The 55,836-nt window shown below is 59.7% G+C and carries 49 protein-coding genes and 1 pseudogene; 25 read left to right on the top strand and 25 right to left on the bottom strand.

The window, feature by feature from the left end:
• The first annotated feature begins 175 nt into the window (after positions 1–175).
• The 8 genes from HKN06_00285 to HKN06_00250 all read left to right on the top strand — a co-directional run bounded on the left by HKN06_00285 (position 176) and on the right by HKN06_00250 (position 5,789).
• Positions 176–1,186 (top strand): glycosyl hydrolase, encoded by a 1,011-nt coding sequence (locus tag HKN06_00285; GenBank protein ID NNF59742.1) that lies wholly within the window; start codon positions 176–178, stop codon positions 1,184–1,186.
• Positions 1,187–1,208: 22 nt separating this feature from the next.
• Positions 1,209–1,685: a cyclic nucleotide-binding domain-containing protein gene (locus HKN06_00280; GenBank protein NNF59741.1), complete on the top strand. Its 477-nt coding sequence runs from the start codon at positions 1,209–1,211 to the stop codon at positions 1,683–1,685.
• A 133-nt stretch (positions 1,686–1,818) separates the two neighbouring features.
• Positions 1,819–2,052 carry a hypothetical protein gene (locus HKN06_00275; GenBank protein NNF59740.1) on the top strand — a complete coding sequence of 78 codons (234 nt, stop codon included), beginning with the start codon at positions 1,819–1,821 and terminating at the stop codon, positions 2,050–2,052.
• A 29-nt stretch (positions 2,053–2,081) separates the two neighbouring features.
• Positions 2,082–3,800 carry a succinate dehydrogenase/fumarate reductase flavoprotein subunit gene (locus tag HKN06_00270; protein ID NNF59739.1) on the top strand — a complete coding sequence of 573 codons (1,719 nt, stop codon included), beginning with the start codon at positions 2,082–2,084 and terminating at the stop codon, positions 3,798–3,800.
• Positions 3,801–3,809: 9 nt separating this feature from the next.
• Positions 3,810–4,244 (top strand): hypothetical protein, encoded by a 435-nt coding sequence (locus tag HKN06_00265; protein NNF59738.1) that lies wholly within the window; start codon positions 3,810–3,812, stop codon positions 4,242–4,244.
• Between the two features lie 5 nt (positions 4,245–4,249).
• The gene (locus HKN06_00260; protein NNF59737.1) at positions 4,250–4,618 is read left to right on the top strand and encodes a hypothetical protein; all 369 of its coding nucleotides are present in this window, start codon (positions 4,250–4,252) and stop codon (positions 4,616–4,618) included.
• Positions 4,618–5,421, top strand: coding sequence for a succinate dehydrogenase/fumarate reductase iron-sulfur subunit (locus HKN06_00255; protein NNF59736.1), 804 nt, complete (start codon positions 4,618–4,620; stop codon positions 5,419–5,421). Before HKN06_00260 ends, HKN06_00255 begins: the two co-directional genes overlap by 1 nt.
• 65 nt (positions 5,422–5,486) lie before the next feature.
• Positions 5,487–5,789 (top strand): hypothetical protein, encoded by a 303-nt coding sequence (locus HKN06_00250; protein ID NNF59735.1) that lies wholly within the window; start codon positions 5,487–5,489, stop codon positions 5,787–5,789.
• Positions 5,790–5,814: 25 nt separating this feature from the next.
• Here the strand turns inward: HKN06_00250 and HKN06_00245 are convergent, their stop codons facing one another.
• Positions 5,815–6,765: a prenyltransferase gene (locus tag HKN06_00245; GenBank protein ID NNF59734.1), complete on the bottom strand. Its 951-nt coding sequence runs from the start codon at positions 6,763–6,765 to the stop codon at positions 5,815–5,817.
• Positions 6,766–6,783: 18 nt separating this feature from the next.
• Complete coding sequence (locus HKN06_00240) at positions 6,784–7,161, bottom strand: nuclear transport factor 2 family protein (protein NNF59733.1); 378 nt, start codon at positions 7,159–7,161, stop codon at positions 6,784–6,786.
• A gap of 139 nt (positions 7,162–7,300) precedes the next feature.
• On the opposite strand from HKN06_00240, the gene HKN06_00235 reads away from it, so the two are divergent.
• The 6 genes from HKN06_00235 to HKN06_00210 all read left to right on the top strand — a co-directional run bounded on the left by HKN06_00235 (position 7,301) and on the right by HKN06_00210 (position 17,008).
• Positions 7,301–7,912, top strand: a complete 612-nt coding sequence (locus HKN06_00235) for a cytochrome c-553 (protein NNF59732.1) — start codon at positions 7,301–7,303, stop codon at positions 7,910–7,912.
• Between the two features lie 40 nt (positions 7,913–7,952).
• Complete coding sequence (locus HKN06_00230; protein NNF59731.1) at positions 7,953–10,049, top strand: hypothetical protein; 2,097 nt, start codon at positions 7,953–7,955, stop codon at positions 10,047–10,049.
• A 130-nt stretch (positions 10,050–10,179) separates the two neighbouring features.
• Positions 10,180–11,478 carry a cytochrome C gene (locus HKN06_00225; GenBank protein NNF59730.1) on the top strand — a complete coding sequence of 433 codons (1,299 nt, stop codon included), beginning with the start codon at positions 10,180–10,182 and terminating at the stop codon, positions 11,476–11,478.
• A 188-nt stretch (positions 11,479–11,666) separates the two neighbouring features.
• Complete coding sequence (locus HKN06_00220; protein NNF59729.1) at positions 11,667–13,919, top strand: OmcA/MtrC family decaheme c-type cytochrome; 2,253 nt, start codon at positions 11,667–11,669, stop codon at positions 13,917–13,919.
• Between the two features lie 63 nt (positions 13,920–13,982).
• Positions 13,983–14,918, top strand: coding sequence for a DmsE family decaheme c-type cytochrome (locus HKN06_00215; GenBank protein NNF59728.1), 936 nt, complete (start codon positions 13,983–13,985; stop codon positions 14,916–14,918).
• On the top strand, positions 14,915–17,008 hold the full coding sequence (locus HKN06_00210; protein NNF59727.1) for an MtrB/PioB family decaheme-associated outer membrane protein: 2,094 nt from the start codon (positions 14,915–14,917) through the stop codon (positions 17,006–17,008). The genes HKN06_00215 and HKN06_00210 overlap by 4 nt, the downstream gene beginning before the upstream one ends.
• Positions 17,009–17,013: 5 nt before the next feature.
• Here HKN06_00210 and HKN06_00205 read toward each other — a convergent pair whose 3' ends face one another.
• The 11 genes and pseudogenes from HKN06_00205 to HKN06_00155 all read right to left on the bottom strand — a co-directional run bounded on the left by HKN06_00205 (position 17,014) and on the right by HKN06_00155 (position 30,625).
• Positions 17,014–17,415 carry a CBS domain-containing protein gene (locus HKN06_00205; protein NNF59726.1) on the bottom strand — a complete coding sequence of 134 codons (402 nt, stop codon included), beginning with the start codon at positions 17,413–17,415 and terminating at the stop codon, positions 17,014–17,016.
• 86 nt (positions 17,416–17,501) lie between these two features.
• A pseudogene (locus tag HKN06_00200) lies at positions 17,502–17,609 on the bottom strand (ApbE family protein).
• 1 nt (position 17,610) lies between these two features.
• Complete coding sequence (locus HKN06_00195; GenBank protein ID NNF59725.1) at positions 17,611–18,834, bottom strand: NADH:ubiquinone reductase (Na(+)-transporting) subunit F; 1,224 nt, start codon at positions 18,832–18,834, stop codon at positions 17,611–17,613.
• A gap of 10 nt (positions 18,835–18,844) precedes the next feature.
• Entirely contained in the window at positions 18,845–19,453 is a 609-nt protein-coding gene (nqrE, locus tag HKN06_00190; GenBank protein NNF59724.1) for an NADH:ubiquinone reductase (Na(+)-transporting) subunit E, read from the bottom strand.
• On the bottom strand, positions 19,453–20,103 hold the full coding sequence (locus HKN06_00185) for an NADH:ubiquinone reductase (Na(+)-transporting) subunit D (protein ID NNF59723.1): 651 nt from the start codon (positions 20,101–20,103) through the stop codon (positions 19,453–19,455). The genes nqrE and HKN06_00185 overlap by 1 nt, the downstream gene beginning before the upstream one ends.
• A complete protein-coding gene (locus HKN06_00180; protein ID NNF59722.1) occupies positions 20,100–20,876 on the bottom strand; it encodes a Na(+)-translocating NADH-quinone reductase subunit C in 777 nt (258 codons plus the stop codon). Before HKN06_00180 ends, HKN06_00185 begins: the two co-directional genes overlap by 4 nt.
• Positions 20,869–22,080 carry an NADH:ubiquinone reductase (Na(+)-transporting) subunit B gene (locus HKN06_00175; GenBank protein NNF59721.1) on the bottom strand — a complete coding sequence of 404 codons (1,212 nt, stop codon included), beginning with the start codon at positions 22,078–22,080 and terminating at the stop codon, positions 20,869–20,871. Before HKN06_00175 ends, HKN06_00180 begins: the two co-directional genes overlap by 8 nt.
• Positions 22,080–23,462 (bottom strand): Na(+)-translocating NADH-quinone reductase subunit A, encoded by a 1,383-nt coding sequence (locus tag HKN06_00170; GenBank protein NNF59720.1) that lies wholly within the window; start codon positions 23,460–23,462, stop codon positions 22,080–22,082. Before HKN06_00170 ends, HKN06_00175 begins: the two co-directional genes overlap by 1 nt.
• A gap of 123 nt (positions 23,463–23,585) precedes the next feature.
• The gene (locus HKN06_00165) at positions 23,586–26,873 is read right to left on the bottom strand and encodes a diguanylate cyclase (GenBank protein ID NNF59719.1); all 3,288 of its coding nucleotides are present in this window, start codon (positions 26,871–26,873) and stop codon (positions 23,586–23,588) included.
• 139 nt (positions 26,874–27,012) lie between these two features.
• Positions 27,013–28,785, bottom strand: a complete 1,773-nt coding sequence (locus tag HKN06_00160; GenBank protein ID NNF59718.1) for a S8 family peptidase — start codon at positions 28,783–28,785, stop codon at positions 27,013–27,015.
• Positions 28,786–28,939: 154 nt separating this feature from the next.
• Positions 28,940–30,625, bottom strand: coding sequence for a bifunctional diguanylate cyclase/phosphodiesterase (locus HKN06_00155; protein NNF59717.1), 1,686 nt, complete (start codon positions 30,623–30,625; stop codon positions 28,940–28,942).
• 131 nt (positions 30,626–30,756) lie between these two features.
• Between HKN06_00155 and HKN06_00150 the strand changes: the two genes are divergently transcribed.
• From HKN06_00150 to HKN06_00130, 5 genes are all read left to right on the top strand, one after another.
• On the top strand, positions 30,757–34,290 hold the full coding sequence (locus HKN06_00150) for a response regulator (protein NNF59716.1): 3,534 nt from the start codon (positions 30,757–30,759) through the stop codon (positions 34,288–34,290).
• Between the two features lie 11 nt (positions 34,291–34,301).
• Complete coding sequence (locus tag HKN06_00145) at positions 34,302–34,682, top strand: response regulator (GenBank protein NNF59715.1); 381 nt, start codon at positions 34,302–34,304, stop codon at positions 34,680–34,682.
• A gap of 35 nt (positions 34,683–34,717) precedes the next feature.
• Positions 34,718–35,707, top strand: coding sequence for a hypothetical protein (locus tag HKN06_00140; GenBank protein ID NNF59714.1), 990 nt, complete (start codon positions 34,718–34,720; stop codon positions 35,705–35,707).
• Positions 35,708–35,768: 61 nt separating this feature from the next.
• Positions 35,769–36,335 carry a response regulator transcription factor gene (locus HKN06_00135; protein ID NNF59713.1) on the top strand — a complete coding sequence of 189 codons (567 nt, stop codon included), beginning with the start codon at positions 35,769–35,771 and terminating at the stop codon, positions 36,333–36,335.
• A gap of 81 nt (positions 36,336–36,416) precedes the next feature.
• Positions 36,417–36,860: a hypothetical protein gene (locus HKN06_00130; protein NNF59712.1), complete on the top strand. Its 444-nt coding sequence runs from the start codon at positions 36,417–36,419 to the stop codon at positions 36,858–36,860.
• A 31-nt stretch (positions 36,861–36,891) separates the two neighbouring features.
• On the opposite strand, the gene HKN06_00125 is transcribed toward HKN06_00130, so the two are convergent.
• Positions 36,892–38,235, bottom strand: a complete 1,344-nt coding sequence (locus HKN06_00125) for a tetratricopeptide repeat protein (protein ID NNF59711.1) — start codon at positions 38,233–38,235, stop codon at positions 36,892–36,894.
• Between the two features lie 70 nt (positions 38,236–38,305).
• On the opposite strand from HKN06_00125, the gene HKN06_00120 reads away from it, so the two are divergent.
• Positions 38,306–39,013, top strand: a complete 708-nt coding sequence (locus HKN06_00120) for a pirin family protein (protein NNF59710.1) — start codon at positions 38,306–38,308, stop codon at positions 39,011–39,013.
• Positions 39,014–39,033: 20 nt separating this feature from the next.
• Here the strand turns inward: HKN06_00120 and HKN06_00115 are convergent, their stop codons facing one another.
• Positions 39,034–39,732 (bottom strand): SDR family oxidoreductase, encoded by a 699-nt coding sequence (locus HKN06_00115; protein NNF59709.1) that lies wholly within the window; start codon positions 39,730–39,732, stop codon positions 39,034–39,036.
• A gap of 191 nt (positions 39,733–39,923) precedes the next feature.
• On the opposite strand from HKN06_00115, the gene HKN06_00110 reads away from it, so the two are divergent.
• Positions 39,924–40,604 carry a VPLPA-CTERM sorting domain-containing protein gene (locus tag HKN06_00110; GenBank protein NNF59708.1) on the top strand — a complete coding sequence of 227 codons (681 nt, stop codon included), beginning with the start codon at positions 39,924–39,926 and terminating at the stop codon, positions 40,602–40,604.
• 96 nt (positions 40,605–40,700) lie between these two features.
• Here HKN06_00110 and HKN06_00105 read toward each other — a convergent pair whose 3' ends face one another.
• Both HKN06_00105 and HKN06_00100 read right to left on the bottom strand, forming a co-directional pair.
• Positions 40,701–42,482 carry an acyl-CoA dehydrogenase gene (locus HKN06_00105; GenBank protein NNF59707.1) on the bottom strand — a complete coding sequence of 594 codons (1,782 nt, stop codon included), beginning with the start codon at positions 42,480–42,482 and terminating at the stop codon, positions 40,701–40,703.
• A gap of 58 nt (positions 42,483–42,540) precedes the next feature.
• A complete protein-coding gene (locus HKN06_00100; protein ID NNF59706.1) occupies positions 42,541–43,092 on the bottom strand; it encodes a rhomboid family intramembrane serine protease in 552 nt (183 codons plus the stop codon).
• 106 nt (positions 43,093–43,198) lie between these two features.
• On the opposite strand from HKN06_00100, the gene HKN06_00095 reads away from it, so the two are divergent.
• Entirely contained in the window at positions 43,199–44,275 is a 1,077-nt protein-coding gene (locus HKN06_00095; protein ID NNF59705.1) for a tetratricopeptide repeat protein, read from the top strand.
• The gene (locus HKN06_00090; protein ID NNF59704.1) at positions 44,276–45,574 is read left to right on the top strand and encodes a L,D-transpeptidase family protein; all 1,299 of its coding nucleotides are present in this window, start codon (positions 44,276–44,278) and stop codon (positions 45,572–45,574) included.
• A 28-nt stretch (positions 45,575–45,602) separates the two neighbouring features.
• Here HKN06_00090 and HKN06_00085 read toward each other — a convergent pair whose 3' ends face one another.
• Positions 45,603–46,412 (bottom strand): thioredoxin domain-containing protein, encoded by an 810-nt coding sequence (locus tag HKN06_00085; protein NNF59703.1) that lies wholly within the window; start codon positions 46,410–46,412, stop codon positions 45,603–45,605.
• Positions 46,413–46,503: 91 nt separating this feature from the next.
• Positions 46,504–47,106, bottom strand: coding sequence for a cytochrome c4 (locus tag HKN06_00080; protein NNF59702.1), 603 nt, complete (start codon positions 47,104–47,106; stop codon positions 46,504–46,506).
• 106 nt (positions 47,107–47,212) lie between these two features.
• On the opposite strand from HKN06_00080, the gene HKN06_00075 reads away from it, so the two are divergent.
• Positions 47,213–47,824, top strand: coding sequence for a YihA family ribosome biogenesis GTP-binding protein (locus HKN06_00075; GenBank protein NNF59701.1), 612 nt, complete (start codon positions 47,213–47,215; stop codon positions 47,822–47,824).
• Between the two features lie 474 nt (positions 47,825–48,298).
• Here the strand turns inward: HKN06_00075 and polA are convergent, their stop codons facing one another.
• From polA to HKN06_00050, 5 genes are read right to left on the bottom strand one after another with little or no spacing between them, the layout of a single operon-like run.
• Positions 48,299–51,022, bottom strand: coding sequence for a DNA polymerase I (gene polA / locus HKN06_00070; protein NNF59700.1), 2,724 nt, complete (start codon positions 51,020–51,022; stop codon positions 48,299–48,301).
• Positions 51,015–52,298 (bottom strand): diaminopimelate decarboxylase, encoded by a 1,284-nt coding sequence (lysA, locus tag HKN06_00065; protein NNF59699.1) that lies wholly within the window; start codon positions 52,296–52,298, stop codon positions 51,015–51,017. Before lysA ends, polA begins: the two co-directional genes overlap by 8 nt.
• Positions 52,264–52,401 carry a hypothetical protein gene (locus HKN06_00060; GenBank protein ID NNF59698.1) on the bottom strand — a complete coding sequence of 46 codons (138 nt, stop codon included), beginning with the start codon at positions 52,399–52,401 and terminating at the stop codon, positions 52,264–52,266. The genes lysA and HKN06_00060 overlap by 35 nt, the downstream gene beginning before the upstream one ends.
• A 39-nt stretch (positions 52,402–52,440) precedes the next feature.
• Positions 52,441–52,809 (bottom strand): hotdog fold thioesterase, encoded by a 369-nt coding sequence (locus tag HKN06_00055; protein ID NNF59697.1) that lies wholly within the window; start codon positions 52,807–52,809, stop codon positions 52,441–52,443.
• Between the two features lie 56 nt (positions 52,810–52,865).
• The gene (locus tag HKN06_00050) at positions 52,866–53,861 is read right to left on the bottom strand and encodes a hypothetical protein (protein ID NNF59696.1); all 996 of its coding nucleotides are present in this window, start codon (positions 53,859–53,861) and stop codon (positions 52,866–52,868) included.
• 147 nt (positions 53,862–54,008) lie between these two features.
• Between HKN06_00050 and HKN06_00045 the strand changes: the two genes are divergently transcribed.
• Positions 54,009–54,662 (top strand): carboxylesterase, encoded by a 654-nt coding sequence (locus tag HKN06_00045; GenBank protein NNF59695.1) that lies wholly within the window; start codon positions 54,009–54,011, stop codon positions 54,660–54,662.
• A gap of 28 nt (positions 54,663–54,690) precedes the next feature.
• Here HKN06_00045 and HKN06_00040 read toward each other — a convergent pair.
• On the bottom strand, positions 54,691–55,836 hold a 1,146-nt coding region (locus HKN06_00040), incomplete at its 5' end, for a membrane dipeptidase (GenBank protein NNF59694.1).

Below are 55,836 nucleotides of genomic sequence, written 5' to 3'. Positions count from 1 at the left end.
AGTGAAGCCAGGATTGCCGCTCTGCCCATTTTTCCTCCCCTGGTACCAATGCTGCGTACCGCAACTTCAGAATCAGGCAATCCTGTGGTAGCTGCATTACGTATATTTACAGTCACCTGCCGGCTAGACTCGGCCATATAAGTCCAATGACGGCACTGTCCGGCTGAGAAAAACCATGTCACGCATTCTGATATCTCTGGGCCTGCTCCTGCTGGCCGCGTCTTGTGCATTGCAACCAAAAGAGCCGCGCAATTCCCTGCTGGCAGGCGAAGTCATGGCGGTGGCTTACTCGGGTTTTCGTGCCGGCCAGCACCCCGACCGCGGCAGCGGCGCGGTCAACCCGAGCGATGCGCAAATCCTGGAAGACCTGCAGATTCTGGTTGCTCATGGTTTTCGGCTGATTCGTCTTTACGATGCGGGCAACAACAGCCGCACCACCCTGCAGCTCATTCGCGACCACGCCCTGCCACTGAAAGTGCTGCAGGGTATCTGGCTGTCGGCTGAGTTCAGCAACCACGAAGGCTGCCCCTGGCTGGACCAGCCGATTCCCGATGAAGTGCTGGCAAAAAACGCAAAGAACAACCTGGCTGAGCTGCAGCGCGGTATCGGGTTGGCAAAAGAGTTCGATGACATCGTTGTTGCGGTAAACGTCGGCAACGAGATGCTGGTCAGCTGGAACGACCACATGGTTCCACTGGACAAAGTCATTGCCTACGTGCGTCAGGCCAAGGGGGCGATTGGACAGCCAGTGACAGTGGCCGAGAACTACGTGTGGTGGCGCGAAGACGGCGCGCTGCTGGCGCGCGAGGTCGACTTTGTCGGCGTGCACACCTACCCGGTGTGGGAAGAAAAGACGATCGACGAGGGCCTGGCATACACCCTGGAAAACCTGGCGGGTGTACGTGCAGCACTACCGGGCCGGCCGATTGCCGTGCTGGAAGCGGGCTGGGCTACGACGGCTCGCGAGTTTGGTGCACGCGCCAGCGAGGCGAACCAGGCGCGCTACTACAATGAGCTCAGTGACTGGGCGCGGGCCAGCAATACCACAGTGTTTTTCTTCGAGGCGTTTGATGAGCCCTGGAAAGGTAATCCCGCTAACCCGCTTGGCGCTGAAAAACACTGGGGCCTGTTCTTTGTCGACCGAACACCAAAGCAGGCCATGCGCCGCGGTGGTACGCTGAAATAATCCCGTAACAGCCGGAGGTTTCATGGAGCTGTACCACAAACTCAAGCAGACTGCGCTCGCAGCAGAACTGACCGATGAGCAGGCCCGGATACTGGCTGAGCTCGGTTCGACAAGCGAGCTGGCCGAGGGTGAGTTCCTGATCGAGGAGGGTGCCAGCGACGATTCGTTGTATGTTCTGCTCGATGGCCGGCTGGAGGTGGTCAAGCAGGCCGGAATGGGTGAGGCAGTCACGCTGCACATCCTTCGCCCGGGAGATATCAGCGGCGAACTGAGTTTCGTCGATCGACAACCACACACGCTGAGCTTGCGGGCGTTGTATCAGTGCAAGGTGTTTGGCCTTCGGCGCGACCGGTTTGAGACCCTGATCACCCGCGAGCCACGGCTGGTATTCGAGGTGATGTGCGCGATCATGCGATCAGCCCATGCGATCCTGCACCGTATGAACCTGCAGCATATGGAGCTGACAAATTACGTCTACAAGCAGCACGGCCGCTACTAGCTGTCGCCGGGTAATAATTACCGATTGTCAGTTTTCGCGTCAATCGTGGCATTCCGTATGTTGTAAGCGCCGGTGTATCGGCGGAAAATCAAGTCGTATGGCCTCGACCGGGGCCAGTATGGGGGATTATCCGATGAAACAGCTGGTAAATGTTCTGTTCTGGTTTGGCGTTATTTCGATTCCACTGTCATGGATTGCCTGGTGGGTCGCGCCCGAGGTGGGTACACAGGCCCTCCAGGGCATTACCGATCCGGCCATGCTTGCCGCGCTGGAAGAAGCGCACAAGCAGCGCTGGGGTATCTATGTCGGTCACTGGCCGGTCACGTTGCTGGTATTGAGTCTCATTCTCGAACGCCGGATAAGTTGACCCGGTAGAGCACGGTCGCAATAACAGCAGTGACTGAGCAGGTCACGCACGATGTCCTGATACTCGGCACCGGGCTGGCCGGCCTGCGTGCCGCGCTGGGTATTGCGCGTAGTCTCGGCGACCAGGCGGACATCGGCCTGGTGTCAAAAGTACAGCTGATGCGCTCGCACTCGGTTTGCGCCGAGGGCGGTACCGGGGCGGTGCTGGCACATGATGAAGGCGACAACTTCGATCTGCACGCCTGGGATACGGTCAAGGGGTCCGACTTCCTTGCCGATCAGGACGTGGTTTATCGCTTTGTCCATCAGGCGCCAGAGGAGATCTACGAGCTGGACCGTCTGGGCCTGCCCTGGTCGCGGCGTGATGATGGCCGCATCCTGCAGCGCGATTTCGGCGGCCACAGCTTTCCGCGCGCAACCATGGCGGCCGACAAAACCGGTTTCCACGAGATGCAGACGCTGTACGACGGGCTGCAGCAGTTCGGCAACTACACCCGCTACGATGAAGTGTTTGTCACCTCGATCATCGTCGAGGAAGGCCGGTTTTGTGCGCTGACGGCCATCGACATGCTGACCGGAAGATTCCTGGCACTGCGCGCCAGGACGCTGCTGATTGCCAGTGGCGGTGCCGGCACGCTGTACGGATTTACCACCTACTCGCAGACGGTCACCGGCGACGGGCTGGCCATGGCCTATCGCGCTGGCCTGGCGCTGGAAGATATGGAGTTCATCCAGTTTCATCCCACCGGCCTGGTGCCATCAGGAATTTTAATCACCGAGGGCTGCCGCGGTGAAGGTGGGCACCTGCTGGACCGCGACGGCAGGCGCTTCATGGCCGACTACGCCAAAGGCAAGATGGAGCTGGCGCCGCGCGACATCATATCGCGCGCAATGATGACCGAAATCGATGCGGGTCGCGGTTTTAGTCAGCCCGATGGCCTCGATTACCTGCATCTCGACCTGCGTCATCTCGGCGCCGAGAAAATCCACGCGCGGTTGCCTCTGATTCGCGAGCTCTGCATGAAATTTGTCGACATTGATCCGATCGATGCGCCGATACCGGTACGCCCCGTCGCACACTATTCCATGGGCGGCATTGCTACCGACATCGAGGGCGCTACCGGAATCGACGGGGTATGGGCTGCCGGCGAAGCAGCATGCGTGTCGCTGCACGGGGCCAACCGGCTCGGCACCAATTCCACCGCTGAGTGCCTGGTATGGGGCGGCATCTGTGGCGAAAACATTGCGCAATCTCTACAGACCGGCGCAGCTCTGGCGGCACTAACGGATAGCAGAGTTGCGGCGGAAGAGCAGCGTGTTTTTGGCGACTTGCTGCAACGCGACGGATTTGAGAACCCCTATCAACTCAACCACGAGCTGCGCCACCTGATGGACGAGTATATGGGCGTGTTCCGTACCGGTGACGGGATTGGTGCCGGGCTAGAGAAATTGAGCGAACTGCGTGCGCGCTTTGCCGACATCCACATCGAAGACAAGGGCCGCATCTACAACAGCAATCTCGTTAATGCCCTGGAGCTGGAAAACCTGCTTGACCTGGCCGAGGTGGCGATGAGCTCGGCTCTGGCACGCGAGGAATCGCGCGGCGCACACGCCCGGCGCGATTTCAGCGAGCGAAACGATGAGACCTGGCTCCGTCATACACTGGCCAGGCGCGGCCCGGACGGACCGTCAATTGGTTACAAGCCTGTAGCTATCACGCGCTGGCAACCGGTAGAGAGAAAGTACTAGCATCGGGCGATGGAGCGTAGCAGCGAAAATATCGGCATCGTGCGCTGGCTGGCTGGCGGCCGGCGAGGTTTCGAAGGCTACCTGTATATCCTGCATCGCATCAGCGGCCTGGCCCTGCTGTTGTTCCTGGCCATGCATGTCTTTTTTACCGGCGCCCGACTGCTTGGGCAAGAGGCGTGGGAGCGCCTGCTGGCCGCGACACAGGGGCCCGTGTTCGTGTTTCTCGAATACCTGGTGTACTGCGCGTTCGTGTTTCATGCATTTAACGGCGTGCGCCTGATACTAATCGAGCTTGGGCTCGCAGTGGGCCGGCCTGATCACCCGGTGTTTCCCTATCGTGGCTCCATACACAAGCAGCGCCCACTGATGATCGTACTGATGGTCATCACCGCTGTGCTCATCGTGCTGGGTGGCTTCGAAGTTTTGCGTTTTCCACACGGATGAAACCGATGCAGGAAACCGGATACTGGTTGCTCAACATTGTTTGCGCCGTGGTCATTCTCTTGCTGCTGGGCGCGCACATGGGCGTGATGCATCTCGATGCAATACTTGCCGCGGTCTTCGGCATTACGCCAGAGCCGCTGGCGTGGAAAAACATGGTCGCGCGCGGCCACAGTAACGCGTACACCTTTACTTATATCGTCTTGCTGGCAACGGCGCTGTATCACGGCTTCTATGGCCTGCGCACGATGCTGCTCGAGTTTTTTTCCGGTGAACGCTCAGAGCGTGCAATAACGGCCACCTGCGTAGTTGCCGGTGTCGTGCTGTTTGCCGTCGGTTCCTACGTCACCGTCATGTTTCCGCAGGGGGCCGGCTGATGACGCAGACGATTTTCAGGATTCGCCGCTACCGGCCCGGTCAGCAAGAAACCTGGTGGCAAGATTTCACTATTGAGACCCATCCCGGCATGACCATACTCGAAGGTTTGCAGCAGATACGTGAGAAGCAGGATGCAAGCCTGTCGTGGCGCCATTCGTGCCGCATGGGTGTCTGCGGGTCCTGCGGCATGGTGATGAACGGACAGCCGGGACTGGCCTGTAATACGCAAATACACGCTGTAAAGGACGATCTGGTCAGGCTGGAGGCGCTGTGGAATTTTCCTGTTGCCAAGGACCTGGTGTCTGATCTCACGTCAATGTTTGACCGGCACACCGCCATCGGCCCGTATCTGCGGCGCGACCACGATGCCGCGCGCCCCCGGAGCGAGCTCAAGCAATCACCCGCGGAGCTCGATGACTACCTGCAGTTCACCTCATGTATTAAATGTGGCGTGTGCATGGCAGCCTGCCCGACGCTGGCCAGCGACGCAGGTTTTCTCGGGCCGATGCCGCTGACAGCGGCCCATCGTTATAACAGCGATTCGCGCGATGCTGGATTTGCACAGCGCAAGGAAACAATGGCGCAACATCACGGCGTTACCCATTGTCATTATGCGGCCGAATGCAGCCGTTCCTGCCCGAAAGGGGTCGATCCGGCGCGCGCAATCCAGCTGATGAAGCGCGACCTGGTAGCAGACATGCTCGGTGTGCGGCGCAACCAGCTGGCGCAGCCAGTGGCAACACAGGAGCCGGTGATACGCGAGGAACTCACGGCGCCGGCATTTACCGTAGCGGACAAGTAACCGGGAACGCCCGGCTGATATTTTTGCGATACTTTTTGTATTGATGCCGCGAGGAGAGACTCGTCATGACTGATATCAAGCTGCCGGATGAACTGGAGGCGATCAAGCGACGCGGCTACGTGGTCTGGGCCGGCGATGCGCCGTCCGCCATGCTGGCGGAGCGCTTCGAAGGCGGCTCGATGAGGGTCGGTGGTATTCGCCACGTGCGCATCTGGGGTCTGCAGGTCGACGACGAACGCGAACTGCCGGGTCACGAGCGCACTTCTATCCCTGATGAAGAGCTCTGGCAGGTGGAACTTATCGCCGAAGACGGTTCCAGGTATGAAGTCAACGCAACGCTGGTAAAGCCTGCGCCCGAAATCAGGTAACGCCTGCGGCAGTCGCAGGTACTGGCTACAGCCTGGCGGCGAGAATAACCACCGTCAGCCACAGCGAACCGACCGCGTGTATCGCCAAAGTGGTCTTGATGCCGGTTTCAAGCACCGCGCCGTCGTCACTCACGATCGTGCTGCCCGCTTTCCAGCCGCCGGCAAACAATAACAGCGGCAGGACCAGCGTCCACCACGGGAAGGCCCCGAAGGCAACCAGGACGGCGACGGCCGCGACGGCAACGAGGTGTAGCAACACATAAATCCAGCGCGTCGTACCGAGGCCGAAACGCACCGGCCACGTGCGTTTTCCGGCCTGTTCGTCGGCGTCCCGGTCGGGCACCTCGTTGATCAACAGGATCGCGGCCACCCAGCAACTGATCGGAACGGACAGCAGCAGCACCGGGACCCCGATTGCTCCCGACTGGATCCAGGCGGCACCGCAAACCGGCAGAATTCCGCACCCCGCCGCTACCGCCATTTCGCCGATACCGCGGGCGCTCAATTGCACTGCCGGTAACGAATAGAGCATCCCCAGCGCCATGCCGGCGAGCCCGAGGTACAGCACGCCCATGCCCTTCATATAAATGAGTATCAAGCCGAGGGCGATGGCAGACAGAAACAGTATTTTGGCCCAGCGCTGCATTTGCTCCAGCGTGAGAATGCCATTCTGGATAAATCGCGAACCGCCGGTAAACGGATGAATGCGTCCGGCATTATTGCGATCAGTGCCGTTGAGGTCGTCACCGACATCATTAAAAACGTTGCTGGCGGCCTGTACCGCTACTGTCGCAAGCATGGCGACAATTGCGGCGGCCAGGTCAAGCTGCCCGGCGCTGGTGGCTCCCCAGGCGGTGCCGGCGAGGACCGGCAGGATCGAGGCGGTGAAAAACTTTGGCCGCGTAGCGAGGAAGTAGCGACGCACAACGGCGCCGGGGGATGAGCCACTGAGAGCAGCGACTGTTGGTTCATTCATGTTATTACTCTCTCCGGCTCAACCTGACTCGGCGTAAAGTGGCGTTACGTCCATGTAAATCCGGTAATCGCTGATCAGCTCGCCCTGCAAATAGAAAACGTCGGCAAACGGCAGCGTAATGCTGCTGCCATCCATTTTTTCGTAAGTCACCTCGCCGTGGCAAACGATCGAGTCCTCGTCCTCCCACACCCGGTCGATGCGGTGTCGCACCCCGGCGATCGAGGCAAAAAAACCTTTGACGGCATCGCGCACCGCAGCGCGGCCGATGGCGGGTGGCTGGTTGCCGAAGGTAAATCTGCCATCTTCGGTGAGGAATCCGGCAAAGGCATCGGCGTCCATGCGGTCGATGCTGGCGAACAGGCTGTGCAGCCAGTTATGCTTTGGGGTGATGGTCATGGTGGCCAATTATGGCAGAAGGCGCCATGCTGTATAAATCCGCATATCACCACCAGCGCCGGCCGGGTAAAATGGGATACAGCAACCAGGCGGATGCTCCGCCAAGGTCTGTTTTTAAAGTTCGGGCAGGAGATTACGAATGACCCCAGTGAGATTGACGCTCAGCCTGTTGATGCTTTGTGGCCTGGCTGCGGGCCCGGCCCAAGCCGACGTGCAGGCAATGGTTGCCGGGTGCGATGGTTGCCACGGGCCGGACGGGGTCAGCACGAGCACGGATATGCCGACCATCGCAGGGATTTCCGAGTTTGTTCATTCCGATGCGCTGTTTGTCTATGCTGACGGCGCGCGCCCGTGCCAGCAATCAAAATATCTGCATGGTGACACCAGCAGGCCGGCTACCGACATGTGCAAGATTGCCGCAGCAATGAACGAAGCCGATATGGAGGCCATTGCCCAGTACTATGCCGGCAAGCCGTTTGTGGCCGCGAAGCAGCAAACCAATGCGGCGCTGGTTGCCGCCGGGAAGGAAATCCATGACAACAGCTGCGAGAAATGCCACACGGAAGGCGGCACGGTAGCCGAAGACGATGCCAGCATACTTGGCGGCCAGCAGATGGGCTACCTGCGGCGGACGTTTACGGAATATGCTGCCGGCGATCGCGAGCAACCCAGATCGATGAAATCAGCGATGGACAAATTGAGTAAAGAAGACACCGAAGCGCTGGTGCACTTTTACGCCAGTCAACAATAACGTGGGCTGCCGTGCTGGTCGCGGCGGTTACTGAGCGGTTATGGGGGAATTGGCTGCTGGCGTGACGCCGGTGGTCGCCGAATTACAGATGCGCGCGTTCTGGACCTTGATGCTGTTGCTGCTGATCGCGGCGCCTGTGGCGGCCGCAGAGCTGGAGCCGTGTTCGGCCTGTCACGAGGACACGCAGCACGCCTCGCCTGCACATCCCGGGCTCGAATGCCGCGACTGCCATAGCAACCTGGAACGCGCTCCGCATCGCCGTTCAAATCTTGCGAGCCTTGCCGGCGACGATGTCTGTACGCAATGTCATGAATCCGGCTCGCACGTCGCGGCCAGTGCGCACCGCGAGTTTGCCTGCGCGGATTGCCACGGGGCGGCGCACGAGGTGCAGCAGACCGATGCGGAAATCTGCGCCGATTGTCATCGTCGTATAGACCGCACTGTCGGGCGCAGTGTTCATGGTGATGCCGGCTGCAGCGGCTGTCACGGCGATCCGCATGCAATCCCGGGTAACGGCAGCGCCGATTCACCGGTAGCGGCAGTCAACCAGATCAAGTCCTGTGGCAGCTGTCATGACGAGCCGCCGGAACTGCTGGACGGCTATCTCACCAGCGTGCACGGCCGCGCGCTGCTGGTATCTGCACTTGATAACGCGCCTGCATGTACCGATTGTCATGGCGATGCCCACGCCATGGTGGCGGCAGGTGCAGCCGAAGCGCCAACTTCGCATGCGAACGCGCCAGAGATGTGCGGCAGCTGCCATACACGCGTCGTCGAAGTCTGGAAGCAGGGCAGCGCGCACGGCGCGGCGTGGGCAACAGGCGACACGGAAGCCCCGGTCTGCACCACCTGCCACAACTCGCACGGTGTTGATGCCCCGGCAAGGAATGGTTCGAGACTGGCGTTCCCGGAAAATTGCGGTAGCTGTCACAGTGGCGTCTACGAGTCTTATCGCGACGGTTTTCACGGCAAGGCCAGCAACCTGGGCTTTGTCACGACCGCAGTCTGCTCGGACTGTCATACACCACATCGCAACCTGCCGGCAGACGACCCACGCTCCAGCGTGCATCCCGATAACCTTGCTGCCACCTGCGGTGACTGTCATGGCGATGCGCCGGCGGCATTTTTAAGTTATGACCCGCACAGTGATCCGACCGATCGTAAGCGCAGCCCGGAGGTGTTTTACGTCTGGCTGTTCATGACAGGGTTATTACTGGTGGTGTTTGGTTTCTTCGCGTTGCACGATCTGCTGTGGCTGCAACGTTCGCTGGTCGCGTTGATCGGTGGCGAGCGTCCGACGCGACCGGTGATGGATGGACCCTATGTGCGTCGTTTCTCGTCGACAACTATCCGCGTACACCTGGTCGTAGTCGTCACGTTTCTGCTGCTGGCAGCGACAGGGCTGCCGCTGAAATTCCACCATAGCGAATGGGCGCAGACCATGATCGGCTTTTTTGGTGGTGTGGGCGGTGCCCGCACGCTGCACCGGCTGGCCGCTATTGGTACGTTTGGATATGCGCTGTTTCACCTGTTTGATATGTTTGGCCGAATTGTCAGGCGACGCGAGAGCGGCTTGTTGTGGGGCTTCAATTCACTGGTGCCGCAGCCGTCAGACATCACAGATATGCTGAAAAACCTGCGCTACTTCCTGTATCTCGGGCCAAAGCCGGCAGGAGATCGCTGGGGTTACTGGGAAAAATTCGATTACATGGCGGTGTTTTGGGGTATACCCATTATCGGGGGCTCTGGTCTTGTCCTTTGGTTTCCACAGTTCTTCACGAGTTTCCTGCCCGGCTGGACACTGAATGCGGCGCAGATAGTGCACAGCGACGAGGCACTGCTCGCAACCGGATTTATTTTTGTATTCCATTTTTTCCACACGCATATGCGGCCGGAGAGCTTCCCGATGGACCCGGTGATATTTACCGGGCGCATGCCGCTGGCGCGACTCAAGGAAGAGCGGCCAAAGGAATACCAGCGGCTGGTCGACAGTGGCGAGCTGGAATCCGCAATGGCTGAGCCGCCGACGCCGGCAGAGCTGCGCAACGCACAGTGGTTTGGCTTTACCGCGCTGTTCATTGGACTGGCGCTGGCGGTAGCCATATTCTGGAGCGTATTGGCTCCCTGGCTGGGATGAAGCAGTGAAATCGCCACGCCTGATCAGTGACTTTCTCGCGGCCGTAACCGGCAACTGGCTGAGCCTGGTCGGTTCGACGATTGCTACCGCCGGCGCGGTACTGATCCTTACTTTCCTGCTGCTGGACCTGATGGGTTTCAGCGGCGGTCCGTACCTGGGCATCCTCACGTTCCTGATACTGCCCGGAATATTCGTGCTGGGTCTGTTGTTGATACCGGTCGGCGTGTTTCTGGCGCGGCGTCGGGCCCGCAGGGCGCGGGCGGCGGGTGTTGAGCAGGCAGCCAGACTGCCGGTAATTGACTTTAACCAGCCGCGTACTCGCAATATTGTCTTAATGGTAGTGGGGCTGACGCTGGTTAACATCGTCATCCTCGCCGGCGCCACCTATAAAGGTGTGCATGTCATGGACTCGACCGAGTTCTGCGGCATGGCCTGTCACAGCGTGATGCAGCCCGAGTTCACCGCATTCCAGCGGTCACCGCACGCGCGGGTCGATTGCGTGGACTGCCACATTGGTCCGGGTGCCGACTGGTTCGTGAAATCAAAGATTACCGGTGCCTGGCAGCTGGTTGCAGTGGCGCTGGATCTCTATCCCCGTCCGATTCCGACGCCGATTCATGATTTGCGTCCGGCGCGTGAGACCTGCGAGCAATGTCACTGGCCGGAGAAGTTTGTTGGCGACAAGCTGCGGGTGACAACGCACTTCGAGGAAGACGAAGTCAATACCGAAACAAAATCGGTGCTGCTGCTGAAAGTTGGCGGTATCCAGGGGCGAAACTCGCGCGGCATCCACTGGCATGTGGACCCCAACAACAGGATTCGGTACCTGTCCGATGCGACCCGCGAGACGATCTACGATGTGGAGTTGGGCCTGCCCGATGGCAGCACCCGGGTGTATCGCAACGGCGATGCACCTGACGATGCCGTATGGCGCGAAATGGACTGTGTCGACTGCCATAATCGCCCGACTCACATTTACCGCCAGCCTGATAAGGAGCTCGACCTGGCGATGCGCGAGGGCCGTATCGCCCGTGAATTGCCATTCATCCGTCGCGAAGGCATGGCTGCGCTGCAGGCCAACTATGAATCTCACGATGATGCACGCACGCAGATTGCTGCGGCGCTTGATGAGTTCTACCGCAACGAATACCCTGATGTTCACACGGCCTCGCCGGATGCTATCGACGGGGCAGCGCAGCAGCTTGGCGAGATCTATGCCAACAATGTCTTCCCGTCGATGAAGGTCTACTGGGATACCTACCCGGACCATATCGGCCATCAGACCAATTCCGCGGGTTGTTTCCGCTGTCACGACAGGCGTCATCGCACCGAGCAGCGCGAGCGCATTTCCAAAGACTGCGAAACCTGCCACACGATTCTTGCCGATCGTGAGAGCAATCCGGCGATCCTGGAGCAGCTTTTACCCTGATTTCCGCGGTTTTCTGGCCCGCGGTGGGCGCGATCCAGATAGTAACTGATCGCAATTCTGATTGTGATTACTGTTTGCGTGACTGTAGGTATAAATACGTAGCAGTCGCGCGGGGTTTTATGGCCCGGTGACAGAGGCTAGAATCAGGTTCAAAGCCCCGGAGCAAACCGGGCGCATGGGGGGTTGCAATGACACGATCGGCGGCATCGCGTTTTGGTTTGGTTTTTGTTTTTCTGCTGGCGATTGCCGGTTGCGAAGGTGATGATGGCTTGCAGGGTCCAGCCGGACCTGCGGGACCGCCAGGCGCAACCGGTCCCGCTGGCCCGGCTGCACCGGGCTCGCCGGGCGCAACCACAGACGCGGGCAATGCATCCTCGTTAACCGGGCAGGTTACAAGCGTGACGATTGGCAGCCCGCCGGTCGTCAATTTCACGCTGATCGATGAGAACGGTATTCCGGTTACCGGACTGACGGAAAGTAATATTGACTTTACTATTGCGCGTCTCGTGCCGGGCATCGACGGCAATTCGAGCGAGTGGCAAAGTTACGTTACGCGCGTCGAATCCGCCGATGGCGAAGAACCCGACGTGCTGAGCGAGGCAACGCAGGCCACGACCGAGGACGGCGACGATGGTGTTCTCGTCGACAACGGCGACGGCAGTTATTCCTATACTTTTGCCACCGATCTCGATGCGGCAGCGGTCCCTTTCGACCCAACCCTCACTCACAGGGTCGCCTTCCAGTTACGCAATGTGGCTACGGCAACTGACAACGCCGTTTATACCTGGCGACCCTCTGACGGCGCCACCAGCGAGATATTCAGCCGCGAGATCGTATCAACGGCAACCTGCAACAAGTGTCACAATCGCCTTGCCGAACACGGCGGGCGGCGTTTTGACACGGGTTATTGCGTCGTCTGCCACAATCCCGGCTCAGTCGACCAGGACAGCGGCAACACCGTCGACATGACGGTGATGATCCACAAGATCCACATGGGTGTAGACCTGCCAAGCGTCGTTGCCGGTACGCCATACGTTATCTATGGTTTCAGGGAAGGCGAGCATGATTATTCCGACGTCGTGTTCCCGCAGGACATCCGCAACTGCGAAACCTGCCACGATGGTGGTGACCCCGAGGCGCCCGACGCCGGGAACTGGCTGACCGTACCTACAGTCGAGTCCTGCGGTTCGTGTCACGACAACGTGAATTTCGAAACCGGCGAAGGCCATAGCGAGGCCAACCTGGTCGCCACCAATGCCGACTGCACGCTGTGTCACAGCGATGGTGGTTTTGTCGGCCCGGTGGATGAATCGCATGCGATCCTCGACCAGCTGGCGGCGGAAAAATACCAGTTCAATATTCTCGGTATTACCGACACCGCACCAGGCGAGTTTCCCACCGTGACCTTCTCGGTAACTGATCCGACCAACAACGATGTACCGTACGACATCCAGAATGATGCGCCATTTACGCAGGGCAGTGGTGCCAGCCGCATAGCTGTTGACATCGGGTGGTCGACGACCGATTACCAGAACACCGGCAGCGGCAGCGAAGTGCCCGGCTTCCGACCCGGTTCACCGGCACAGCTGGTCAGCCTCAATCCGTTGTTTGGCGGCGCCACGGACAACGAAGACGGAACCTTCAGTATCACCTCCGGCGTGGCGATACCGCTCGATGTGACCGGATCCGGCCTGGTGGCGATAGAGGGCCACCCCGCGGAAGATGTCGACGGCAATGGTTCGCAGGACAGGATTTCCGTCGGCGGCGCGGTTGATTTCTTCGCCATCACTGACAGCTCGCCCACGCCGCGACGGCAGGTGGTCGACCTGGAGAACTGCCTGGACTGCCACCAGCAGCTGAGTCTGCACGGCAACAACCGGACCGACAACGACCAGCTTTGTGTCGGCTGTCACAATGCTGAATCCACTGATATCCGTGCGCGTATGGAAGCCGGTGTCGATGCCGGTACGGCGCCAGACGGTCTCGACGAAAGAAGCGTCGACTTCAAGCGCATGATTCATCGTATTCACGCCGGCGCGGGTCTGGTGGATCCGTACATCGTCTATGGGTTTGGCGGGTCGATACATGACTACAGTGAGGTCATCTTCCCCGGCGCGCTTGGCAACTGCACGATGTGTCACCTCGAAGGCACGTACTACCCGGTGGGCTCGAACGTGCTGGCGACCACGATCGATTCGGGCGCTGACCTGGGCGATCCGAGCGACGACATCAACATTACGCCGAACGCGGCGGTATGTTCTTCCTGTCACGAGAGTGCGCTTGCAACGGCACATATCACGCAGAACGGCGGCGCCTTCGATGCGATGCAGACTGACGACGGGACCCTGATTTCTGCTTCGCAGGGCACCGTGCTCGAGACCTGCGTGCTGTGTCACGGCGAGGGTGGCAGCTCTGACGTACGCGAAGCGCATGGATTCTGATTTCGCCTGCGCCCGTGCCCATACCCGGGCACGGGTTAGCTGGCCGTTCCGGCTGATGCCTTGATGAGACACCGCTGGCGGCGGGCGGCTGCACTGTTGCTGGCCTTGCTGGTGACGACGCCGGTCGCGGCCCAGGACGATGACAAAGAGCCGGAATATACCCGCACTGGTGCTGACACCTGTCTGCGCTGCCATGGCGAAGGCTCGGAATATCAGGTGCTTGGCATATTCAAAACACCGCACGGCAACGCTTTCGACGAGCGTGCGCCGTTTGGCCAGCTGCAGTGTGAGGCCTGCCATGGTCCAGGCGGCGAGCATGCCGGGCGCGTAAGGCGCGGCCAGGAGCGCCCGGGGTTGCGACGCTTCGGGCAAGGCTCGCCCACCCCTGTGAACGAACAAAATGAAGTCTGTGAGGGCTGTCACAAGGCTGCCGTGGGCACCAGCTGGCACGGCGGAATGCATGACAGTGCCGAGGTCTCCTGTGCAGATTGTCACCAGGTGCACGTCAGTCGCGACCCGGTGCTGGAAACACGCAGCCAGCCGCAGGTGTGTTACGAATGCCACCGTTCGCAAAAGGCCGACAGCTTCAAATTTTCCGCGCATCCGCTGCGTTTTGGCAAGATGACCTGTACTGCCTGCCACAACCCGCACGGCACACTGGCCGATGCCGAGTTACGTCGCGGTAGTGTCAATGACACGTGTTACCAGTGCCATGCCGAAAAGCGTGGCCCGTTCCTGTGGGAGCATGCCCCGGTGGCCGAAGACTGCTCGCTGTGCCATGCCAGCCATGGATCCAATCACCCGGCGATGCTGACGCGTCGTGCGCCGCTGTTGTGCCAGCAATGCCATTCGCAAGCTGGCCACCCCAGCGTTGCACGCAGTTCCTCCGGCATTCCGGCACAGGGTGGCAGTACTTTTGTCGGCGGGCACGGCTGTGCCAACTGTCACTCGCAGGTGCATGGCTCCAATCATCCGTCCGGTGCGGGGTTAACCCGATGACGCGCTGGCTGGCGGTTTTTGCTGTCCTGCTGGCACTGCCGGCCAACAGCCAGGACGCGCCGGATACCTCGAAGTGGGAGTGCCGGTTCTGCCCGATTCCCGGCGGGCTGTATTTCGATTTTGATGTCGGTGCCGGTTACGTTTCGGAAGATGCCTATCGCTTCGGCAACTACCGCGGATTCGATGGCGACGGTGCAATATTCCTCGGCGATCTCGATCTGCGCTACTGGAGCAGGGGCGGCAGCTACTGGGAACTGGTCGGCCGCGATCTGGGGCTGGAGGCGCGGGAGCTGGCTTTCCAGTGGAATAGCCCGGATGTGAGGTTTTCACTGATGCTTGATCAGTTGCCGCACCAGCTGTACGGCCAGTCGGTCACGCCTTTCGCAGGTATCGACACGCTGTCGCTGCCCGCGGGTTGGGTGAGCGGTGGTTCGACTGCGGCGATGACCGGACTGGCTGACAGCAGCAACCCGGTGCGCATCGGTCACGAGCGGGAAAGTGTCCGGTTTGATCTGCTGGTGCTGGATCCATCCGATTGGCTGCGGTACGAAATTAATTACCGGCGCGCAAAACGTGACGGACGTGGCATCCACGGCGGCAGTTTTATTTCGCAGAGCACGTTGCTGCCGGAACCCATCGATTATGCGACCGATGAAATCGACGTTGCAGTGATCTACACGGGCGATCGCGCTAATGCGCGGATCGCGTATTACGCTTCGATGTTCGACAGCCAGCCGCTGGCCTTGACCTGGGATAACCCGTTCAATGCGTTGGCTGCCGGAGCAAGCCAGGGCCGTGCGGCCATGCCGCCGGACAGCGAGGCCCACCAGCTGAGCCTGTCCGGTGCGGTAAGACTGACACCGACCACCCGGCTTTCCGGGCTGCTCGCAGTAGGCCGACTCGAGCAGAATGAGACATTCCTGCCGTATACCATCAACGCCACGCTCGCCGGCGCACTGTTGCCAGCCAGCTCGCTGGGCGGCGAAGTCGATACGCGCCGTTTTAACCTGCGCCTTAACACGCGCCCCAACCGGCGCCTGCGTTTGCGTGCCGATATCAATGTCGATGATCGTGATAACAGTACGCCGCGCAACGACTACGCAGTCGTGGAGTCAGATCTTTTTGCCGCAGGCATTCGCCGCAACGTGCCCTACAGCTTCAAGCGCTCGCGTGCACGGCTGCGCGGCAACTACAAGCTCAATCGCGAGTTGACGCTGAGCAGCGGCTATCGCTATCGGGAGATCGAGCGGGATTTCCAGGAAGTACAGTCGACCGAGGAGCATGGCGGCTGGTTCGGCGCGACGCTGCGCCAGACCGAAAAGATTTCTGCCATGTCGGTGAAATTTGGCCAGGACGAGCGCAAGGGTTCCGACTATCTGCTGCCCGGCGACCCGGTCACCGCGCAGAATCCGTTGTTGCGCAAGTACAATCTTGCTGACCGCGACCGCCAGTTCGTCCAGGCCAGCATCAGCGCGGCACCCTCCGAGCGCGTCGATGTTGGCTTCAGCTTCGAAAGCGCTGAAGAGGACTACAACAGATCCGTGATCGGGCTGCTGACGTCGGATTCACAACGGGTCAATATCGATGGCGCATGGCAGCTGGGCGAAGCCGCTTCGCTGAGTCTTTACTATGGCCGTGAGCTGATCGAGTCACAGCAGGCCGGCAGCGCAGGCTTCGCCAGCCGCGACTGGGTCGCAACAGTTGAAGACGAAATCGACACCGTCAGCATCGCGCTGCGTTGGCCGCAGCTGCGTGAAAAAATAGATTTCGGCCTCGAATACCTTTACAGCAATGCCACTGGCCGCATTGCGCTGAGCCGCACCGCTGCACCACTCGATAATTTCCCGGATCTTGATGTCAGCCTGCGTAGCGCACGGCTGTTTGCCGATATACGTCCGAATGATCGTTACAGCATGCGTATCGCGTATTACCACGAGCGGCTGACAACTGATGACTGGATGCTGGACGGGCTGGCCCCGGACACCCTGCAGTCCCTGCTGGCGCTGGGCGCGGAGAGCCCGCAATACAGCGGTGGGATATTCAGCCTGTCGTTCCGTTACTCGCTCGCGCCTCGCGCAGCAAACGAGTAGCTGCTCTAGCCTGCCAGCGACATCACCGCGCGCAGTACGTCGCGACGGCTGATCAGTCCGACCAGCCGGCTGTTTTTCATTACCGGGAAGCGCCGGTATGGCGTCTGCGAAAAGCGTTCGGCGATATCCATCAGGCTGGCGTCGGCATCGACCGAAACAACGTCGCGGCTCATGTATTCGGCTACCCGTCCGGCCGCCTCGCCGTGGTAGCCGGCAGTCAGCACCGTGCCCAGGCAGTCGCGCTCGGTCAGCAGGCCGACAAGGTTACCGCGTTCATCAAGCACCGGCGCGCCGGAGATTTCCTTGCTCACCAGTTCGTGCAGTGCATCCATCATTTCGGTGTCGGGTGAAAAGGTCACGATCGACGTGATCATGAAATCCTGAGCAGTAAGTCGTGTTGCATTCATTGACTGTCTCCGCGCGGGCAACCGGGCCGGGGCCGGCCGGTGCGTTTGCAATATCCGCAATCGATGCGGGTGCCGTCGGCCAGGTTCAGGCCGCCGCAGGAGCCGCGGAGCGGGCCACGCCCGGCCAGCATGCCCACCGCAAGGCCGGCCATGGCGGCGGCAAAAAGCAGGAAGCTGAACAGGAAAATCCACATATCAACCACCAAAATCGTCAAACAGGATGCTGTCGCGTTCCACGCCGAGATCGTCGAGCATTTTCATTACCGCGGCGATCATGAGTGGCGGACCACACATGTAGTACTCGCACTCTTCGGGTGCTTCGTGATCTTCAAGGTAGGCCCGCCGAACCACGTCGTGGATAAATCCGGTATGGCCACTCCACTGGTCATCCGGCCGCGGGTCAGACAGCGCAATGTGCCACTGGAAATTCTCGTGGGCGGCGGCCAGACGGTCGAAATCCTCGACGTAAAACAGCTCCTGACTGCTGCGGGCGCCATACCAGTAGCTGATCTTGCGCTTTGAGTGCTGTCGTTCCAGCAGGTCAAGAATGTGCGACCGCATGGGCGCCATACCGGCACCGCCGCCGATGTAAACCATCTCGCGTTCGGTATCGCGGATGAAAAATTCGCCGTACGGCCCGGATACCTCAACGTCGTCTCCTGGTTTCAGGCCAAAAATATAAGACGACACGATGCCGGCAGGGACATCGTCCGCCAGACCGGGCGGCGGTGTGGCGATGCGAACGTTGAGCATGACGACGCCGGTCTCGCCCGGGTAGTTGGCCATCGAGTAGGCACGTGTCGTCGGTTCGGTCGCCGCCGAAAAATGACGCCACAGCTGGTAGCGCTCCCACTCCGCCCGGAACTGCTCATCAATGTCGAAATCCGTAAAGCGTAAGTCGAATGCCGGGCAGTGAATCTGGATGTAGCCGCCTGCGTGGAAATCCATCGGCTCACCCGGCGGCAATTCCAGCACGAGCTCCTTGATATAGGTCGCAACATTGTTGTTCGATCGTACTTTGCAGGCCCACTTTTTTACGCCGAAGACATCGTCAGGAACCCGCACGTGCATGTCCTCACGCACCGTGACCTGGCAGGCCAGGCGCGTGTCCGCGGCGATTTCACGGTGACTGAGCAACGCGGTTTCGGTGGGCAGCACGCCGCCGCCGCCGCTGGATACCTGGATGCGACATTGTCCGCAGGTACCCTTGCCGCCGCAGCCCGATGGCAGGTACAGCTCCGCCTTCGACAGCGTGTTGAGCAGCTTGTCGCCGACCGCGACATCCAGCTTGCGCTCATCGTTAACCAGTATTTCGGCGTTGCCGCCGGGCACCAGCCGGGCGCGTGCAAGCAGTATGAGTATCGATAGCGACAGCACGATGCCGGCGAAAAACAGCACGCTGATCAGGATTTGGGCCATGCCGCTCATATCAGAACTGCACTCCCGAAAAGCTCATAAATCCAAGCGACATCAACCCGACGATTATGAAAGTGATACCGAGACCCTGCAGGCCTGCCGGTACATCGCTGTAACGCATTTTTTCGCGGATGCCGGCCAGCGCAATCACCGCAAGCGCCCAGCCGGCGCCGCTGCCAATGCCGTAAACGACGCTCTCGCCGAGCGTGTAGTTGCGTTCAACCATAAACAGCGTGCCGCCAAGAATGGCGCAATTGACTGTAATGAGCGGCAGGAATATACCGAGCGCCTGGAACAGTGCGGGAAAATACCGGTCCAGTATCATTTCGAGGATCTGCACCATGGCGGCGATGACGCCGATATAGGTGACCAGGCCAAGAAAGCTCAGGTCCAGTTCGCCCAGCCCCGCCCAGTGCAGCGCTCCATCACGCAGCACATGCACATACAGCAGATGGTTAACCGGCACGGTGATGATCTGCACCACAATAACTGCGATACCCAGGCCGATTGCGGTGTCGACGCGTTTTGATACCGCCAGGAAGGTGCACATGCCGAGGAAAAACGAAAGCGCCAGGTTCTCGACGAACGCCGCCTGGACAAACAGTTCCAGGTAAGCGCCCACTAGACACGCTCCTCGTGGATGCGGAACTGCGGCTGTTCCACCTGTTTGCGCTTCCAGCTGCGCACCGCCCAGATCAACAGGCCAATGACGAAGAACGCACTCGGTGGTAACAGCATCATGCCGTTCGGGACATACCAGCCGCCGTCGCTGACAGCGGGCAGAACGGTAAAGCCGAGCAGCGTGCCGGCGCCGAACAGCTCACGCGTGCTGGCGACGATTATCAGCACCAGGCTGTAGCCAATGCCGTTGCCGATGCCGTCGAGCAGGCTCGGCACTACCGGGTTGTGCATGGCAAAACTCTCGGCGCGGCCGAGGATAATGCAGTTGGTGATGATCAGACCAACAAAGACCGACAGCTGCTTGCTGGTTTCGTAGGCATAAGCTTTTAGTATCTGGTCGACCACGATTACCAGCGACGCAATGATCGTCATTTGCACGATGATGCGGATATTTGTTGGCACATGCGTGCGTATCGCGCTGATCGCCGTGTTGGCAATGGCTGCTACGGCGATCACGGCAACACACATGATCAGCGCCGGCAGCAGGGAGGTCGTGACTGCCAGCGCCGAGCAAACGCCGAGTATCTGCAAAGTAATCGGGTTGTTATCGACGATCGGCTCGATGATCGTTTTGGCAGAACGATTGCTCATGTTTCATTCCCGCTTTTCAGCCGCTGCAGGTAGGGTCCGTAGCCGTGCTGGCCGAGCCAGTAACGTACGGTGTTGCTCACGCCGTTTCCGGTCAGCGTGGCGCCACTCAGCCCGTCAATCCGGTAATCCGCACGCGAATCGTTCGGCCGCACGGCGCCCTTGATCACTTCAACGGCAATTGCACCGCTGTCGTCATAGATCAGCGTATCGGTCCACGAGGCGAGCCACTTCGGGTTGTCGATCTGGTCACCCAGTCCGGGCGTTTCCGCGTGCTCATAGAACTTGATTGCAAGGATGCGTTGCGCGTCTGGCGTAACGGCAACAAAGCCGTACATCGTCGACCACAGGCCGTAGCCATGAATCGGCAGCACAATGCGCTCCAGCGTGGCGCCATCGCGCACCAGGTAGACCTTGCCAAACCGTGCACGGCGGTCGATCTGGGCAACATCGAGGTCCGGCGGCACCGCGATACCCAGTTCAGGATCGCGCGCCGCATCGCGCGCATCGAATTGTTGTGGATCCCCGTCAGCGTAGTCGCCGGTCTCGAGCTGTACCAGCCGGGTTTCGATTGCGGCGAATGCTTCATCGATGTCCGCAGCAGAATCGAGCTTGCCGGCAACATCGAGGATGTCGTAGCGAATTGCGCGCTGTTCGTTCTGGATACGGCGAGGTTCCAGCAGCACCGCCGCCGTTGCGACGATAATCGAGCAGACCAGGCTGACGCTCAGCGCAACCAGCAGCGTCTGGCGAATGCTGTTGCCGGAATCAGGCATTGCGGCGCTCCCGCCGGCGCACGTTGGCCCGGACAACGAAGTAGTCGATCAACGGTGCAAAAATATTGGCAAAGAGAATTGCCAGCATGATGCCCTCGGGAAATGCCACGTTGGCAACCCGGATGACTATCGTCATAAAGCCGATCAGGAAACCGAATATCCAGCGCCCCATATTGGTCTGGCAGGCCGAGACCGGGTCGGTGGCCATGAACATCATGCCGAAGGCAAAGCCGCCCAGCACGAAATGCCAGTGCCATGGCAGTGCATACATCGGGTTGGTGTCAGAGCCGATGACATTGAAAAGGAGCGTGGTGGTGATCATGCCCAGCATGACTGCGGCAATAATCCGCCATGAGGCCACACCGGTGTACACGACAATCAGCCCGCCGATTACGCAGGCCAGCGCCGAAGTTTCACCGAGTGAGCCCTGGATCGGCCCGATGAAAGCATCCATCCAGCTGATGCCGCTGCTGATTACGGCGTCGACGCCATTCTCGGCAGCAACTGCCAGTGCCGTGGCGCCGGTATAGCCGTCGACCGGCACCCACACGGCATCGCCGGACATCTGTATCGGATAGGCAAAGTACAGAAAGGCGCGCCCTGCCAGCGCCGGGTTCATGAAGTTCTTGCCGGTACCGCCGAACAGCTCTTTGGCAATGACCACACCGAAAGTGATGCCGAGAGCTACCTGCCACAGTGGTGTAGTCGCCGGCAGTATCAGCACATACAGGATCGATGTGACGAAAAAGCCTTCATTGACCTCGTGGCCACGTACCAGTGCGAAAAGCACCTCCCAGAAACCGCCGACTGCCATAGTGACGATGTATATCGGCAGGAAATACAGCAGCCCGTGCATGAAACAGGCGAAAGCATTGCCCGGGTCATAGCCGACACCCAACAGGTCCAGCAGCCAGCCGCGCCAGCCGGCAGCGCCGGACAGGCCCAGCTCCGCAATAGCGGCATTGGCGTGAAAACCGGTGTTCCACATACCGAAGACGGCGCAGGGCATTACCGCGATAAACACGATAATCATTACCCGCTTGAGATCGACTGCGTCACGGGCGTGTGGAGCGAGCCTGGTGGTGTCTGCCGGGGTGTAGAACAGCGTGTCTACCATTTCATACAGCGCGCTGTACGACGACAGCCGCCCGCCGGGCTGAAACCAGGGTTCGATGCGGTCAATTTGTCGGCGCAGAAAACGCATCAGCCGTCATGCTCCAGTTTGTCCAGCACGTGGCGCAGCGCCGGGCCGTAGTTGTGTTTGCTGCAGCAGACAAAAGAGCACAGCGCGAGGTCTTCTTCGTCGAGTTCCAGCGCGCCGAGCTCGCGGGCACTGTCAGCGTCGCGTACCAGCAGGGCCTTGAGCAACGGCACCGGCAGCACGTCCAGCGGCATGACTTTTTCGAAGTTGCCGATCGGCACGATAGCGCGGGCGCTGCCGTTGAGTGACGTAGTCAGGCGGAAGTTGCGTCGCGGTAACAGGCTGGAGGCAAATGCGCCGATAGAGGAGTATTTTTTCAGCCCCGGTGCCATCCAGCCAAGGAACTCACGCTCGCCGCCATCCGGCAGCACGATCAGTTGCTGGTGATAACGACCCAGGAAACGCTCGTCAGCTGCGGCCCGGTGTCCCGACAGCAATGGCCCGGAGACAACACGACACGGGCCAGGCTCGAGTTCGCCGGCGACGAGGTCGTCCGTACTTGCGCCGATGCGGGTGCGCAGCAGGCGCGGCTGCGCGACGGACGGACCACCGATTGCGATAACCCGTTCGAGCGACAACTCGCCGTGACGTACCAGTTTGCCCATCGCCACGACATCCTGGTAACCGACATGCCACACGGATCTGGCTGGCCCCGCAGGTTCGAGAAAGTGAATGTGGGTGCCGGGCAGGCCGGCTGGATGCGGACCACGAAACACGGCATCGACGAGCTGCGGCAGCGCGGGCAGCTCCAGTTTCAATTCGGGCCCGCGGCAGAAATAAACGCTGCCGTCGGTAAGTTGTGCCAGCGTCGTCAATCCATCGCGCAGCGCATCGTGCTGCCCGTCAAGAACGATGGCAGGGTCTGCGGCCAGCGGGTTTGTGTCGATAGCTGTTACAAAAATTGCTGCCGGTTCAGCACCAGGCTGCGGAATGCGAGAAAACGGCCTGGTGCGGAAAGCTGACCACAATCCTGATTCCAGCAGACGTTGCTGCAGCAATGCACGGTCACCTGCCGCTGGATCAATCGCTGGAAAAGTAACCGGGTCACCACTGGCCAATCGTATGACGATCGAGGTCAGGCGCCGGCGTGCACCGCGCTGGATGGCCTCGATGCTGCCGCTCCCGGGTGACGTCAGGACAAAATCGGGGTGACGCCGGTCACGCGCAACCGGCTGCCCGGCCGTGACGCTGTCGCCGGGTCTGACCAGCAACTCAGGGCGCAGTCCGGGGTAATCACGACCGAGCAGAGCCACGGTTGTGGTTGCCGGCGCATCCAGAATCTCTTGTTTTGGGGTGCCGGCAATTGGAACGTCCAGACCGCGGCGGATCCGGATATCTCTGCGCTGCTTCAGAACTGTCCCCCTGTGCCCCGGCGGCGTTGCCATTCTGGCCGTCCGCAACGTATTAAACTAGAGAATAGCGTCAGTAGGGAAGAGGGCCGATAGGTAAATGTACGGAGACCACCTGCCGGCACGGCGCGGGCGGCGGCACTGTCAGCTGATAGCCGGTCAGGCTATGCGCTCTGCGCCCTGGGTCGTGGCATCGACGATCCGGACCTGGCGGTTTTCAGCCAGGCCCTCCGCGTCGAGTTTGAGCTGCTCGAGTAGTTCCTTGGCGGTGCCCGTCCACTCCGAGCCGTAAATGCCGCACCAGGCGTTACGCCCAGCCTTGGCGCGGTACATGGCGACGTCGGCAACCCACAGGATCTGTTGCCAGTCGAGCAGGTCGGGTTGATCTGTCAGGAACGGATAGGCTGCAAAACCCAGTGAACAGGTGGTTCTGGCGACCTGGCCATTGTCGAGTTCTACAGCGCAGTTTTCCACGTTCGCGCGAATCCGCTCGACCAGCTGCGTGGCTTCGACCCGGCTGGTTTCGCGGGCAACAACCAGGAATTCATCACCACCCCAGCGGATAACAATGTCCGATGAGCGACATGCGTTAACGAGTGCTTCGCATACTGTGAGCAACAGCCTGTCGCCTGCCTGGTGGCCGAGAATATCGTTCACTGGCTTGAAGTTGTCCAGGTCGACAACAATAAACACAATATCGTCATTGAACGTGCTGCGCCGCCCCTTCGCCTCCTTGTCGAAGTGGCGATGAACCAGATCGATATCCCGGGTAATCTCGTCGAACAGGTAGCGCCGGTTGCGCAGTCCGGTCAGCGCGTCCGTGTGGCTTGCTTCATGCAGACGACTGTTGGCCACCTGTAGCTGCTCATTACGCTCTGCCAGTTCCTGCGTGCGGTCATTGACTTCAGATTCGAGGCGCCGGCTGTATTCTGCTTCGCGCGCCAGTTTGCGCTGTTGTACACGGACCAACATGACGATGGCACCGGCAACTACGAGCGCGTAGAGCAGATAGGCCCACCATGTCTGCCAAGGCGCAGGCGCCACCGACACCGGTATCTCGATACCTGGTTCCGACCAGACACCGTCGCTGTTGGCCGCTTTTACCCGCAGCACGTAGTTGCCGGGGTCGAGGTTGGTGTAAGTGATGCGTCGTTCCGTGCCGGCATTAACCCAGTCCCGATCGAAACCCTCCAGCATATGGCGATAATGATTTTGCGCCGGCGAGACAAAGTCCGTGGCGGCAAATTCGAAAGTCACCATATTTTCGTCATAGTCGAGACTTACACGGGGCAGTTTCTCGATCGGCATGGCAGCATCGAAGGGCTGGTTCAGCTTGGAAAAAGACGTCAGTATCACCCCGGGCGCTTTTGATCCAAGTTCGAGTTCGGCCGGGTTGAAGACGTTAAAACCATTGGTGCCGCCGAAGAACAACTCACCGTGTTCGTTCGCATGGTGGGCACCGAAGTTGAATTCCTCACCCTGCAGGCCGTGGATGCGGTGGAAATTTCGGATATCACCACTGCGAGGATCCAGTCGCGCCAGCCCGTAGTTCGTGCTGATCCAGATGTTGCCACCCCGGTCAGACCGTACGCCGTAGATTGTGTCGTTGGCCAACCCGTCATTCTGGGTGATGCTGCTGAAACCGGTTGGTGCGCCGGTCTCGGGGTCACGCTGCAGCCGGTCAAGTCCGGCGCGGGTGCCAACCCAAACACGGTTTTGTTTGTCGACATGCAGTGAGTAGACCGTATTGGCACTCAGGCTGGCCGGATTGTCGGGGTCATGCCGGAAATGCTGCCAACGTCCGGATGTACCGTCGAGTGCGTTGAGCCCGCCGCCGTCGGTACCGACCCAGACTATGCCGAACTGGTCTTCAGTAATGGCTGTTGCCCGAGCTGCCGACAGGCTGCTGTCGTTCCCCGGCTCTGGCGCGAAATTGGTAAAGGCTTTCGCCGCCTTGTCGAAGCGGCTGGCGCCGCCGCCAAAAGTGCCGGCCCAGATGTAACCGGCGCTGTCCTCAAACAGCGACATGATGCCGTCAGCGGGCAGGCTGTTCCCGTTGCCCGGTTCATGCAGCAGCGTGCGAATCTCGCCGGTCGCGGTATCTATGCGATTCAGCCCGCCACCCATGGTGCCGGCCCACACGGTGCCATCCGAGTCGATCAGCAGCGCCATGATGCGATCGTCGCCGAGATCAGAGTCCGCGGCACGAATGTGGCGCATCGCGCCGGTTGACCGGTCGAGCACATTCAGCCCACCGCCGAAGGTACCGATCCACAGCTCGCCCCTGCCGTTTTCGGCGAATGCAGATATAAGGGGGCTGCTCAGTCCGGCGTCGGCTGCGTGGTGGCCGAAAGACCAGGAGCGCGGATTCCATGCATTGATGCCATTGAGTTTTGTGCCAACCCACAGCACGCCGCTGGCATCCTGGAACAGCGACATGATGTTGTCACCGCTAAGACTTGTGTCATCGGCGGGGTCATGGCCGTAGCGCGTGAAGGTGCCAGCCTCCCTGTTCATCAGGTTGAGGCCGGCGGCGGTACCAACCCAGAAGCGCCTGCCTGTATCTTCGTAGAGCACCTGCACCCTGTCGTTACTAAGGCTTGCCGGGTCGGTCGCGTTGTGACGGTGGTGAACAAAAGTTCCGGTTTCGGCATCCAGCCGGCTCAGGCCGCCCTTGAAAGTACCGGCCCACACCGTGCCGGCGGCATCAACGTACAGCGATTCGACGATGCTGTCGGCCAGGCTGGCGGGGTCGCCGGGATCATGCAGGTAGCGTGTAACCGCGCCAGCTTGTTGCTCGAGCCGGTTCAGGCCATTTTGAGTTGCGATCCACAGTGCGCCGGATGCATCCAAAGCCAGCGCATAGATCTCGTCGCTGCTCAGCGAACCGGGATTACCGGGGTCGTGACTGTAGTGAGTAACGGCGCCGGTAGCGGTGTCAATGCGGTTCAGGCCGCTGCCACGTGTGCCGACCCAGACCACGCCGCCCGGGGCGGCCAGTACGGCGCGTATGTTGTCGTCGGCAATCGTCGTCGGGTCAAACGGTACGTGCTGCAAAACTTCGAAGCCATCGGTGACGGCATTCCACCGTGCAATGCCACCGCCATCAGTTGCCACCCAGACGTTTCCGCTTTCGTCGACAGCGAGATCGGCGATAAAGTCGTTCTCCAGCGCCGTGTCAGAAGAGCGATCCCGCCGGTAAACACTGAAGTCATAGCCATTGAAACGGTTGAGGCCGTTCTCGGTCGCAAACCACAGCAGGCCGCTGTGATCCTGGACGATCGCCTGAACATTGCTTTGCGACAGGCCGTCGTCGATCGAGTAACGCTGAAAGCGCATGGTTGTATCGGTCGCGGCCGCGGCCGGGGCAGCATCCAGCCACGACGCAAACAGCAGCCCTGCGGCTGCCGCCAGAGACAGACGACAGATATTTCGATTGGCACACATGCGCAGATGCCCGGGTTTCAGCATTTAACAGTAATGAATTCTAGGATCTGCGCCGGCTTGCTGGCGTGATTCAGCTCTCGAAAACGTGAAGCGGGGGCCGTATGGCCCCCGCGAATTTAACGTCTGTACGGGTTTTGCCCTATTCCTGTTCGACCCAGCTGTTGATCGACGCGATCTCGCTGTTGCGCCACAGGTAGCCGTTTGACCACAGGTAGCCGTTGCGCCACAGGTAGCCACTCGACTCGGCAAAGCTGTTGCGCCACAGGTAGCCATCGGCGTTGACGCTGTTGGTCCACAGGTAGCCCGCCGACCAGAGGTAGCCGTTGCGCCAAAGGTAGCCGTTCGACCACAGGTAGCCCTGGCCGGAGACGCCGCCGTTGCGCCACAGGTAGCCATCCATGTCCATCAGGTAAAAGTCATCTTCTTCATTCTGGTTGGCCGGGCCACCAAAGTGCATGCTGCCGTCGAGATCGGCTTTAACATCCAGGCCATTGTTGGCGCAGTCATAGTTGCTGGCGTACACGGCGTCGTGTGCATTTGCCAGACCGGCACCCTGCTGGAAAATACTGTAAGCCAGCGTGCCGTCGTCATCGAGCGCGGGCCGTGCGCTGCTCATGATCTTGCACTTGACCTGGTCCGGGGTCAGTCCCGGTTCGGCCTGCAGAACCAGTGCCGCGATGCCGCTGACAATGGCTGCTGCCTGCGAAGTACCGGACATCGAGAAGAACGATGCACCGTTGTAAAACTCGGGGTGGGTCAGCGCGATCTGCGAGTCACCCTCCATCGCCGCCATGATGTGGCCTCCGGGCGCCACCACTTCCGGCTTGACGAAGCCTTCGAATGTCGGGCCCGCTGAAGAGAATCGTGCGAGACGATCATCGGTCGGGTCAGCCGGCGTGTCGTTGTCGGTCATTGCGCCGACGGTAATAACGTAGGGCACATTGCCGGGTACACCGATGGTTTGCGCTTCAGGGCCGGTGTTTCCGGCCGACGCTACTACGACGATGCCGGCATCCCATGCGGCCATCACTGCCTGGTTGAGCGGGTCTTCCCAATAATGCGACTGTGGCGCAGCGCTCAGCGACATATTGATGACCCGAATATTCCAGGTGGCGGCATTGTCGATCGCCCACTGCACGCCGCGTATCACATCGGCGTAGGTACCCCGACCTTCGGCGTCGAACACTTTCACCGAAACCAGGTCGACGTCCGGTGCAATGCCGTTGTACTTGCCGGCATTGGACAGCTTGCTGTTGAAGCCGGCGCTGGCGACGTGCGAGCCATGCCCGCTGTCGTCGTTATCAAACTCCTCCATACCGGAGTAGCCCCTGCGCTTGTTGTAGGAGCCGGTCGTGAGGCGGTCGGTACGGGCATCGTAAGCCGCCTTGATCCGGAATTTGCCATTGGTGTTGCCGGACAGCCCCGGGCCGGTGTAGATGCCTGAATCGATGACTGCCACGCCGACCCCGTTGCCGGTGATGCCCTGGGCATGCAGCCGGTCGGCGCCGATCAGCGCGGGATAGTGCGAGAAGGCGTCGCCGGGGACTTCATCGGTAGTCGGTTCGGGTTCCGGGTCTGATGTAGCCTCCACGGGGGCGCGCTCTTTCTGCTTGCGCGCCGCTGCTTCGGCAACCGCATTGGCATGCAGCCGCAGTGCCGGGTAATACTCTTTCAGCACATTGACTTCTTCGGCAGTCAGCCTGACGCCGAGCGCGTCAATGACCGGCAGCTCATGGGTAACTTCACCACCGGCGGCTTCCACAGCAGCGAGTAGTTCGTGATAGTCCGTTCCCTGCACGATATAGCTGGTGATGGCGCTGCTGCGGTCTGCGTGATCCGGCGTCGATGACGCCAGGCCGAGCGCCAGCAGGGCGGCCAGTGGAAGCGAGCTGATAAAGCGTTTGCGGTACATCCTGTGTCCTGATTTCGATCTGTGGACGCAATTTAATCAAAAACAGCCACTTATCGCCGTTAACGGCTAGAACACAGCGGGCGGCATTAGTGTGAGCTGCGTCACATAACCGCGTGTTAAACGAGCGTGGGCTCGTCGATCTTACAGAATCCGGCTAACCGACAGCAGGTTCGGTCGAGTCAACAGCACAAGTCGCAAGGAAGTTGCCTACGGCATCTGGCGGCAACGGCTGACTGAACAGGAATCCCTGCCCGGCGTCGCAGTCGTGTTCACGCAGAAAAGCGTATTGCGCATCGGTTTCGATGCCCTCCGCGACCACTGCCAGCCCGAGTTCACGGCCAAGCGCAATGATTCCGGCGCACAGTCGGCGCGATGTGATATCAGTGTCAATTTTCTGCGTGATTTTCTGATCAATCTTGACGCCATCGATTGGCAGAGTGGACAGTTCAGATAGCGAGACATGCCCCGTGCCCAGGTTATCCAGGACAAGGTGCAGACCCATCGCTTTCAGCTGCCGCAGCGTTGCCGGGGCCTGTTGGTGGCGCATCAGGGCCGCCTCGGTGAATTCCAGCTGCAGCCGATCACCCGTCAGCCCTGCGGCGTCGAGCGTTGCCCCGATCCGGGCGGGCAAATCCGGTAGCGCGAGTTCCGCCTCGGTCAGGTTGGTAGATACCACCGGTCGGGTAGCAATCGTTGTGTCGAGCTGGCCGGCGAATTGGCAGCACTGTTGCAAGATCCAGTATGAGATCTTGTTCATCAGCCCGACGGTCTCGGCCAGGGGTACAACCTGATCGGCAGCAAGCAGGCCGCGTACCGGGTGGCGCCACCGGAGTAGTGCCTCCAGTCCGGTCACGGCGCGATCGGCGAGTCTGACGCGTGGCAGGTAGTGCAGTTCAAACTGGCCTCGTTCCATCGCCCAGCGCAGTTCCTGCGCTGAGTCGGCCTGCCCCTGCGCCAGGGCCAGCAGGGCGTCGGAGTAGAAGATCCCTGTTTTTGCAGCATAGTCCTGCGCCTGCCGCACGGCAGCGCGAGCGTTGTTAAAGAGAGCCTCCGCATCGTCGCCGTCGTGTGGAAACAGTGCGATGCCGATGCGGGGCTCGACGCCAAGACTGAAATGCTTGCTGTTTATCGGCGCGGCAAACGACTCGCGCACCCGCCTGGCAACCTGCCGCGCTTCATCACGCGAGGTAATGCCGGCAAGGAGCAGCACAAATTCATCCCGCGCCACGCGCGCCAGCCTGTTGGACTGGTCTGATGGGCTCAACTGAATCAGCTGACCGGAATCGCGAAAGCACTTTTGCATGCGAGCGGCTATCTCGCGCAGCACGTCGTCCCCGGCCTTGCGGCCTAGCGACTCGTTGATGCGGGAGAAACGGTCGATATCGACATAGACCAGAGCCAGGTGACGCTCGCGGAGTCGTTCCTGTTCCAGCACCCGTTCCAGCTCGATCAGGAAGCGGTCGCAGGTTGCCAGCCCGGTCAAAGTATCGACAAATGTCGGAGTATCACTACTTTCGAGTCTGCGCAGGACAGCCAGCACGCGGTTGCGGCCGCGCACGAACAGCCTGGCTTCATAGCGAATTGCAGGATCGTCAAGTGTCAGGTTAAATGTGTGTGGCTGCCGATTGGCGAGTGTCTTGCGAACCTGCCTGACGAAGTCAGTGGCTACGGCTTCGGGCCAGCAGTCCCGCAGCTGTTTTCCATCCAGCGTATCCGGGCGCAACACCGTATCGCCCCTGCCGCCACCGATGTGCGCCTGCACCAGGCCTTTTGCGTCTACTTCAATAAACGTATCCGGCAAGGTCTCGAGCATGCCAAAAGCTGGTCGATCGGGGCTCATGTGGCGATTCTAGCGGCGTCGCGCAGCGCCGGACGGGAGCGCCATCACAGTCTGCTGCAAACGAATGGTCCTGATCGACGCTCAGAGAGGGCTGTGGCATGCTATTGCCAGCAAGTAGGACGCGAGCGCGCATGGAAAACCTTCGCTGGCTGGCCATCTCTGTGGTTCTATGGGCTGCGCCCGCTCCGGCCGCTCCAGCTGCCCTCGTTCCGGCGGCATCAGACCATATCAATCACCAGCGTTGGGTCGTACGTGACGGCCTGGTGCAGCAAACCGTTACCGATGTAATCGAGGCCAGTGACGGCTATTTGTGGCTGACTACATATGGCGGGCTGGCGCGCTTCGACGGTGTGCGCTTTGAAAATTACGTGCTGGAGGATGTGCCCGAGCTTGGCACCAACAAGCTCGTTTCATTGCTGGAAGACTCGAACCGAAACCTGTGGATCGGCACCGTAGAGGGCGGTGTGGTGCGCAGGAATGCGACTGGCTTTAAAGCTTTTGACAAGTCCGGCACGCCGCAGCTGGATATCCAGGATTTCGCCGAGGATGCCGAGGGTCATATCTGGGCCGCCGGGCACGGCCTGTCCCGGCTGGTCGCCGAGGGCAACCGCGAAGTGTTTGAACCGGTCACCGAGCCGGCCTGGTTGCCCGGGACCGAGGTGGGCGACCTGCTGGTGACAGCAGACGGCACACTATGGGCTGCCACTGCGCGCGGCCTGCTTAAAAAAGACGGTGACCGTTTCGTGCTGGTCAATGACAGCGACGCTGCGCGGCATGCGCGCGGACTGGTGAGTGACCTGGCTGGCCGGCTGTGGTTAATTTCGCGCCACGGCATATCTTATCTTGAGGGCGACAAGCTGATCGCGGCGCACGCGCTCGATGAGGCGGTGTACTCGGCGGCCCTGGATGAAGACGGCACTGTGCTGGCCGGTATCGCGTCCGGTTTGCTGCGCTTGACCGTCGAATCGGGTCGCGTCAGTGCCAGCAAAGTTGAGCTGCCGCACGATGACGAGTCGCTGCAAAGCGGTGTTACAGCTCTTTATCGCGATCGCGCCGGTAATGTCTGGGCGGGCACTAATTCATTCGGCCTGGTACGTATCAACCGCGTGGCATTCGCGCAGTATGAAGACCCACGCGGCCTGCAGCATGGCAGCGTGCTGCACCTTGCCAGCGACCCGCGTGGCGGTGTCTGGGTGCAGGGGCAGGAAGGGTGGTTGCTGCATGGCGCTGATGGAGTTTTTTCTGACCCGAGTGAAGTCAGCGGGTGGGCTGTGCCAACCGGTGCCAGCTTGCTGGGCGTTACTCGTGCAGGCTACCTGTGGCTGCATCGTGACGGCGAACTATTCCGTGTGCGTGGTTCCTTAACTTCGGGCTTTGCTACCGACAGCTACAGCGTCGATGTCGCCGGCGGCCTGGTGGAAGCTGCAGACGGGACGATCTGGTTTGGTGGAATCGGCAATATCCACCAGTTTGTGGATGAAAATTTTCTTACCCGGTCGGCGCCCGGAATTTCCGGCAAGGTGTTGCCTCAACTGGAAGCGAGTGATGGCAGTATCTGGTTTTTTACCGATGGTGCGCTCGGTCGCCTGTCAGGGCAGGGCGCCGCGGTAGTCTGGGAACTGGTCGGCCAGGGCAACCCGGCGCTGCGTGCCGAGTTGCGTTCGTTGCATGAAGATTCCAGCGGCACGATGTGGCTGTCGACCTACGGCAACGGGCTTGTCCGTCTTCGCAACGGGCAATTGCAGCAAATCGGCAAGACTCACGGGCTGGCGGAATTGTCGCTGGGGGGAATAGTCGAGGACGCCAGCCGCCGTCTATGGGTCAATTCGAATAGTGGGGTAATAATTATCCCCTTGGCGGAGGTCGGGCCGGATGAACCAGAGATTCGCGCGCGCCTGCTTGGCAGCCCGGAGACAAACGGGCCGGCAGCTGCCGTCGACGGGCAAGGCCGCATGTGGTTTCCGACGGTGCGCGGGCTTGTTGTCGCGGATCCCCGGCAGTACCTGCCTGATGCGACACCGCCGGTGGTTCACATCGAGCGCGTGTTGCTCGATGGCCGGGCGCTGGCGCCGCAGTCGATGATTCGCGTTCCGGCCGGGGTTCAGCGGATCACCGTCGACTACACCGGTATCTGGCTGCGGCAACCCGAGCTGGTCCGCTTCAGGTACCGGCTGACGGGCTACCAGGATGAGTGGATTGATGCAGGCAGCCAGCGCACAGCATTTTTTACCAAGGTCCCACCCGGCAATTATCAATTCGAAGTTGCGGCAGTCAGCGGAGATGGTGTCTGGGCAGGCGCCAGCGCTCCGCTGCCGATCGCCGTGGCCGCTCGTTATTACCAGACGCTCTGGTTCAGGGTGGGCGCCGTCGCGGCTGTTGTTATGTTGTTTTTCGGTCTGCACCGCCGCCGTGTCATCAACATCGAGCGTCACTCGCAAGAGTTGCAGAGGGAAATCGACAATCGCAAAAAGGCGGAACGCGAACGGGCGCTGATGGAGAGCAGCCTGATGGAGTCTTCGCGTATGGAATCGATTGGCCGTCTGGCTGGCGGTATCGCACACGATTTCAACAATGTGCTGACGGCCGTGCTTGGCCATGCCGAGCAGGCCAGGGACGGTCTTCCGTCAGATGCCGCCGAAGTCGATGTGCACCTCGACGGTATCGTCGACTGTAGTGAACGCGCGGCAGCTCTAACGCGTCAGCTGCTGGCGTTCAGCCGTCAGCAGGTGTTGTTGCCGCGTCAGGTTGATGCCAATGATGTTATCGGGCAGCTGCAGCCGATGCTGGAGCAGCTGTTGCCGGAGAACGTACACTTGCACTGGCTGCCGCAGCGAGACTTACCGGTAATTATGGTCGACCCGAGTCAGCTGGAGCAGGTCGTCATGAACCTGGTTCTTAATGCTCGTGATGCGATGCCCGAGGGCGGTACGATAACTATCGCTACTCGTACCAGGAGCGTCAGCGCAGAGCTCGCCTGGCCCACATCCAGCGTTAGTGCAGGGCATTACGTGGAAATCGATGTTAGCGACAGCGGCTATGGAATTGATCCGGACGTGCTGGCACGGGTATTCGACCCGTTTTTCACCACCAAGCAGCATGGCCACGGTACCGGCCTGGGTCTCGCATCGGTGCACGGGATTGTGACGCAGTCTGGCGGTCACGTGCGCGTGGACAGTACGCCACTGCAGGGAGCGCGGTTCCGCGTGTTGCTGCCGGTTACCGCGGGGAGCGCAAGCCGCCAGGGCCGGCCCCCGGAGCCATGCACGGGGGACCTGGACGGCGGTGAGAGTATCCTTGTTTGCGAGGACGACGATGGGATTCGATCAATGCTGGTCAATTCGCTACGCGGGCGCGGCTACCACGTGACTGCCGCAGCACAGCCAACTGCGCTGATGAGGCAGTTGCGCCACAACCGGCCAGTCGATCTGCTGATCACCGATATGATGCTGCCACAGCTCAGCGGGCAAGAGCTGGCCGATCAGCTCAGAAAGATTCATCCGCAGGCAGCAGTACTGTTTATCTCCGGTTATCCTGGCAACCAGCTTGAAGTAAGCTCGCAGGATACAGTCTTTCTGCAAAAGCCCTTCAAGCCATCAGTGTTGTTGCGCGTAGTGAGGGATGTACTGGACCAGAGAAGTGAACAGCGCTACATGCGCCTGGCATAACGGAACTAAACGTGTCGACAAGTAATGGCTACCGGTTACTGATAGTTGATGACTACAAAGAAGTAAGGTCGCTGGTATCACGCCAGCTGCAGCGACAAGGTTATGAGGTAGTCGAGGCAAATTGTGTAACGCAGGCTAAAAAGCTGCTGGCGTCTGATGTATTCGACCTTGTCATCACTGATGTCAGTCTGAACGACGGTAACGGCATAGACATGATGGCGGCAATCGAGCCGATGCCGAAAACCATTTTTATGTCCGGTTATATGCAACCGTCCATGACGGCAACGATGGAGCTGGAGGCAGGCCGGAACTTCATCTACAAGCCTTTCAAGATAAAAACTCTCGCGCAGATGGTGGGAACAGCAGTTAATAACGACGGCGATCAGAATTGACAAAAAATCTCGAGACCGCAGGTACTGCAAGCAGGTTGACTGACCCGCTGCCGGCTGAATTTTTCGAGTCAGCGCCCGATGCCACGCTGATTGTTAATCCGGCAGGTGTGGTGATGCATTCAAACCGTCGCGCTCGCACAATGTTTGCCGGAGAAGAGCTGGTTGGTGCTGACACGAGCCGTTTGGGGATTTCCGCTGACGATGGTGTTGCCCTGGTGCGCAACGGGGGCAAGCTTCTTGCCATCGATGTTGTTGCCCGACAAATTCAGCTGGGCCACGAGAGCTGGCAGTTGCTGGTTTTGCGCGATAGCCCGTCAGTGCCGGCAGAACGCGACCTGACGCGTGCATGGAAGAACCTGGCGCTTGGTGAAATCAATAATTCACTGGCGCATGAGCTCAACCAGCCCCTCGCAGCGGTAACGCTGCACTGCGAAGCCGCTGCGGCGGCAGCGGAGGATGCGGGAAACGCCGACCCAGAGTTGCTTGCGGAGCTGCAGCGCGCCACTGCTCAGGCATTTCGCGCCAGCAACGTTGTCACCCGGCTGCGGCAATTGTTTGTATTCGACATAGGGGCGACAGTAGCTGCCTGGCCAAACATGCTGGTGCAGGATGCTGTCCGGGGGTTTGTCGCGCACAGCGGGCCGAAAGACATCAGTTCCCGGCTTGCCGCCGGGTTACCACCGGTCGAGGTCAATGCAGGCCTGATCGTGCAGGCTTTGATCAGCCTGATGGGCAACGCAGCCAGTTTGGCACAGAGCGAACATGGTTCAATAGAAATTGCGACCGAACAAAGCGCTGGTGAAGTGTGTATCAGTATCACCGGTGCCGGCCTGCAGCTGGATACTGACGCGCAGCGATTCAGCCCGCTGAAAGACCGGCATGCGAGCTGGGCAGGACTGGAGTTTGCGATCTGCAGGAGGGTAATTGCGGCCCACGGCGGCCGGCTGGAAGTGAGCGGTCAATGTTGTGCCGGTGGCAAGGGTTGTTTTTGCGTTCGCCTGCCGGCGCAGGTCAGGGAGCAGTAACCTGGACGCACGGCAACAGACGGTTTTCATAGTCGACGATGACCCGGCAATACGCCAGTCGATGAGCAGCGCATTGACAAGGCGTAAGCTGTCGGTAGCCACGTTTGAGTCGGCCGCCCAATTCCTGGCTGAAGTTGACCCCGACCGGCCGGGCTGCCTGTTACTCGATCTGAGCATGCCGGAAATGGATGGCTTGCAGTTGCAGCAGGAGCTGTCGCAAAGAGGAATCACGCTGCCGATCATTTTTATAACCGGCCAGGGCGATATCCCGAATTCCGTCAGGGCGATAAAGGCCGGAGCGCTGGATTTCATGGAAAAGCCGTTTCGTCTCGAGGCGCTGCTGCAGAGGATAAACGAGGCTTTCGCGGCAGACGCCGGGGCGCGCGAGGCGCGTCAACGGCAAGAGGAAGACCGCAGCCGATTCCAGCGCCTGACGCCACGTGAACTGGATGTCATGAAGGCCATGATTGCCGGAGCCGCCACCAGCAAGGAGGTGGCGAAAGACCTTGGAATCAGCAACCGTACCGTCGATCATCACCGGGCACGCATAATGGAAAAGACCGGTGCCCGATCGGTAGCAGAGCTGGCCAGCCTCGCGGCACGCAGCAAAATTACCCACGATGACTAGCAGGCGTACTAGGCAACATTGCCTAGGTGATCTTGCTAATACAAAAATGTCAGGCCAGCTGCTTTACTGAAGTAGGCTGAGATGGATTTCAACCGCGGTCAACGGGGTTCCGGCAAGGATGCCGGCCCTTTTTCTGCGATTGCCTCGACCGCCCTGGCGAGGACCAAGGATCTGGAAAGCACAACAGCATTTACCCTGATAGCACCAGACACCGGTGATGACCCCGGTGAGCTGCGCTATTGGCATGAACTCCTGCAGGAGATCAGTCGCTCTGCCAGCCCTGTCGTGGTGGACCTGGCGAGAACGGAGCGCATGCTGAGCGAAATTGATGCCTTCATACTGGCAATCGAACTGGAAACGCTCGATGACCTGCGTTCGAAGCAGGTTGCTTTTGTAACCGGTAATCAGGGCGGGTGCCATTTCCTGGTCGAGTGCGCACGTAACCGCGGCTATTCGTGGTCGGTGTTTGACACCCTCGACGATGCGGCGGTGTGGCTGCACAAACCGGAGTCTGTAGTCGGCTGATCGGGCAACCACCAACTGACCGCCTCTGCCGCTAACCCGCGGGTGGATCCGCGCGCGCAATGACATCAATTTTTATCATGGTGACGCACGCCCCTGTCGCTTCGATCTGATAGCGAAAGAAAGAAGGAAACAGAAGAATCTCGCCGGGCTGCATTCGGTGCCAGTCGGTCGAACCAGTGTTCTCCCCAGGCTGGCCGAAGGCCACGCTTAATCCATGCTCGACAGAACCATTTTCTGGTCCCGGGTACACCAGCCCGCTAAGCCAGCTTGCAGCATGCCGCGGCGGTTGCCCGGAGACATCCGCGGTATGCAGGGCGAGACGCCAGGCCAGCGGCGCCGGCCACAGGTCGCCCAGGGATGGCAACGGCTGCCAGCTTTGTGGCCGTGCGGCAATGTATTGGCTGATGTGCTGACGCAGCACGGTCACCAGGTGAGCGACAGCCGCATCACGGGCCGGCAGCAGGCTCACGTCGTCAGAGTCTGCTGCCGAGCGGCTTAACTCATGAAGAAAATTGTCCTGCGACGTGCCTGGCGGAGCTGTCAGCGTCGCCGTGCTGACCATGCTGAAGTCGATAATGGCAGACGCTGGCGGCTGTTCGTCAATCTGTGCAAGCAGTCCGGCCATGGCGGAGAGGGCTTCAATGTGTCCCGGTTCCCGCCGCAGGCAATTTTCGAAGGCATGCCGGGCGCGGTCATGGTTGCCAGCGGCTGCCAGTGACGACCCGAGTCGGGCATAGACGTCTGGCTGGTGTGGCTGTAGCGTAAGGCTGCGTTTGAATGCTTCGACGGCCGCCCCATGTTTACTTGCAGCTGCCAGCGCGACACCGAGGTTGGTATGCGCCGGCGCAAGGTCCGGTTTCAATGTGATCGCATGCGTACTGAGTCGGGCGGCCCGCTCGCTATCCCCCATGTCATTCAACAGTCGTGCAATGCTGACCAGCAATGCAAGGTGATCGCCATCCAGCTCGATTGCCAACTCGTAGTTGCCCAGGGCAGCTACCGTGTCGCCAATTTTCTGCTGCAGTGTCGCCAGGTGCAGCAATGCGGCGAAGTGCGTGGGATCGGCGCTCACGGCAGCGCGGAATACCTCGATGGCCTCTTTTGGTCGTCCGGTTTGCTCCAGTAACTGTCCGAGGGCCACCGGATAATCGGGCTCGTTGCCGGCAAAACTGATTGCCGAGCGCAGTAGTGATTCTGCCGCCCTGATATTGCCCGCCCGGTGTGCGAGCATGCCGAGCTGGTACAAGGCACGATGGTCATCAGGCCTTTGCGACAGTGCTTCGCGATAGCACGCGGCGGCTTCGGTGAGCCTGCCAGCATGCTGCAGCGCGCGGCCGCGGCGATAAGCGTCTTTATTTGATGAAGAGTCGGTCATTCTGTCAGTCCTGTCCGCAGGATAACATTCACGCAGCCGCTACCGTGGCGGTATAGAATTGCAGGCACAGATGATTAACGTTCACATACGCAGCGAACGCGACCGATCGATGCGGATCGCGCATGGTATGTCCAGCAGTTTCTGCATCCCGGAGAGGCAGTCGACTGAGCAGGATGGTTTTTCATGCCTGCAGGGTATAGACGAGCAGGCAATCGATCCGGGAATAGTTTTCGATACGCATTCACACCGCGAGGTCGAAATACTGACCTACATCGTGGATGGCATTCTTGAGTATCACGACAGCTCGGGCAATCGCCAGCTGTTGCTTGGCGGCGAAGTGCAGCTGGTTTCAGCCGGCTCCGGTATCACACACAGCGAAGCTAATGCGTCACGCTCGGAGCAGCTGCATGTCGTGCAGGCCTGGTTGCGTCCCGACGGGCGGAGCAAGAGCAAAGTCGCATACGGGCAAAGTTATTTTTCCGACGATGCCAAGCTGGACAAGCTGTGTCTGCTGGCATCACCTGATGGCCGCGACGGTTCCCTGAGGGTTTCGGCTGACGCCCAGGTTTATGCAGCGGTGCTGCGCAGGAGCGATCCGGTCGTACATTTACGCAAGCCCCAGCGCCGTGTCTGGGTGCAAAGTGCACGCGGCGTACTGGTAGTCAACGGTATCGTGCTGGGTCCCGGCGACGCCGCCGCTGTTTTTGGCGACGAGGACAAATCGCTGCGCATCGAGGCCCGCGAGGAGGCCGAGTTCCTTCTTTTCGATATGCCCTAGCTGCCTGCTCGCATGTCGGTTCACCACGGAATCTCAGAGCCATCCCGATCAAAAAACTTGCCGCTTTGAGCCATCCCGGCCTGATCGATAATGCGGCGCAGCTGGCTCACTGATTCGTCGACCGTAATCAGCCCCCGCGGCCCGCCCATATCAGTGCGAACCCACCCGGGGTGCAGTACGAAGACGCTGATACCGCGGTCGTGCAGATCGATGGCCAGCGACCTCATCGCTGAATTCAATGCGGTCTTTGACGAACGATAGGCATACGAGCCGCCAGATGTATTGTCGGCGATACTGCCCATCTTGCTGGTAATTGTTGCAACGAGTTTGCGCTTGCCGGCCGCAATGTTGTCGATCAACGCCTGAGTCACCATAACGGGCGCAACGGTATTGACGTGCATGCATCGCAACCAGTCTGCGGCATCGAGTTGACCGAACTCCAGTCCCTTGTGCGCATAAACCCCGGCGTTGTTGATCAGCACATCCACCGGCGTACCTTTTAAAACTGCGGCAAACGCGCTGATTTGGGTCTCGCTGCTTACATCGAGCGGGTGCAGACTCAGACTGCCACCGGATGCCTCGGCCAGTGATGCCAGTTCCGTGGCAGTTTCAGGACTGCGGCACGCCGCGTAGACGCGTTGTCCATCGTCGACGTAAGTCTGTGCCAGGCGCAGCCCAATACCGCGGTTTGCTCCGGTGATAACAATGTTATTTGGCATAACTCAGTTTCCTTTACTGCTTATGTGCAGTATAGCCCCGCAAGGCGTCGGTAGAGTTTACGCTTGCGTTTCAGCGCCAGTCTCAAGTGATTGACCAAACGCAAAAAGGCGAGTTGGCGCGAATCTTGCTCCATATCTGCATTGTGCCCGTGAGGAAAATTTCGGGCGGATTACATAAAACAGGACATGAAATGAAACAGCTTTTATCGACGGTAGCCTTGCTGCTGGTTTTTGGTTCGACAAATGCCACAGTGCTGGATTTCGAAAACTTCGATGCCGGTACGATCATGGATACAGAATATGCTGCGCTGGGCGTCAGCATTGCCGCGGTTAACCTGGGTGGCGGGCCTGACCTGGCTGTGGTTTTTGATTCACGCAATCCGACTGGCGGGGACAGCGATCTCGGCGCGCCGTTCTCAAATCCGGTGCTTGGCAGCGCGTCGCCCGGTAATCTTCTTATCATTCAGGAAAATGACAATTGCGATCAATTTACCTGCGCAACACCGGATGATGAAGGGTCACGGCCTGCGGGGCAGCTGATTATCAGCTTCGACGAAGGCGTGCTGCTGGAGAGCATCGATTTCTTTGATGTCGAAGGCGTTGAATCCCATGCCGGTAGTGCGATCCAGTTGTACGACGACGAAGATGTCCTGATTCCGGTTTCTTTCTTTGTGCCTGATACCGGCGGCGACAACATGTGGTCCCAGGTTTTCTTTGGGGTGTCACAGGTCAAAACCATCGTAATAAACATGGGTGGTTCGGGTGCGATCGACAATATCGCTTTCCAGCCACGTGTCGTACCGGTTCCTGCTGCCCTGCCGCTGCTGCTCACAGCACTAGCCGGCCTCGGGGTCTTTCGCAGGCATAGCTGAGTTCTGTCGCGAACACTGGCGAGTCACAAAAAGAACAAGCCAGTTGGGGGAGAGGCGACCCCGTTCCTGCAGCGCAGGGACGGGGTTTTCGTTTTTCTAGAATCTGTCCTCAGCAAGCACCATGATGTTGTCGCTGCCGGCCAGGATGGCTTCACCGTAAGCACGGGAGCGGGGCAGGATCTGCTGGGCAAAAAACTTTGTCGTGATGATCTTTGCTTCGTAAAAACCAGCGTCCTGTGCCCGGGCTGCCAGGTGTCGTCGCGAAACCAGCGCTGCCCGCGCCATTTGCCAGCCTGCCGCGGTAACGCCGGCAAGCATCAGCATGTTGAACGATACTGATCCTGCTGTGTGTACGTCATCACGCTGACGTTCGATAAGAAACGCGGTGGCGGCTTCCAGTGTGTCAACTGCGATACGCAGATTGCGTTCGATTTCATCAAGTTCGTCGTCGTCAGCCAGCTCAAGGATGGTCTGGCGAATATCGCCAATCAGCGCGGTCATGGCGCGTCCTTCATCGCGCAGGATCTTGCGGCCCACCAGGTCGCTGGCCTGAATACCGGTAGTTCCTTCGTAGATAGTGGCAATCCGCGCATCGCGGAAGTGCTGCGCCGCGCCAGTTTCCTCGACAAAGCCCATACCGCCATGGACCTGCACGGCGAGTGACACAATCTCCTGCGCGGTTTCGGTGCACCAGCCCTTGACCGCCGGAACGAGCAGGTCGAGTCGCGACTGGTTTTGCGCCTTTTCGTCGGTATCGGTGCTATGCAGGGCAAAGTCCATCGCATCGCCGGCGCAGGTGCAAAAGGCACGCATCGCCTCTATCTGTGATTTCATCGTCATGAGCATACGACGCACATCCGGATGGTGAATGATGGTTACGCGACCCTCTTCTCCGGGCGCACCACCCTGAACCCGTTCTTTGGCGTAGCGCGCAGCGCGCTGATAGGCACGATCTGCGATGCCGACGCCTTCAATACCGACATGGAGTCGCGCCAGGTTCATCATCGTGAACATGCATGCCAGGCCGTTGTGCCTTTCGCCAACCAGGTAGCCAACCGCGCCCCCGTTGTCACCAAAGCTCACCACGCAGGTCGGGCTGCCGTGGATCCCGATCTTGTGCTCGATTGACACCGGCCGCATGTCATTTCGGGCGCCCGGACTACCGTCGTCGTTCACCATGAATTTGGGAACCAGGAACAGTGAAATACCCTTTACCCCGGCCGGTGCATCCGGCAGGCGCGCCAGCACCATGTGAATGATGTTGTCTGTCATCTGGTGGTCGCCCCAGGTGATAAAGATCTTCTGGCCGGTGATCAGGTAGTGGTCGTCCTGCGGCACTGCCTTGCAGGCAACTGCGGCAAGGTCCGAGCCGGCCTGCGGCTCGGTCAGGTCCATGGTGCCGGTCCACTCGCCGCTGATCATTTTCGGCAGATATTTTTCCTGCAGTTCCTTGCTGCCGTGCGCCAGCAGCGCCTCGACGGCCGCCTGTGACAGCATCGGGCAGAGCGAAAACGCCATGTTGGCCGCCTGCCAGATCTCACCGACGGCAAAGGACACCACGTTTGGCAGCCCACCACCGCCATGATCGGCGCTGAACGGTGCACTGTTCCAGCCGCTCTCAACAAACTGCTGGTAGGCGGCGGCAAATCCTGGTGTCTCGTGGACATCGTCACCTTCAATGCGTGCACCGTTCCGGTCGCCTTCAGCATTGAGCGGTGCCAGAACTTCTGTTGCCAGCCGGCCTGCTTCTTCGAGGACCGACTCAATTACGTCTGGTTCCGCCGCCTCCATGCCGGGTAACTTGCCGATGCCGTCCAGGTCGGCCAGTTGTTCGATGCAAAAGCGCATGTCGCGCGTCGGGGCGTGGTATACGGTCATAGGGAGTCCGTCAGGTTCAGTAGAGAGAGGGCATGGTAATAAAGGAGTCTCGCCGGGTCTATTGCCTGCCCCCGGCACTGACATGCCATCGGGCGACCGCAACACCGGCAAGCAGCCCGGCAAGGTGTCCATCCCAGGAAACAAAAGCCTGCAGCGGCAACAGTCCCCACAGTAGTCCGCCATACACAGCGATAACGAGTGCGCCAATCAGCAGGGTTCCTGCGCTGCGCTCGAACCAGGCCCGCCCCAGCAGCAGCCCGAAGTAACCGAATACGAGACCGCTGGCGCCAACGTGCAGGGCGGTGCGCCCGAATACCCACAGCAAGATGCCGCCCAATACTGCGATTGCCACAGTGCTGGTTACAAAGTGACGCTCACCACGCAAAGCAACCAGGCCACCGAGCGCCAGCAATCCGCCGCTGTTGGAAATCAGATGGGTAAAGCTGCCGTGCAGCAGGGGCGCCAGCAGGATGCCGGGCAAGCCAGCCAGGTGCCTTGGCAGCAGGCCAAAAGTATTGAGGCGGTGCCCGAGAATGAAGTTAACCAGCTCAATGAGCCACAACAGCAGCAGCAGGGCTGCCAAAGGGCGGAAGCGCGACATGGGTCGCATTATGGCGGCTTCCCGGTGTTGCGGGGAAGTCCCATCCGGCCCTCTTTCCTGATAAGCTATACAAGCTTAAGCCTCTGTTCCAGAAACGATATCAGTAGCACAAGTCATGCAAATCCATAAACTTTTAATTCTTTTGATTTCGATGCTGATCATGCCCGCGGCTCAGGCAGATCTGGCCCGCGCGCAATCACTTTTCGAGCAGGGCCGCGCCGGTGAGGCGCTGGCAGAAGTTGACCGGGTGCTGGCGCAATCGCCGGACGACGCCGAGACCAGGTTTCTGCAGGGAATAATTTTTGCCGACATGGGGCGTACGCAACAGGCGATAGAAGTGTTCGCCGGTCTGACGCACGATTACCCGGAACTGCCGGAGCCATACAACAACCTGGCGGTGCTTTTTGCCGAACAGGGTGAATTCGAAAAAGCGCGTGATTCGCTGATGGCTGCGATCCAGACACATCCAAGCTATTCGACAGCGCATGAAAACCTGGGCGACCTTTACGCCAAAATGGCTGGCATCGCTTATGACCGTGCGTTGGAAGAAGATCGTTCCAATAACTCGGCGCGTTTGAAACTTTCTGCCGTTAACGGTTTGTTCTCCGCGCCCCGCTCATTTGCCGAACCGGCTGCGACGCAGGTGGCAAGTGCTGCTCCTCCGCCACAGTCGATACCGCAAGCCGTGCAACCTGAGTCCGATATCATTCAGAGTGAGCCTATACCGGTAACCATACCGGCCGTTGCGCAGCCCGAACCGGAGCCCGAACCAGCCACTGTTGCCATGGTTACACCGCAACCTGCGCCACAGCCGGCACCACAACCTGCTCCGGCGCCAGTGTCATCGGCGGCCGACGATATACGTAACGCGATTCAGGGCTGGGCCAGTGCCTGGTCGAATCAGAATGTGGATGGCTACATCGCTGCCTACGCTCCATCTTTTCGTCCCCCCAACGGTGCCCCGCGCGCCAGCTGGGTAGCGTACCGGCGTGACCGGCTGTCGGCACCCAGCTTTATCGAAATCAGCGTCGACAATCTGGAAGTGGAAATGCTCGGGGCCGATCGTGCGCGTGCAAAGTTTGTCCAGGGCTATCGTTCGAATACCTACCAGGATCGCGTAACCAAGACGTTGACCATGCGTCGCGGAACCGCCGGCTGGCAGATCGAGCGCGAGGTCTCCGAGGCACTCTAGATGGCGCTGCGCAACAAAAGAGTTTTCCTGCCGGCGTTGGTCGCGGCAGCCGCTGTTTTGGTGGCAGCAGCTGCGCACGCACCATCGGCGGGCGGCGTTACTGAACTGAAAGTCGCAAGTTCTGCGGCAGTAGCCAGCAGCGCTGCTGTAGCGACTGCCGGTTCCGTCAGCCCCATGGTTTCCGTCAGCGTGCCGCATCCTGAGCCGGAGCAGCAGCTGATCAATGTCATCGATACGTTTCGCCGTGGCGAAGTTGATGCGGCGATCGCTGAAGCACAATCACTGATCGACGCAAAACCGAACTTTCGCCTGGCGCATCTGGTTTACGGCGACCTGCTGGCCAGCAGGGCGGGCGTGCCGTTGTCGTTCCAGTCTAAAGACATGCCGGATGCCTCGGTATCCCTGCTGATGGATGAGGCGCGGCAACGCTGGAAACATTACCGGACTTCAAAACGTCCCGATCGCGTCCCACAGCCGTTGGTGCGGTTGAGTGAGTCACAGAAAAACGCGCTGGTTGTTGACCTGGCAGCTTCACGCCTGTTTGTTTTTGAGAACAGCGATGGCGTGCCGCGACTGCGCGGCGACTACTACGTGTCGGGCGGTAAGAATGGCGCACACAAGCAACGGCAGGGCGATCGCAGGACGCCGGTTGGCGTCTATTTTGTGGTTGACCGGTTGCCCGGCAACACGCTGCCTGACAAGTACGGGCCAGTCGCATTCCCCGTCGATTACCCGAATGAGTGGGACGTGCGCCACGGCCGCACCGGTGGAGGCATATGGTTGCACGGTGTTGCCAGCTCGACATACAGCCGGCCGCCGCTGGACAGCGATGGTTGTGTTGCGCTGACCAATGCAGAGCTGGAACAGGTAGCGCCGTTGCTTGAGGCTGGCTCAACTCCGGTTCTGATCGCCGAGCAGGTCAGCTGGATTGCCTCTGATGCCATGGAGCAACGCCGGCGGGACATCATGTCGCAGGTGGAGCAGTGGCGAAACGACTGGGAGAGCGGCAGGGTCGAACACTACCTGGGTCATTATTCGCAGGCATTCCATGGCCGCGGTATGGACAAGAAAGCATGGGATGCCTACAAGGCCAACGTGACGCGCAACAAGCGCTATATCCGCGTCGCACTCGAAGACATCAGCGTATTTGGCCATCCGCACGAGCAGGACATGATGGTGGTCAGCTTCAGCCAGCAATACGAAAGTGATCGCTTCAGCAGTAACTCACGAAAACGGCAGTACTGGCGCCTTGAGGGCGACAGCTGGCGGATTGTTTCCGAAGAGAACGTCTCTATCTGATACCGGCAAACAAAGCCGGCCGCAACGGTCAGAGTGCGGCGGCTTCCTTGGCAGTCAGGTAATCAACAACTTCACGCAGCTTTGAAATGCTGCCGGTCATCGATCCGGATGTTACGTATTTGCCGTTAATTACCAGCGCGGGGACACTGTCGATTCCATAGCGCCGCCCGAGGTTGTCCGCCTGGCGAAGTTTTGTGTCAACAGCAAAAGAACCAAAGGCCTTAGTCGCTGCGTCCTTGTCGACGCCGTGCCTGGCGAAAAACGTGATTATTTCTTCTTCGCTGTCCAGGCGATTGCGCTTGTTGTGGAACTCGGTAAAGAAGTCCGCGTGCACGTCTTCCAGCACGCCAAGCGTTTCCGCTGCGTAGTATGCCTTGCTGTGTACGCGGGCCATCTTGTTAAAACTGGCCGGTATGCGCACAAAGCTGACGTATGCCGGCTTTTCAGCGAGGTAGTTTTGTATGAATGGTTCGAAGCTCATGCAGTGCGGGCAGCTGTACATGAACACTTCGGCAACCTCCACCTTGTCGGGTGAGCTGCTGGTCGGTTGCGCCGGGGTCAGCACGCGGTAATGACGGCCGGCTACGATGTCAGGCCGCGGCGCCGGCGCTGTAACCGGCATGGAGGCCGCCGCTGATGGCTCGGCCTGTGGCGTCGCTGCCGGAGCCACGGGCTCGGTAACTTGAGCCAATACCGGCTGACCCGCAGGCTCAGGTGTGGTCACCGCTGCGGCCGGCTCGGGTGATGCAGCCACCGGAGAGGTGGTTGAACTGTTCTCGGCGCTGCAGGCCGGGAGGGTGATGCAAACAGCCAGTAACAGGCCGACGAAACTTTTCATAATCACTCCGGTGAATCTGGGTCTTGAGAGATATTAGTAATCCGCGGGCGGCTTCAGTTCAATCGGCTGCCACCGTCTTTTACAGTCCGGCCTAACGCAAACCCTGCGCATAGGACGAGACTGCTTCGATTTCAGCGTCTGTCATGGCCGCTGCGATATTACGCATCATCTGGTCCTTGTCGGTCTTGCGCTCGCCCGATGCGTACAGACGCAGCTGGTCGGCAAGGTATTTGGCGTGCTGTCCGGCAAGACGAGGCATCTTTGCGCCCGGATTGCCGTGCCCGTTGGGACCATGACAGGCTGCACACGCGCTGACGCCGGTTGCCGGGTTGCCACCGCGCCAGATTTTCCGGCCCGCGTTGAGCTTTGCCGGGTCGGTTGTGCCGCCCTTCAGCTCCCGGGCGGCGTAGTAGGCGGCCAGGTCCTGCCGGGCCTGCTCATCGAGCCCCATTGCCATCGGGGTCATCAGGGCGTTGGACCGGTCACCCGTCTTGTACGCCTCCAGCTGTACTACGAGATAGCTGGCATGCTGCTGGGCCAGGTTGGGCCATTCAGGATTGATGCTGTTGCCGTCGGCACCATGGCAGGCAGTGCAGGTTGCCGACCTGGCCTTGCCGGCATCGGGGTCACCGTCGGCCCAAACCGGCAGCGACAGGCACATTGCCGCCATGAGAATTCCAGCTTTCCTGATCATGCGAACTCCTTCAGGTTAACGGGGCCTGTGCTAGACTGCCGGCCCGCGTTTCAAACCCGCCGAATTCTACACCATCCGGGCAGCTTATCGCCCGATGACCGCTCGCATGACCGAATCCCGGCAGCCCAACCCGTTCCAGCAATCCAGCTTCATCAGCAGCGCCTGGGAAGTGGCGGATTTTGTGCCGGATGAGGGTCTGGAAGTGGCCTTTGCCGGGCGCTCCAATGCCGGCAAATCCAGCGCAATCAACGTGATTGCCGGCCAGCGGCAGCTGGCCCGCATCAGCAAGACACCCGGTCGCACCCAGCTGATCAATTTCTTTGACGTCGACGCCGACCGGCGACTCGTTGACCTGCCAGGCTACGGTTATGCCAAAGTGCCGGAGAAGATGCAGCGTCACTGGCGCGTGCTTATGGAATCCTATTTCGCCACCCGGCGCAGCCTGGCCGGGCTTTTCGTCATCATGGATGTGCGCCGGCCCCTCACTGATTACGACACCCAGATGCTCGATTGGGCGATCAGCCGGGAGTGCCCGGCGCATGTGCTGCTCACCAAGGCTGACAAGCTCAAGCGCGGCAAGGCCGCCAGTTCGTTGCTTGGCGTGCGCCGGGACATCGGTGATGCGGCAACCGTGCAGCTTTTTTCCGCCCAGACCCGCCAGGGCGTTGACGAGGCACGGCTGGAGCTGGCAACCATGCTGGGCCTTGCCGGAGGCTGAAAAAAAAGAGCCCCGGTGCCAACGTAGGGGAACGCACCGGGGCAGCTTGTTGCCCGACATGGGGTGGCCGGGCAGCTTGCCCGCTCAGGGAGGGTAGCGGGCGAGCGTCGTTGATGGCGCTCCCTATGTTTGAGGCCGGGTCCAGAAGAAAGTTCCGCACTGCAGCGAGACTATAACCTGTTGTTTTCTCGATAGTTTACCGAGCGAAACATTACAGGAAGGGCAAAATCAAGGATCCCCCACAGCCGCACTGCCCTTCCCACCGAGCTTGAGCACAGCCCGGCGGGAGGTCGGTACGTTGCCCGGCAGTCCTTGCCGAGGGTAAACACAGGTCGAAGGTGATGTCGGCACGCTGCGGCCGGGACACAAGCTGCAGCCGTTGTTGTCAGCATCTCCCGAAGTAGCCCGGAAAGCAGCAGTTGAGCTGCATCGCCTTTGGCGATGTCTCCTTCAACTGCATTCGTGGCATCAACGCTAGTGGGCTTCGTCCCAGTTCGCTCCGGAACCGGTATCGACCTTCAGCGGCACCTGCAGCTCGGCTGCGTCGGCCATCAGTCGCACGACGTTGTCGGTTACTTCGCTGATGTTCTTCTCAGGCACCTCGAGAACCAGCTCGTCATGCACCTGCATGATCAGTCGTGCGCCGGCACCATGCGATTGCAGCCACTGGTGCACGGAGATCATTGCGCGCTTGATGATATCTGCCGCCGTTCCCTGCATCGGCGCATTGATTGCGCTGCGCTCCGCATACTGCCGTCGACCGGCATTACGTGACTGGATGTCGTTAAGATACAGGCGCCGGCCGAACACGGTCTCGACGTAACCCTGTTCCCGAGCCAGTTCCCGGGTCTGGTCCATATAGCGACGGACCCCTGGATAACGGTCGAAATACAGATCGACATACTGCTGCGCTTCGCGTCTGGCAATTCCCAGCTGTCGTGCCAGCCCGAAGGCAGACATGCCATATATCAGGCCAAAGTTGATGGCCTTGGCAGCGCGCCGCTGATCAGCGGATACCTTTGAAGGTGCAACTTCAAATACCTCCGCAGCAGTTGCCTGGTGCACATCACGATCTTCGGCGAATGCGGTCAGCAACCCCTCATCACCGGACAGGTGCGCCATAATCCGCAATTCGATCTGCGAATAGTCCGCCGCCAGCAATACGGTGCCTTTTGGCGGTATGAATGCCTGGCGTATGCGACGTCCTTCCGGCGTACGGATAGGAATGTTCTGCAGGTTCGGGTCGGAAGAAGACAGGCGTCCGGTCGCGGCGACCGCCTGGTGGTACGAGGTGTGTACCCGGCCGGTGCGCCCGTTGATCTGCAACGGCAGCTTTTCGGTGTATGTAGAACGCAGTTTGCTCAGGCTGCGATACTCCAGGATCAGCCCGGGCAAAGGGTAATCCTCTGCCAGTTCCTGCAGGACGTCTTCGGCCGTCGACGGCTGCTTTTTTGGAGTGCGCCGCAGGATGGGCAGGCCGAGACGCTCGAACAGCACTTCCTGCAGCTGCTTCGGCGACTCCAGGTTGAACGGGCTGCCGGCCTCCTCGTGGGCCTTTTCCTCTATTATTGCCATGCGCTCGCGAAATTCTTCGCTCATTTCGGCAAGCATTGCCGAGTCAATCAGTACGCCGGTGTACTCCATCGACTGCAGCACGCTGACCAGCGGCTGCTCGATCTGGCGATACAGTTTTTCCAGCGGTGGTACAGCACGCAGGCGTGGCCAGATCCTGCGATGCAGCTGCAGCGTAATGTCGGCATCTTCGGCGGCGTAGGGTGCAGCCTGCTCCAGCGCTACCTGGTTAAAGCTCAGCTGCTTGGCGCCCTTGCCTGCTACTTCCTCGTACTTGATGGTTTTGCGTTCCAGGTAACGCGCTGCCAGAGAGTCCATGTCGTGGCGACTGGCGGTGCTGTTGAGTACATAGGACTCGAGCATCGAGTCGTAGCGCATGCCACGCAGTTCGATGTCGTAGTTCCTCAATACATGGGCATCGTACTTGAGATGATGGCCGAGTTTGTCGCGCTTTTCGTCCTCGAGCAGCGGCTTTAGTTTATCCAGCACCATGTCGCGCGCCAGCTGATCGGGAGCGCCGGGATAATCATGTGCCACCGGGACATACCAGGCCTTGCCCGGTTCGGTGCAGAAGGAAAGGCCAACAACCTCGGCATCCATATAATTGAGACTGGTGGTTTCGGTATCGATAACGAAAAGGTCAGCTTTTTTCAACGCTGTGATCATCTTGTTCAATGCCGTAGCAGTGAACACCGTTTCGTAATCGCCGGCAGTGCGTTCCTCAACCGGCTCGGTCTCGTCGTCGTCAGGTAGTTGTCGCAGCAGCGAGTTCAGATCGAGCCGGGAATAAATTTCGCGTAACGTGTCGTAGTCGGGCTCAGCCCGTACAAGATCGGCCGGCTTAACCGCCAATTCCAGATCAGTGACGATCGTCGCCAGTTTTTGCGACAGCAGGGCGTCCTCTTTGTGCTTTTCCAGCCTGGCGCCGAGTTTGCCGGCGCCCCGCACTTCGACGTCAGCCACTTCGTCGATGTTGGAGTAGATCTCGTCAATATTTGCGAAATGACCGAGCAGGGCCGCAGCAGTTTTTGGGCCAACGCCCGGGACGCCCGGTATGTTGTCTGACTTGTCGCCCACCAGAGCCAGGTAGTCGACGATCTGGGCCGGTTCAACGCCGAACTTCTCCTTGACACGATCGCGGTCCATTACGCGGTCAAACATCGTATCGATCAGCGTGATGCCGCGGGCAACAAACTGGGCCATGTCCTTGTCGATGGTCGATACCAGCGTCTTTGTGCCGGCCTCATGTGCCTGCACGGCCAGCGTGCCGATGACGTCGTCGGCCTCTACTCCTTCAATTTGCAGTAGCGGAAGCCCCATGGATTCGACGATTTGCATCAACGGCTTCAGCTGCGAGCGCAGCTCGTCGGGCATTGGCGGTCGGTGCGCCTTGTATTCTGAATAGATCTCGTCGCGAAATGTTTTGCCCTTCGCGTCAAATACAACGGCAACCTGAGTCGGGTCGTATTCACGCAACAACTTCAGCAGCATGTTGGTGACACCGAGGATAGCGCCGGTTGGTTCCCCGGAATTGCTGGTTAGTGGGGGTAAGGCGTGAAAGGCCCGGTACAGGTACGACGACCCGTCGACCAGGACAAACGGCCGCTCCTGCTCTTGCTCACTCATCGGCGGTGGTCATGAATTTTTCCTGTCGCCCCAGGTCGGCCAATGTTTCCCGCTGTCGCGTCAGCCGGGCAATGTTGTCGTCAATCATTACTTCAGTGCAGCGTGGTCTGCTGTTGTAGTGCGAACTCATCGCGGCGCCGTAAGCGCCAGCATCCATGATGGCCAGCAGACTACCCTCTCGAATAGCCAGCCGACGCCAGCTGCCAAGCGTGTCGCCGGTTTCGCACACCGGGCCAACGATGTCGTACGTACCGCTGGGCGGTGCGCCGTTAGTCTCGACATTGATAATATCGTGATGAGCCTGGTACAGGGCAGGTCTGAGCAGGTCGTTCATGCCCGCATCGACTACCGCAAAACTTTTTACTTCATTGTGCTTGATGCGAACCACGCGAGTAAGCAGAACACCCGCACGCGCTACCATGGAGCGGCCCGGCTCAATCACTATTTCCAGATCAGGGTGTTGCCTGAACACCTCGGTCAGGGCGGATACATAATCGCCGATGGCCGGCGCCGCGGGTCCGATACCCAGACCGCCACCAAGGTCGACATGGTCAAGGCTGATTCCGGTTTCGCGTAGTTCGTCGACCAGCCAGCATAGCCGGCCAGCTGCCGCGATAAGCGGGCCCAGTTGCTCGATCTGTGAACCGATATGCATCGCGAGTCCCTTTAGCGCGACTCCTCTCATTGCCTGCATCTGCGCGGCGAGGCCGGCCACCTGCTGCTGGGTAATGCCAAATTTGTGGTTGCTGCCGCCGGTTGAAATATGCGGATGAGTCGATGCCGTTACGTCCGGGTTTACTCGCAAGGCGACGGGGGCTACTGCTCCCCGACGCAGGGCAAGCTGATTCAAACGCTGCAATTCTGCCGGCGACTCGATATTGAAGGAGCGTATGCCGGCATCAAGAGCAGCTTCAATTTCTTCATCCATCTTGCCGACGCCGGAAAAGACGACGCGATCGGCAGATCCGCCACCTTCGAGCACGCGCGCCAGCTCGCCCCCGGAAACAATATCAAAGCCGGCACCCGCCCTGGCGAGGGTACTGATGATTGCCGTAGCCGGATTGGCTTTAACCGCGTAACAGATCATATGCCGACTGTCGCCGAACGCGGCAGTGAATTGCCTGAACCTGCTTACTATGGCCCGTCGGCAGTAGACGTAGCCGGGAGTGCCATAAAGACGTGCTATTTCGGTCAGGTCGATGCCGTCGGCATGCAGGGAGCCATTGCGGAACCGGAATGCTTCAGTCGAGCTGTTCGGACTGGCTGCTTTCTTCATCATCGATCTCGACCTGCTCTTGTTCGGGCCAGTACAGGTCGCCGGTTTGACCGCAACCTTGTAGAGCCAGCAGTGCAACCAGCAACACTACAAAGCAATGCATTGGATTATCCCCCGTTCCGGACAGCAGCTTAGCACGCCCTCAGGAACTCCGATCCAGTACGGAAAGCGTGATGCGCGACAGGCATACCAGCCGGTTTTCATCGTCATGGATTTCGATTTGCCACACCTGGGTACTGCGACCGATATGGACCGGCCGGGCGTTTCCGGTAACCTGACCACGATGCACCGCGCGTACGTGATTGGCGTTGATTTCCAGACCGACGCAGGCGAAGCGAGCAGGATCGACTGCCAGGTTGGCTGCAACACTGCCAAGAGTTTCGGCCAACACCACCGAAGCGCCGCCGTGCAGCAGCCCCATCGGCTGCCTGGTCCGGTCATCGACCGGCATTGTCGCCTGTATATAGTCGTCGCCAATCTCAGTGATAAGGATGCCGAGATGCTCGGCCATTGGGCCCAGCCTGCCGGTAGCGTCTCCGGCGAGCGGCTGCTGCTGAAACCAGATACTCACTTGCGGCCCGTAATCATGCGATGGAGGATGGCCATCTGTACGGGCACACGGTTTGATGCCTGCAGAACCACTGCGCTGCGTGGACCCTCCAGCACATCGGCAGTTACGGAGACCTCGCGCCGCACCGGCAACGTGTTCATGTATTGGCATGTTTCCTGGGCGTTGTTGAACCAGCGTTCGTCGACACGCCAGTCGCTGAGTCCGGTGCGTAGTTCAGCATCCGCAGCAGCATCGCCATAGCTGTCCGTGGTAGCCCAGGATGCTCCGTATACAACGTGAGCAGCTTCCGTGGCGGCTTCTCGATCGTCAGTTTCGATAACCGAACCGCCGGTTTCTGTCGCTACCGCGCGAGTTTTTTGCACCAGAGGCGATGGCAGCCGGTAACCCGGTGGTGTATGAACACTGATTCGCATACCGCGAGACGCCGCAACATGCAGCGCAGTTGCCGCCGCTGCCAGCGGTCTCGGTTCAGTGTCATAAGTCCAGGTGAGCACGAAGCGGCCGCCGCGGCCGGGAATTTCCAGATCGTCCATGGTCTTGCGGTCGGCAAGGCCCTGGCAGGGATGGTGTATGGCCGACCCCAGGTTGATCAGCGGTGTCGGACAGGATGCCGCAAACCGGCGAAAGAGGTCTTCGTTCAGATCTGCTTTGAGGTCGTTACAGGGGCCATGCGCGCGAATACCGATAGCGTCGCTATAGCTGCCGAGCGTCTGCAGTACTTCATGAGCGTGATGCCGGCGCAGTGTCATTGGTGTCTCGGCTTCGGTCTCCAGCCCGTCCTGCGGCTCCAGCACTATGCATTGCCCGCCGAGCCGACTCATTGCGGCCTGGAAGCTCGACACCGTGTGGAAGGATCGATCCATCAGCAGTAGTGTCACAACGCGGCCGGCCAGCGCGGTCGAATCGCGCTGTTTGTCCAGCCGGGTTGCCAGTGCAAGCAAACCGGAAATTTGCCTTTCGTTGAAGCCGGCGAGGTCCAGGAAGTATTTCATGAATGTATTTTGTCGCTTTGGTGGGGGCTGGATCACGATAACAACGTGCGCCTCGGAATTGTAGGTAACCACTGAAGCCGGGGCCAGTATCCGGTCCAAATGACACCAGATGCTACAATCGCGCGCCGCCCCGGAACCGGACCCACCATGACGGACCTCGAGACAATTGAAATTGAAACCTCGGAGCAACCGGATAATGCAGTTATCTGGCTGCATGGGCTGGGAGCAGACGGCAATGACTTCGTGCCGATTGTGCCCGAACTGGGCATAGCCGATACACGTTTTGTGTTTCCTCATGCGCCGGTTCGTCCGGTCACCCTTAACAACGGTTTCCGCATGCGGGCGTGGTTCGATATTTTGGACCTGACGCGTGACACTCCGCCCGATATCGCCGGAATGGATGAAAGCGCAGCAAATATAGCCACACTGATAAAGCGCGAGAATGACCGTGGCATCGATTGCAGCAGGATTGTGCTCGCCGGGTTTTCTCAGGGCGGAGTGATGGCGCTTTACGTCGGGCTAACCTACCCGGAGCAGCTCGCCGGCATCATCGGGTTGTCAACGTGGCTGCCGATGCGTGATCTGGCTTCACCGGCAAACCGGGAAACCCCGATTCTCATGGGTCATGGCCTGGCCGATCCAGTAGTTCCGATCAGCGGTGGTGAAGCTTCACGCGACCATCTCAGGGAGCAGGGGCATAACATTGAATGGCATCAGTACGTAATGGCCCATGCGGTCTGCCCGCAGGAAATTCACGATGTTGCCGCCTTCCTGCAGCGGGTGTCCGGCGGTCACAGCTGACGCCCGCCGGGGCTCTCTTTCCCGACGACTAGTGCGTCGCCGCGTAGTTCTCCACTTGCTGCCACACACGCAGCAGGTTGCCCGAGAGTATTTTCCGGATTTCTTCCTCGCTGTAACCGCGATCGATCAGGCCGGCGATGAGGTTGGGATAGGAAGAAACGTCTTTCAGCCCGGTCGGCAGGCTGTCACCAACGCCGTCGTAGTCTGAGCCTATGCCAACGTGGTCGATACCCACGAGTTCCACGACATGATCGATGTTATCGAGCACATCATCCAGATCCGCGAAGGGATAGGGCTTTTTCTCGCTGTAGCGTTTGTTGAATTCATCGGCCTCTGGCCCGCCGGCCTCGTACCCGTGCTTTTCCAGGTAAGCTTTACGTTTGGCCTGACGGTCCATGCTCCATGCGTGCGAACGCTTGTTGATAAAAGTGGAGCCAAAGTTAATCTGGATAACGCCACCGTTGTCGGCCAGCGCGCGAATCATGTCGTCATCCATGTTGCGTTCCCATCCTGGCGTGAATGCACGCACCGACGAGTGGCTGGCGATTACCGGTGTAGCCGTAAGGCCAACTACATCGTAAAACGCTTCGTCGGAGACATGAGATACATCGATCATCATGCCGGTATCATTCATTGCCTTGACCAGTTGCTGACCAAACGGACTGAGCCCGTCCCACAAACGTTGCTCGTCATACGATGAGTCGGCGATGTGGTTGGACTTTGAATGCGTCAATGTGATGTAGCGGATACCACGGTTATAAAAATGACGCAGGTTCTCAAGGTCACCTTCGATCGCCGATCCGTTTTCCATGCCCATCGCCAGGCCTATAAGCCCTCGCTGCATTAATCCTTCGAGCTCATCCGTGCTGACCACTACGGAAAACCTGTCTGGTGCGCGTCGCTCGAGCTCTGCAACCAGGTCAATCAGTGTATCGGCCAGGTCCCTGGCGCCCCCCTCGCGTTCGTAGCGTGCCGGTATGTAGATCGACATGAACGGAACGTTGAGCCCGCCACGCATTGCACGCGGATAATCAAAGTCGCCTTTCTGCGTGGCCTGGGTTACATCCTCGTATTCGCTCTGCAGCCGGTAAGGCACATCAATATGGGTATCGATGATCATCAGTTGTTGCGCCAGCGCCTGCGCTTCCGGCTGGTGCTTTGCATAGGGGGCAGC

It is taken from the genome of Gammaproteobacteria bacterium (assembly GCA_013003425.1).
In the GTDB taxonomy this organism is placed as follows: Bacteria; Pseudomonadota; Gammaproteobacteria; order Steroidobacterales; family JABDKV01; genus JABDJB01.
This window is presented reverse-complemented; position numbering and strand designations above follow the sequence as displayed.

What these genes read in the sequence shown, in the direction of transcription:
- polA (NNF59700.1), bottom strand. Translation starts at nt 51,022, where the DNA reads ATGAGTGAGCAAGAGCAGGAGCGGCCGTTTGTCCTGGTCGACGGGTCG.
- HKN06_00235 (NNF59732.1), top strand. Translation starts at nt 7,301, where the DNA reads ATGACCCCAGTGAGATTGACGCTCAGCCTGTTGATGCTTTGTGGCCTG.
- HKN06_00120 (NNF59710.1), top strand. Translation starts at nt 38,306, where the DNA reads ATGATTAACGTTCACATACGCAGCGAACGCGACCGATCGATGCGGATC.
- HKN06_00090 (NNF59704.1), top strand. Translation starts at nt 44,276, where the DNA reads ATGGCGCTGCGCAACAAAAGAGTTTTCCTGCCGGCGTTGGTCGCGGCA.
- HKN06_00170 (NNF59720.1), bottom strand. Translation starts at nt 23,462, where the DNA reads ATGGCAACGCCGCCGGGGCACAGGGGGACAGTTCTGAAGCAGCGCAGA.
- HKN06_00165 (NNF59719.1), bottom strand. Translation starts at nt 26,873, where the DNA reads ATGTGTGCCAATCGAAATATCTGTCGTCTGTCTCTGGCGGCAGCCGCA.
- HKN06_00080 (NNF59702.1), bottom strand. Translation starts at nt 47,106, where the DNA reads ATGATCAGGAAAGCTGGAATTCTCATGGCGGCAATGTGCCTGTCGCTG.
- HKN06_00210 (NNF59727.1), top strand. Translation starts at nt 14,915, where the DNA reads ATGACGCGCTGGCTGGCGGTTTTTGCTGTCCTGCTGGCACTGCCGGCC.
- HKN06_00205 (NNF59726.1), bottom strand. Translation starts at nt 17,415, where the DNA reads ATGAATGCAACACGACTTACTGCTCAGGATTTCATGATCACGTCGATC.
- HKN06_00275 (NNF59740.1), top strand. Translation starts at nt 1,819, where the DNA reads ATGAAACAGCTGGTAAATGTTCTGTTCTGGTTTGGCGTTATTTCGATT.
- HKN06_00155 (NNF59717.1), bottom strand. Translation starts at nt 30,625, where the DNA reads ATGAGCCCCGATCGACCAGCTTTTGGCATGCTCGAGACCTTGCCGGAT.
- HKN06_00085 (NNF59703.1), bottom strand. Translation starts at nt 46,412, where the DNA reads ATGAAAAGTTTCGTCGGCCTGTTACTGGCTGTTTGCATCACCCTCCCG.
- HKN06_00110 (NNF59708.1), top strand. Translation starts at nt 39,924, where the DNA reads ATGAAACAGCTTTTATCGACGGTAGCCTTGCTGCTGGTTTTTGGTTCG.
- HKN06_00225 (NNF59730.1), top strand. Translation starts at nt 10,180, where the DNA reads ATGGGTTTCAGCGGCGGTCCGTACCTGGGCATCCTCACGTTCCTGATA.
- HKN06_00160 (NNF59718.1), bottom strand. Translation starts at nt 28,785, where the DNA reads ATGTACCGCAAACGCTTTATCAGCTCGCTTCCACTGGCCGCCCTGCTG.
- HKN06_00050 (NNF59696.1), bottom strand. Translation starts at nt 53,861, where the DNA reads ATGAAATACTTCCTGGACCTCGCCGGCTTCAACGAAAGGCAAATTTCC.
- HKN06_00130 (NNF59712.1), top strand. Translation starts at nt 36,417, where the DNA reads ATGGATTTCAACCGCGGTCAACGGGGTTCCGGCAAGGATGCCGGCCCT.
- HKN06_00260 (NNF59737.1), top strand. Translation starts at nt 4,250, where the DNA reads ATGCAGGAAACCGGATACTGGTTGCTCAACATTGTTTGCGCCGTGGTC.
- HKN06_00105 (NNF59707.1), bottom strand. Translation starts at nt 42,482, where the DNA reads ATGACCGTATACCACGCCCCGACGCGCGACATGCGCTTTTGCATCGAA.
- HKN06_00175 (NNF59721.1), bottom strand. Translation starts at nt 22,080, where the DNA reads ATGCGTTTTCTGCGCCGACAAATTGACCGCATCGAACCCTGGTTTCAG.
- HKN06_00280 (NNF59741.1), top strand. Translation starts at nt 1,209, where the DNA reads ATGGAGCTGTACCACAAACTCAAGCAGACTGCGCTCGCAGCAGAACTG.
- lysA (NNF59699.1), bottom strand. Translation starts at nt 52,298, where the DNA reads ATGAAGAAAGCAGCCAGTCCGAACAGCTCGACTGAAGCATTCCGGTTC.
- HKN06_00060 (NNF59698.1), bottom strand. Translation starts at nt 52,401, where the DNA reads ATGCATTGCTTTGTAGTGTTGCTGGTTGCACTGCTGGCTCTACAAGGT.
- HKN06_00100 (NNF59706.1), bottom strand. Translation starts at nt 43,092, where the DNA reads ATGCGACCCATGTCGCGCTTCCGCCCTTTGGCAGCCCTGCTGCTGCTG.
- HKN06_00245 (NNF59734.1), bottom strand. Translation starts at nt 6,765, where the DNA reads ATGAATGAACCAACAGTCGCTGCTCTCAGTGGCTCATCCCCCGGCGCC.
- HKN06_00045 (NNF59695.1), top strand. Translation starts at nt 54,009, where the DNA reads ATGACGGACCTCGAGACAATTGAAATTGAAACCTCGGAGCAACCGGAT.
- HKN06_00115 (NNF59709.1), bottom strand. Translation starts at nt 39,732, where the DNA reads ATGCCAAATAACATTGTTATCACCGGAGCAAACCGCGGTATTGGGCTG.
- HKN06_00135 (NNF59713.1), top strand. Translation starts at nt 35,769, where the DNA reads ATGAGCAGCGCATTGACAAGGCGTAAGCTGTCGGTAGCCACGTTTGAG.
- HKN06_00195 (NNF59725.1), bottom strand. Translation starts at nt 18,834, where the DNA reads ATGGCCCAAATCCTGATCAGCGTGCTGTTTTTCGCCGGCATCGTGCTG.
- HKN06_00055 (NNF59697.1), bottom strand. Translation starts at nt 52,809, where the DNA reads ATGGCCGAGCATCTCGGCATCCTTATCACTGAGATTGGCGACGACTAT.
- HKN06_00180 (NNF59722.1), bottom strand. Translation starts at nt 20,876, where the DNA reads ATGCCTGATTCCGGCAACAGCATTCGCCAGACGCTGCTGGTTGCGCTG.
- HKN06_00095 (NNF59705.1), top strand. Translation starts at nt 43,199, where the DNA reads ATGCAAATCCATAAACTTTTAATTCTTTTGATTTCGATGCTGATCATG.
- HKN06_00285 (NNF59742.1), top strand. Translation starts at nt 176, where the DNA reads ATGTCACGCATTCTGATATCTCTGGGCCTGCTCCTGCTGGCCGCGTCT.
- HKN06_00240 (NNF59733.1), bottom strand. Translation starts at nt 7,161, where the DNA reads ATGACCATCACCCCAAAGCATAACTGGCTGCACAGCCTGTTCGCCAGC.
- HKN06_00230 (NNF59731.1), top strand. Translation starts at nt 7,953, where the DNA reads ATGGGGGAATTGGCTGCTGGCGTGACGCCGGTGGTCGCCGAATTACAG.
- HKN06_00250 (NNF59735.1), top strand. Translation starts at nt 5,487, where the DNA reads ATGACTGATATCAAGCTGCCGGATGAACTGGAGGCGATCAAGCGACGC.
- HKN06_00220 (NNF59729.1), top strand. Translation starts at nt 11,667, where the DNA reads ATGACACGATCGGCGGCATCGCGTTTTGGTTTGGTTTTTGTTTTTCTG.
- HKN06_00185 (NNF59723.1), bottom strand. Translation starts at nt 20,103, where the DNA reads ATGAGCAATCGTTCTGCCAAAACGATCATCGAGCCGATCGTCGATAAC.
- HKN06_00255 (NNF59736.1), top strand. Translation starts at nt 4,618, where the DNA reads ATGACGCAGACGATTTTCAGGATTCGCCGCTACCGGCCCGGTCAGCAA.
- HKN06_00075 (NNF59701.1), top strand. Translation starts at nt 47,213, where the DNA reads ATGACCGAATCCCGGCAGCCCAACCCGTTCCAGCAATCCAGCTTCATC.
- HKN06_00265 (NNF59738.1), top strand. Translation starts at nt 3,810, where the DNA reads ATGGAGCGTAGCAGCGAAAATATCGGCATCGTGCGCTGGCTGGCTGGC.
- HKN06_00215 (NNF59728.1), top strand. Translation starts at nt 13,983, where the DNA reads ATGAGACACCGCTGGCGGCGGGCGGCTGCACTGTTGCTGGCCTTGCTG.
- HKN06_00125 (NNF59711.1), bottom strand. Translation starts at nt 38,235, where the DNA reads ATGACCGACTCTTCATCAAATAAAGACGCTTATCGCCGCGGCCGCGCG.
- HKN06_00150 (NNF59716.1), top strand. Translation starts at nt 30,757, where the DNA reads ATGGAAAACCTTCGCTGGCTGGCCATCTCTGTGGTTCTATGGGCTGCG.